The following is a 55,387-nucleotide window of genomic DNA, read 5'->3' as shown; positions in this document are numbered from 1 at the left end:
ACCGGAGGGAAGATGGGCCGCGGTGCCGGTGAAGATAACGCCGTAAATCCCCTCTTTATAACTCACGGTGTTGTCGCCGTTGACGGGATCCAGGGTCAGGGCTGGCAGGACAACCGCGTCGGTTTCAGCCGCCGTGGAGGTGATCACTAATGTGGCTGTTTCCGCCGCGTGTGCGAACGTTAAGGTTGAGGCCGCGTCGCCGGAAGTCCCTTCCGTGCCAGACGCCGTCTTCTCAGACGCCTGCGTCTGGTTTTCTGCAACAGAAACTCCAGATAACGCTGGCTCTGAGGCTGCTGTTACGTTGGCCGGGAAAGGGGTCAGCGCATTCGCCCGATCGACAGGCTGCAGGACGGGCGTCAGCGTGATGACAGCCTGATCGTCGTCCATTGTTTCTGTACTGAATTGCGCCTGCTGGAGCAGACTGCCCTGCTGAAACAGTAATGTACTTCGCTCACCTGCCACCTCAGTAAAGAAGTGCTGATAGCGGAGCGTGTCGCTCTCCGGCAGATTGAGAATGAGGTCATCCCCCTGCTTCTGATAGGAAGCAATCTGAGACGGTAAGCCCTGCAGCGTAATAATGGCGGGTTCGCTCAGATTAAAAGATGACGAACTTTGTGCCTGCCGGAGCAGTGGCTGACCGCCTGTCAGCGAGACGACCGTGAAACGGTCCGTGCCTGAAAAAGCCATGGAGATTTCCTTATATACCAGGTAGTGAGTCGCAATGCCGTTAAAAATAAAGCGGCGCTTTACTGATTTCAGGCACGCAGATGCCAGCGACCAGATAAAGGTGCTGAGCCAGACCCGATACTCAACGGATTAATCGCAATCCGTAACAAGGATAATGGTTAAGAAGATCAGCCAGATTAAATAATCAGTTCCACGGACAGTTTCTGTCTGCCAATGAGATTAATCAGCACCATTCATTGCAAGAGTTCGAGCGTCGGCTCATTCGACCCCTATCAATCTCAATGACTTATTGCCATTAAAACAGGAATAGTTGACGCTGGATAGACATAAACTATCCTTCGCCTGCCTCTCTGACTACCAGGTAAAATCTGGAATTTCATTAGGTGAATAGTTGATGCTTTCTGTTGTTTTAAATATTTTTCGGCGTCTGAATACGATCAGCCCTCACGCCGCTTCTTCGTGTCCCTCAGATTTATTAACGGACAAAATTTATCAGTTAATTTAAATAATAAGGTACAGATGGCATCGGCTCGTCACGGCAAGCGCCGCCTGTCGCGCAGCACTTTCCAGCCCCGGTTGATGCAGAACTGGCCCGTCAGTTGACGGAAATTCAGCGTGCAGGGATGGACAGATTTATTTGCGAAGTGGCGCGGGCGCGCAGCATGGCATTTATTTTTGCAACGTTAGCGGTCCGCGGCTGGCTCAAAAACAGACGTGTACGTTAAAACGCCGGTATTGATGGCTGATTTAAACCTGAACGAAATATTCTGTTTATAAATGGCAGCACGATTTAATGTTAACCGGACAGTTATCATGCATTTAAATAAATTTAAGGGCTTATTCAGGTCCGGGCTGACTATTCCTGTAAGCGTTCATGTTCTCAGGGATATCCTGAATTAATCTGGTCTGCTCATCCCGTGACGTTATTCCCGGAATACCTGTTGTGCCGTTTGTAAGGCATGGCGACCGATGTTCACATTTTATCTGCCACGGACTATTTCGATTTGACCAGCCAGTAGCCGCGAACTGCGCAGGGAGTATTCCCCATCCACTTCACTGACCACAAAGGCGTGAAGAGAGCCGTATTCGCGGCGCATCAGATCGGTTGTGCAGAGGATGCCCCCATTACGCCGTAAACGCATCAGCCGTTCGCAATCCGGCTCAGTCAGGTTTGATCTCTTCAATAAGCGTCTCGCCCTGATTACGGATGCTGCCTGCTCTGGCTGACACAGGATGCCAGCAGAAGTCCTTTTCTGGCAGCGCCGCATCCTGAGCGATCTGCTGCGCCCGTTCAGGCGTGGTGTCTTCGCTTAACCATTCGCGTATCGCATCCGCTGTCAGAACCAGCGGGCGACGGTCGTGGATATCGACCATGCCCTTGTTACTCGCCGCTGTGACGATAACGAATCCTTCATGCCCGTGATCCTGACCGTAAGGCGCCCTGCCAATCGCCGCAAAAAACAGCGGCACGCGCGTTCGGTGGTAGATGAAATAGGGCTGCTTTTTATTGCCGTCCCGCTTCCACTCATACCAGCCATCGGCAGGCACGATCGCACGACCATTCTCCCATAGCGGCCTGAACATGCGGCCGGTTGCCGCCGTCTCACCGCGGGCATTGATTAGCGGCTGCTTGTGCCACCACGCCGGGCCGTAGCCCCAGTAAACCGGGTCAAAATGCAACGCATCGTCCCGTTCGTTCAGCAACAGAACCTTAGTGCCTGGCGCAACATTAAAACGCCCGATCGGTTCCGGGTCATAAACAATTTCATCTGCCTTGAGTTTAAGAGCGTCAAAGTAGTCATCTCTGCTGCTGTACTGCGCAAACCGTCCACACATAGATACCTCCTCTGCTAAGGATAGTGTGATATGTGAGCGTCAGGGATGTATCCGGCAACCGGCGGCGGGATTTCTGGATTTTGCAGAGATCCGGCATGGGTTTACCCTGAGATGTTTTTCAGATCGGCCGGACAGATTGTGTAATCGGCAATCACACCATAAGGTTAAATGACGTCATACAACAGCAGAGGTAGAGATGCCCGACGTAATGCTATTTGGTGAAGGCTGGAAAGGTGAAAAAAGGTCAGTGAGCGTGGCAGCGCCTGGTGATTACATCAGCTATTTATCGAAAACAGACTTTACCCAGAATCAGCTCGAGATTGTGGCGCCAGGCCCTGTGCGTTTTAATCAGGGTTTCCGGGTTTCAACCTTTCGCTCTCAATCCGGACAGGCCTATCTCATCGCAGTGTCAGGCGACAGGCCATCTGATGAGTGGGTGGAACAGGCTGTTGCGTCTCATCACCCCGCACCACTTGAGGGATAGCCTCGCAGAAGAAGCCAGCATAAACAGCAACAGGCAGTCAGTGTTATTTCAGGACAGACGGAAGCGCAGATTTTTTGCAGTCTGCCTGAACAGAACGCGTAATCGGAAGGCGAAGTGAAAATGGCTTACAGACCGCGAACGTGCCCTTTCTGCAATTTCCGGGGGCCCCGAAAGTGCCCTGACGGCAAGTTTTCCTGTGACATGTGCGGCCTTGAATGGAAGCCCGAACAGGATAAGCGCGACAAAGACAAACAATGAAACCTGCGTCTGTGGCGTTATTTTCTGCCGGCATTCGACAGGTGAAACATGAACAGGGCTGACCTGATCGGGAAGGGGCTGCTCAGATTAGCGCGATGTGTGATTGCTCAGACCAGACTGCTCTCCCTTCCCATCCGCATCCGGTGCTCACAGAAGCTGAACATATTTCACCGCAGACGCGATCCGGTGTGCTGGCAATTTCAGGACCGGACATCAGCAAGTCACTGCTTTTTGCTTCAGGGCGGCCCTGAACGTCATAAATCATCAGCCAGCCAAAAACAGTAACTGAATTGCGTTTACTGCCTACCCTTAAGCAAAACGGCTTACGACGCGTGAAATAAGGTTGCCCCTGATACCATGCTGCTCTCAGCGCGTTTGCTTTTTTCATACAGGTTGCGCCCCCCATTCAGCAGAGTGAATTGTTCCAGCTAAATAATAGTGAGATTAATGGGGGTGACGTTCACCTTTGTATTTACAATTTTATGGCGCTTTCTCTGCATGAAAATGCAATCAGATGAAAAGAAAATTGAAATTGAGAATGGTAAGGCTTCAGCATGCCTTTTAATCTCAAACCGGATGAGTTTCTGGTCTGAAAGCATATTGTGCTCACTTTTCGAAAATTCGACACTCACGCTACCTATCCAGACGGAATACTGTATAGTGCCCTGGTCAGCCCAGGCTGACACTGCGTTTTTTCCTTTTTTGTTCCAGTTTACGCCTGTGTAACGCGGGCTTCTTTGCCATCGCTTAACCTGAATTCGAACCCGAAAATAAAAAGTGTTAAATAGCTCAACTTTCGCGATTTCCAGGTTTAATATGCCGAAGTGTCCTGAGTTTTAATCTGGCTATACCTCTTTATCAGCGGCATGCTTTTTGCGCTTATTGATGACTGTAAACCGGTATTCTGGCTTTATCACCGCCTGCGTTTGCGATTCAGACAAGCGTTGCGGATGCTGTGGCGATCTATTTATAATTCTGATGCTGACGTTATTAACAGAAACAGGTATATGTCACCTGAACAACCTGAAGGTTAAGCTAGCCTGATGTCAGCGTTCAATTTCTTCATTCCGTCTGCCGAATAGTGTCAGACTTCTTTCGTTACCCAGCCATTTCAGGCTTCTCTGAATTTACCCGGCATAAAGCGACAGGCATTGTAATCGTGTAGCGGGCTGCCTGGTTTTATCGCCATCTGCAGTCATAGCGCCTCTGGTCTGAATGAGTAAAACGTCTGACGATACTTAGCCTGCAGCGATAAGCATTAAAATAGCATCCTGAATGCAGATTAACGGACTCCTGAAAAGTTGAACGTTATAAATTCTCGTGAGGGATAAACAGCAGAGGCTTTAATTATTTGAAAACAGTTAGTCTGATCTTATCAGCTCAGAGTGCTGTTATTTCAGAGAGTTAGATTATTCTGTCACACACTGCCAGCGGTTGAGTATACGCCATTCTTTAGGGACTTTGATTTTCAGAATTTTTGGGCTTTTCACTATCAGGAATAAAAGTTAAAATTTTACGTTTTAACAGGGGGGTATATGAAAAACGTAGTGCTGAGCATGCTTGCCAAAATCTCAAACATCGATGCGAATATGAAACAGCTGACAGCGCGTGTTGAAGCACAGTCTCTGTTGATCAGCGCACTTGTGCTGGCCGTCAGCAAACAGGGCGGCGTGACCGAAATGATCGAGAGCGCTAATAAAGCCATTAATACTGTCATTGATTCCGCTGAGTCGGATGAAATACTTAAGTCCGATGCTGCCATTCTGCTGAGTGAACTGCAGAGCCTGCTGACTATTTCAGCCGCTGTAGAGGGTGCCGATGAAGAAGTTAACCATGAAGGGCTACATGCGCTTCAGGGTGTGACCCCTCTTCAAAATGACAGTTAACATCAGACGTTACTTTCTTCCCTGATCAGGATGCCAGCGCTATTTTCAGTGCTGGTATTATTCACATCAGGCCCGCCAATCCCGGATGCCTTACTTATTAAAACCCATGCTATCACATCTGCATTAACACCTGATTCACTTAAAGCCGACACTGTTGAATAAAAGACTGGTAAAAACCTGACACGTGTCGCTGTATTTTATCAGCCAGCCAGTTTGTAGAATATATAAACCTTAGACTAAAAAATAATAATAAAATACGCTTTCTTATCCAGCAGCGAACCGTAAATGCCCCCCCTTTTTTGCAACGTGATCTTCTGGCATACCCTGTCGCGTACAAACAAATCGCTATCCATCACGATATATTTTCTTCCCTGCCTGCATGCACGTTATGAAAATCACCTGGCCCTCTGATTTTACTGCAAAATCCTGCTCAGCCATCGTCAGTCAGGACGAACGCATTCGTTTTTTTGCGAACCTGAATCATGAGTTCTTCTTGATATATTGACATCAACCTGAATTTATTTTCTATAACGGCGCGATTACCGCTTTGCTTACGCTATAATGAGTTCACCTTTCGTCGAGGGTGTAAGATTTGTTATTTAGCGTCTGGGTGGTTTCTCATCATCACGCTGAATCCCTTTTTACTTTGTCTGACGTCTGTTGCGCTGGTGTTCGCCTTCTGGCTGTTAAACTTCACAATACAAGGCAGAAAGCGTTTGTACGTGACAGGTAAAAAATTTACGCAGCATTATTGCTCACCCGCCAGAGCGGACATTTTACCGACAGACAAAAAGAAGAATGTATGTGCAGAAGTGAAGAAGAATTAGTGAATATCGTGATTGGTGAGGCCGTTTTATCACTCGCGGACGATTATCTTGATATCAGTGTCGTGACGATTGTTGATAAGCTTAAACAGATGCTGAAAGCAGAAACTGATGAAAGTCGTCGTAAGAACATCATTGATGCTATTCAGAAGACCTGCCTGAGTCCTGCCCTTATCCGTAATGACACGGCCCTCCCCTTTGACGCTGAACAGAACACCGCCAGGATTGTTGAGGTCTGGCACTGAGTCGATTTACCGTATCAGTGTTCTATGAGTACAGCGCAAAACGGACGGCGTGATGCACCCACGAAAGCCTGGCGAAGATAAATCAGAACGCAGGCCAGGGTCTCAGCAGGCCCCTTTCCGTCTGGGATCGTCAGCCTCTGCACAGCGTCGCCGGTTGTGCGCAGGCTGAGATAGCGTCTGAGGATTAAAATATCCAGGTCATCACTGTCAGGCATACGTTTTATCAGAAAGCCACTTAGGTTTCCGGCTGCCACTGACAGATCCACAGATCATGCTTCAGGCGTCTCACGCCAGCCGTAAAAAGAGTTCCCTTTTTCCTTCAGCACCCTAAAATCAGGGCACGGCAATTTCACTCATCGCCCTCTCACCTTCATGGGCTGCAACGCGATCCGCACGGTAATAGCGCACCACATCGCCCACAATCAGTAACGATGGCGAGACCGGTTTTTGCTGTTCAACCGTTTCAGGCAACCCGGCCAGTGTGGTGATCAATACCCGCTGGTTCTGGCGCGTACCGTTTTCAATAATTGCCACCGGGGTTGCCGCGCTGCGGCCACATTCCCGTAACCGCGTGCTTATCACGCTGCTCCAGCTTAACCCCATGTAAAACACCAGCGTCTGATTGGTCGCGGTCAGCGCCGCCGCATCCAGCTGCGGTTCGCCGCTGCGCCCGTGCCCGGTAATAAAACGCAATGACTGGGCGCAGTCACGGTGCGTCAGCGGAATGCCGCTGGCCGCCGCGCAGCCCACGGCGGCCGTAATGCCGGGAACCACTTCGCAGACAATATTCGCCTGCTGCAGGCTGACCATCTCTTCCCCGCCACGGCCAAAGATAAAGGGATCGCCACCTTTTAAACGCACGACATTGCGCCCGCTGGCGGCCAGATCCACCAGCAGTTGATTGATCTGAGCCTGCTTCAGGCCGTGGTGACCCGGCTGTTTACCGACATCAATACAGAGCGCGCTGCTGGCGACTTCCGCCATCACCGCTTCGCTGACCAGGCGATCGTAGACCACGACATCCGCGCGTTGCAGCAGACGCAGCGCCCTGACTGTCAACAGCTCCACATCCCCCGGCCCGGCGCCGACCAGCCAGACCTTACCCGGGCTGGACGCGTTTTCCGGCGCCAGCAGTTTATCCAAAGCGTCAATCGCGATTGTCATTCTTCCTCCGGTACAGCAACAGAAAGCAAAAGGTGTTTTAGCTCCGGCAGGCAGGAGCCGCAGTTGGTACCACAGTTGAGCGCATGACCCAGTGCCTGGGTGGTGTGACAGCCCTGTTTAATCGCCTGTAATATCGTGTTTTCCCCGACACCAGAACAGCTACAGATCGTCCGGCCTGCCTCAGCATGCTGTGCCGATTGTCCCGCCAGCAAGGCGTGCCGCGCCGCCGCATTCGACGGTGGCTGGCGAAAAGCCTGTGCGACCTGGGCATGATTGATTGCGGGTAGCGATGCTCCGGCATAAAAGGCCAGTTGCAGTTCGCCGTCGCGCCAGGCCAGCAGGCGGTAATGCGGTTCCGCTGCATGGGCAGTTTGCAGTTGCAGCCCGTCGGGCGGAAGGATTGCCGTGATCCACTGGTCTGGCGAACTGTCGCCGGCCAGGCTGAAACGCTGCGCGCCTTCATAGGGTGTACGCGCCCAGTAGCGCAGTCCGTCAGGCGGGCTTAGGTCGCGCTGCCAGAGCCAGCCCTGCCAGCGGGTGTTGAGCGGCTGAATACGTACGGCGGTTTGTTTGAAAGCGGGCTGTGACGAGACCGGACAGCGGGTAGAGGCCACCAGACTGCCGACCCTGCCCTGCAGGCTGAACTGCCGGTTCCAGTGCATAGGGACAAAGATCTCGCCGCGCCGCAGCCCGCTGTCGAACGTCACGCGCACGGTCATCCAGCCTGATTCGGACTGCACCCGTGCCAGTGCCCCTTCGCACAGGCCATAGCGTTGTGCGTCCTGCGGATGGAGGGCGGCAAACGGCTCATCACAATGCTGCATGAGTCGGGGAACCAGGCCGGTACGCGTCATGGTGTGCCACTGATCGCGGATCCGTCCGTTGTTCATCAGTAATGGGTAAGCCGTTCCGGGGACCACTGGCTGTGGCGTGGCCGGTGGCAACAGGCGGGCTTTGCCATCCGGATGATAAAAGTGGCGGTCGCTGAACAGCCGGGCGCAGCCCTGGGGATAGCGCGCGTTGATCGGCCACTGCACCGGCTTCATCGCGTCCCACTCTGCGTCGCTGATACCCGCCAGGCCGCTGATATCAAAGGCGCGCTGGCCGTTATTCTCAAATCCCGACAACGCCGCATGTTCGCGGAAGATGGCGGCCGGATGAGTCCAGTTAAAGCCTTCACCGAAGCCGAGACGCTGAGCGATCTGCGCGAGTAACCACCAGTCCGGCTTCGCTTCTCCGGCCGGGGGCATGAACGCGCGCTGACGAGAAATCCGGCGTTCAGAATTGGTCACGGTTCCGTTCTTTTCTCCCCAGCCCTGTGCGGGCAGCAAAATATGCGCAAAAGCGGTGGTATCCGTCTGCGCCAGGACATCGGACACAATCACCAGCGGACAGGCCGCCAGCGCCCGGGCAATGCGGTTACCTTCTGGCATCGAAACCGCCGGATTGGTGCCCATAATCCACACGGCTTTGATGGTCCCGCGATCAATGGCGTCAAAGAGATCGACCGCCGTCAGGCCAGGCTCGCGCGCCATGCGCGGACTGCGCCAGAAACGCTGCAAACGGTCGCAATCGTCTGCGGTGAAACTCATGTGCGCCGCCAGCTGGTTGGCCAGCCCCCCGACTTCCCGCCCGCCCATCGCATTCGGCTGCCCGGTCAGCGAAAACGGCCCGCAGCCGGGTCGGCCGATTCTGCCGCTGAGCAGGTGCGCATTGAGAATGGCATTGTTGTTGTCACTGCCGCTTTGTGACTGGTTGATGCCCATGCACCATAAGGTCAGCACGCACTCATGCCGGGCGAACAACCGATAGAATGCAGCGATCAATTCATGGCTGAGATCACAATGGGCTGCCACCGCCGTACAATCCCACCGCCGCGCGGCCTGCAAGGTGGTGTCCACCCCCTCCAGGTGCGGCAGCATCGTGGCGTCAATGCCGCCATGCTGTTCCAGCCAGTGCAGCAGGCCTGAGAACAGCGCCGGATCGCTGCCCGGCCGGAGCGGTAAATGCAGATCGGCGAACTCACAACTGGCCGTACGGCGCGGATCGATGACCACAACCTGCATCTCCGGGCGCTGCACTTTGGCCTGTTTCAGGCGCTGAAACAGCACCGGATGGGCCCAGGCGGCATTCGATCCGACCAGGATAACGACGTCGGCCTGATCCAGATCCTCGTAACAGCACGGTACGGCATCTGCCCCGAAAGCCCGTTTATAGCCTGTCACCGCTGAGGCCATACACAGACGTGAATTGGTATCGATATTGGCGACGCCGAGAAAGCCCTTCATCAGCTTGTTCGCCACATAGTAATCTTCTGTGAGCAGCTGGCCGGAACCGTAAAAGGCCACCGCCTCCGGGCCGTGTGCATCAATAATCCTGCGCAGCCCGTCAGCCGCGGCATCCAGTGCCGTCTCCATGCTGACCCGCTGGTGATGAAGCTCAGGATGAAGCAACCGTCCGGCCAGCGTCAGCGTTTCGCCCAGGGCTGCGCCCTTGACACACAGCCGCCCGGCGTTCGCCGGATGACGGGCATCGCCACTGACCCGGAGCGGCCCGCCCGGCGGCTGCGTGACGTCGACACCGCAGCCCACACCGCAATAGGCGCATGTGGTTTTCATGATGCCTGCGCCATCAGGTTAAGCGGACGGTTCGCGACCCAGACCTGACCGTTCTCCACTCTGACCGGCCAGCAGCGCAACTGATGGTGAGGATTATCAAGGCTCTGTCCGTCCCGCAGGCGCACGCGCTGTTTGTAAAGCGGCGAGATCACGACCGGCTCCCCGGCAACATCCCCCAGGATGCCGCGTGACAGCACACTGGCTTCGCTGCCGGGCTCACAATCCTCCACGGCATAACAGTCCTCACCCATACGGAATAACGCAATACGGACGCTGCCAAGACGGGCTCCGATGCCAGCCTCTGGCGGGATGGCATCCAGGGGGCAGATTTCGCTCCAGGGTTCGGCGGGAAGGTGCATCAGAGGAATACCGGAGGCCTTGTGTGGCTGACGCTGCCCGCGCACGCGCGCATAGTGCAGTGTTTCATCCGGCTGTTCGCTGTTCACAGTGGCGGTAAACAGCGCACGTCTTGAAGGATCGGCCAGCGTGGTCTGCCATTCGCACTGCCAGGTGTCCACCACCTGCTGCATCTCCTGTTCCAGCGCAGCGGCGATCCCCAGGCTGTCGTGAATGACCACCTCACGCAGGTAGTCCAGCCCGCCCTCCATGTTATCCATCCAGACGCTGGTACGCTGCAGGCGGTCCGCCGTGCGCACATAGAACATCAGAATCCGGTCGACGTACCGGATCAGCGTCTCATCATCCAGATCGCTGGCAAACAGGTCGGCATGGCGAGGCTTCATGCCGCCATTGCCGCAGACATACAGGTTCCAGCCATTTTCCGTGGCGATTACGCCGATATCTTTACTTTGCGCTTCCGCACATTCGCGGGTACAGCCGGATACGGCCATCTTGATCTTGTGCGGTGCGCGCAGGCCCTTATAGCGGTTCTCCAGCGCGATGGCAAAAGCAGTGGAATCCTGCACGCCATAACGACACCAGGTCGAACCCACGCAGGATTTCACCGTACGCAGGGATTTGCCGTAGGCATGACCGGTTTCAAACCCGGCGTCCAGCAGGGTTTCCCAGATAGCAGGCAACTGGTCCAGTCGCGCACCAAAGAGATCGATACGCTGGCCGCCGGTTATTTTGGTATAGAGATCGTAACGTGCGGCTACTTCGCCGATGGCGATCAGGCCCTGTGGCGTGATTTCGCCCCCCGGCACACGCGGTACGACCGAATAGGTGCCATCTTTCTGGATATTGGCAAAGTAACGGTCATTGGTGTCCTGCAAGGGTAAATGGGCCGGTTTCAGCAGGTAATCGTTCCAGCAGGAGGCCAGCAGCGAAGCCACCAGCGGTTTACACACTTCGCACCCACAGCCCTGTCCGTGGCGGGTCAGCAGCTCGTCAAAGGTTTTGATGCCATTGACACGGATCAGGTGATACAGCTCCTGACGGGACCAGGCGAAGTGCTCACAGATATCTTTTTTCACGGCGACGCCCAGATCTTCCAGCTGAAACTCCATCACCTGTTTCACCAGCGCAGCGCAGCCGCCACAGCCTGTAGCGGCTTTAGTGCAGCTTTTTATACTGGCCATATCGCCACAGCCATTCTGCACCGCCTGGCAGATATCGCTTTTACTGACGTTATGGCAGGAACAGACCTGGGCACTGTCCGGCAGCGCGGCAACGCCCAATCCTTTGGCCGGCGCGCCATTCATCACGGGAAGGATCAGGGCTTCCGGTGCCGCCGGCAGCGGCATCGCATTTAGCATCATCTGCAGGAGCGTGGCATAGTCGCTGCTGTCTCCCACCAGCACGCCACCCAGCAGGCGTCTGTTGTCGTCGCTGACCACGATCTTCTTGTAAATGCCTTTTGGCCCGTTGGCCCAGTGGTAGCTCAGGCTGCCTGCTGTTTTGCCGTGCGCATCGCCAAAGGAGGCAACCTCTACGCCCAGCAGCTTAAGCTTGGTGCTCATGTCGGCACCGGTGAACTGCGCGGGTTCGGCAGCCAGATGCGCGGCCAGCACGCGCGCCATCTGGTAACCTGGCGCCACCAGGCCAAAAATCTGCCCGTTCCACAGCGCGCATTCGCCGATGGCATAAATGTCGCTGTCACTGGTCTGGCAATGATCATTGATGGTAATGCCGCCGCGCGGCCCCACGCTGATGTCGGCGAGCCGGGCCAGCTCATCACGCGGACGGATACCGGCAGAGAACAGCACCAGATCGGTGGGCAGCTCGCCGCCATCGGCAAAGTGCAGCACCAGACTGCCGTCAGGCCGGGTGGCAATCTGTTCGGTCTGTTTCGAGGTATGCACCGTTACGCCCAGCGAGTCGATCTTTTGCCGCAGCATCAGCGCCCCGCCGTCGTCCAGCTGCACGGCCATCAGGCGTGGCGCAAACTCAACAACGTGTGTCTCCAGCCCCAGTTGCTTCAGCGCATTGGCGGCTTCCAGGCCCAGCAGTCCGCCGCCGATCACCACGCCGCGCTGGCTCTGGCGGGCGCAGGCGGCGATGGCATCCAGGTCGTCCAGCGTGCGATAGACAAAGCAGCGCTCGCCATCATGCCCAGGCACCGGTGGTACAAAGGCGCGGGAGCCGGTGGCCAGCACCAGCTTATCCCAGGCCAGTTCACGGCCCGAGCTGTCACGCAGGCTGCGCTGCTGGCGATCGATCGCCTCTACCCGGCAACCGCTACGCAGTTCAATCGCGTTGCGGGCAAAAAAATCTTCGCTCACCAGCGACAGCTGCGAAGCCGTTTTCCCGGTGAAATAGTCAGAAAGGTGAACCCGATCGTAAGCCTGATAACGCTCTTCACCGTAGACCACAACGTGATAGTGCTGATGCAGGTTACGGGCAACCAGCTGTTCCAGAAAATGGTGGCTGACCATGCCGTGACCGACCACGGCTAATACAGGTTTCATTTGGCTCATCACAGGATTTCCTGCAGCCAGCGGCTGCGTTTCAGGTTCATCAAGGCCGAACAGCGTGTTCACAGAAACCGGTTCGGCGTTATGGAGTGCGTTCAGCAGCGCGCCGCTTCGCTGGCAGTCGCCATACAACAGCACGCCGTTTAATCGGCCGTTTTTCAGGAACAGGCGGCGATAGTGCCCGGCGATCGGATCAAAACTGGTGATGGACGGGGCATCCTCAATGTCGCCAGCGCTGAACAGGGAAATGCCGCTGACTTTGAGACGGGTGCCCGTCGCCGCGCTGTGGAAATCTGCCTGAGGCCGATCGGCCAGTTGCGCCGCCAGAATCTTCGCCTGGGCCAGACAGGGCGCGACCAGACCAAAGGTCTCGCCGCTGATTTCACAACATTCGCCTACGGCATAAATGCCGGCGTGCGCGCTACGCAACTGGCGATCCACCAGAATACCGCGCTGGCAGGGAATACCGGCGGCCTGCGCTACGGCGATTGCCGGCTGAACACCGATAGCCATCACCACCTGCTGCGCCGCCAGCACACGACCATCCTGAAGGATCACACGATCCGTGCGGATTGCCGCAAGGCTGACGTTGAGTTCACAGCGAATGCCGCGCGCCCGGAGCTGAGCCAGCAGTAATTCCCCCGCCCTCACATCCAGCTGCTTGTCGAGCAAACGCGACTGACGATGGATCAGCGTGACCTGGCGCCCCTGCGCCTGAAGTCCGGCGGCGGCTTCGATACCCAGAAAGCCGCCGCCGACCACCACTACCGGGCCGTGCCCCGCCAGCAACGTGTCAACATCCCGCAGCGTGCGAAAGAGGCTCACATGCGGCAGGTCGCTGCCCGGAACAGCGGGTTTGCAGGGCTGCGATCCGGTTGCCATGACCAGCCGGTCCCAGTGCAGGAGGCGCTGGTCGGTGCGTAACGTCCGCTCAGCGACATCCACCTGTTCCACCGTCTCTCCCGCCAGCAGGGTAATGCCGTGATGGTGATACCAGTCAGGGTCGTGGATCAGCGTTTGTTCAGCGGTAGTTTCCCCGGCCAGCAGTGGCGACAACAGCACACGGTTATAGTTGCCGTGCGGCTCACGGCCAATCACAGTGATGTCGTAACGCGCTGGCGCCAGCTGCAACAGGGTTTCAACCATGTGCATACCCGCCATCCCGTTACCCGCAACCAGCAGCCGTTGTTTCATGGTGTCGTCCTTATGCCGCCGTGGTCTGTTTTTCGTAGAGAAAATGCAGCACTTTCTGGCGCAGCTGGTGATAACGCACGTCATCCGCCAGCGCCACGCGTGAACGGGGTCGGGGCAGATCGATCGTCAGGATATCGCCCACCTGCGCCGCCGGACCGTTGGTCATCATCAGCACCCGATCGGACAGCAACACGGCTTCATCCACATCATGCGTAATCAGGACGATGGTGGTGTTCAGCGCCTGCTGGATGCGCATGACGCTGTCCTGCAGATGCGCGCGCGTTAAGGCATCCAGCGCACCGAAGGGTTCGTCGAGCAGCAACACGCGCGGTTTCATGGCCAGCGCACGGGCGATACCGACGCGCTGCTTCATGCCGCCGGAGATCTCACCGGGGCGCTTATGCATGGCGTGACTCATCTGCACCTGGTTGAGGTTGTGCTCGATCCAGTCGCGTCGTTCCGCCTTGTTCATCCTGCCTTTAAACACCTGCTCTACCGCCAGCTCAACGTTCTGATACGCCGTCAGCCAGGGCAACAGCGAGTGGTTCTGAAACACCACGGCGCGCTCAGGGCCGGGGCCCGTCACTTCGCGGTTATCACATAACAGGACCCCGCTGGTGGGTCGGGTCAAACCGGCAATCAGGTTGAGCAGCGTGGATTTCCCGCAGCCGGAGTGGCCGATCAGGCTCAGGGTTTCCCCCTGATGGATATCAAAACTGACCGTATCGAGCGCCAGAAAATCGCCGCCGGAGGTGGTAAAACGCTGGCTGACCTGCTCTACGCGAATGATAGGTTGCATCGTGTTCCCCTTATTTATCCCAGCTAAAGCGACGGGCCAGCAGCATTACTCCCTGCTCAAGCAGCAGGCCGACGACGCCAATCAGCAAAATGGCAATCAGGATGTTTTCAACATTGAGGTTGTTCCACTCGTTCCAGATCCAGAAGCCGATCCCCAGGCCTCCCGTCAGCATTTCCGCAGCCACGATCACCAGCCAGGCGATGCCAATCGACAGGCGAACCCCGGTCAGCACCGCAGGCAGAACGGCAGGAAACAGAATGCGGCGCAGGATGGTCCATTCCGACAGTTGCAGCACGCGCGCGACGTTCAGGTAGTCCTGAGGAATGCGCTGCACGCCTTCTGCGGTGTTGATAATCATCGGCCAGATAGAACAGATAAAAATGGTCCAGCTGGAGGCGGGTTCGGCGCGCTGGAACAGCAGCAGACCAATAGGCAGCCAGGCCAGCGGGCTGACCGGACGCAGTAGTGCGATAACCGGATTAAACATGCGCGCCATAAAGGTAAAACGCCCCAGCAGAAAGCCTGCGGGGATCCCCACCAGTGCGGCGAGACCAAAGCCGATAGCCACGCGCTGCAGCGAGGCCAGCACGTTCCAGCCGATGCCCTGATCGTTGGGGCCGTTGTTATAGAAGGGATCGGCGAACAGGATTTTCGCCGCGTCCCAGGTGGCGTACGGGCCGGGAAAGCCTTTGCTGGAAAGGGCCGCGATCTGCCAGACCAGCAGCAGAAGCAGCACACCGCACAGCGCGGGGATGGCACGCTGCAAAAACGGACGCAGGCGCGCGGGTGAACGCCTCTTTTTTGGCGTGACCTGAAGGGGCACGACCGTAGCGCGGGTGGGCAGCGTATCAGGCTGCGTCAGGGAACGAGTCTGGCTTTTCATCACGACCTCTCTTGGTGGCTAATGGCGAAGCTGGCGGCGTAAGCGGCAGGATTCGTGCCATCCCATACCTTGCCGTCCATCAGGGTGCTGCTGCGCATCTCACTGTCGGGCAGCGTGACGTTGCCGACGGCGCTGGCGGCCTGTTTGTAGATATCGATGTGGTTTATCTGCTTTGCGACAGCCAGATAGTCCGGCTCCTGGGTCAGCATTCCCCAGCGCTTGAGCTGGGTAAGGAACCACATGCCATCGGACAGATAGGGGAAACTGACGCTGCCGTCATGGAAGAAGCGCATGGCGTGCGGGTCCTGCCATTTCTGCCCCAGCCCGTTCTCGTACTGGCCGAGCATACGGCCTTGCAGAATCTCAGGTTTCGTGTTGATCCAGGCGCGCCCGGCCAGCACCTGCGCCGTTTCACGGCGGTTGTCATCGGAGGCATCGATCCAGCGCGCCGCCTCAAGAACAGCCGCCGTCAGCGCGCGCGCAGTGTTGGGGTTTTCTTTCACCCACGCGGCGCGGGTACCCAGAATTTTTTCGGGATGATCGGGCCAAATCTGCTGACTGGTCGCGGCGGTAAAGCCAATATCGTCGCTGATGGCGCGCTGGTTCCACGGCTCGCCCACACAGAAGCCGCTCATATTGCCAATCTTCATATTCATCACCATCTGCGGCGGCGGCACGACAACCGTGCGCACATCCTCAAATGGATTGATGCCGGCACTGGCCAGCCAGTAGTACAGCCACATCGCGTGAGTGCTGGTCGGAAAGGTATGGGCAAAGGTCAGACTGCCTTCAGGCTGACTGTCGATGTGCTTTTTCAGGCTGGCGGCATCGGTGACCTTCTGCGCTTTAAGCTGGTTCGACAGGGAGATCGCCTGACCATTGTTATTGAGCGTCATCAGGTTCGCCATGTCATGCTGCGGCCCGGCCACTCCCAGTTGCAGGCCGTAGATCAGGCTGTAAAGCACATGGGCTGCGTCGAGTTCACCGGAGGTAAGTTTGTCGCGGACGGCTGCCCAGCTCGCCTCTTTGCTGGGTTGCAGCGTCAGGCCATATTTTTTATCAAAGCCTTTCACTGACGCCATGATGACCGGCGCACAGTCGGTCAGCGGAATAAATCCCACCCGCACGGTGGCTTTTTCTGGCGCATCGGAATCCGCCGCCCATACGGCGTTGCGCAATCCCGGCAACAGCCACAGCCCGCCAACCGCGGCACCGGATAACAGCAGTTGACGACGAGACAGTGAAACTGGCGATTTGCTCATTTTTTGCCACCCTCAGGAAATAAAAAAAGGCGTCCTCTCCGCTGCTTTCACAGGGAGATGGACGCCTTTATCCAAAGCACTCGCTTTACCGCCGTTGGCAAAGCAAATACATTTACTCAGTAAGATAAAGCAAACCGCGTGCCAGCTTTTGAAAGGTCCTGCGCGTGGCGTTTCAGGTGTTTACCTGGCGGTTTTTTGATCGATTCTGCACGATGGTGACGCAGATCACGCACAGGCATTGTGCAGCTAACGCTTTAGAGTTATTTCTTCAGCGTGGCCGCCACCGTGACGATCGCCTGGGCAATTTCCGGCAACCGTTTATTCTGATCCATCGCGCTTTTACGCAGCCGTTGCCAGGCCTGCTCTTCACTCAGCCCATGCTGCTGCATCAGCCAGTTTTTGGCCTGGTCGAGTAATTTGCGCTCTTCCAGCGTGGTACGCAGCGTAGCCAGCTCGCTGGCCTGATGCTGCAGACGCTGGGACTGCTCCGCGATCAACGACAGCAGTGAGCGACCGAGCTGGGGCGCCAGCCCGTCGCTGTTCAGCGCACCCGACTCGGCAGGCAGCCAGTCCGCTCCGGAGACATATAACGTAAAATTGCAGCCCGGCTGCGCTACCTGCAGGGGTTCAGCGGCCTGATGTTGTGCCAGTGCGATGGCCTCGCGGCAGCGCGACATCAGCGTGGCTGACAGCTGATCTTCCAGCAATTTCATTTGATCGATACGTTGTGACAGCAGCGAAAACCAGTGCAGTGCGCCGCTGTCGTCCCGCCGCCCGTCAGTACAGGCAATGCGCCGCAGTCGTTCAATTTCGCGGCTGGCCTGCGCCAGCGGTTGCCAGTGCTGTAAAACGGCCTCATCGGCAAACTGCTGGAAGGTCAGAAAACTCTGTTCCTGCGCTTCAATCAAGGCCACCATGCCGCTGCGCTGCGCTGCGCTGAATTGTCCGGCCGCAAAGCCGGCCGCGCCGAGTGCGCGCTCCTGCCCCGCCAGCTCTTTACCCTGCATAAAGCTGAACAGCGCAATGAGCGCGCGCGTAATGTCAGGATGGCTGGCAGTGTCGGCGGCCTCAAAGACCAGGTTCAGTAAGCTACGGATAATGGTGCTGAACGCTGCAACGGCCTGCGCGTGCGCAATCTGCTGTTGCGTAATCTGCTGGCGCAGCGCCGGTAACCCGGCCAGCGCCTGCAACGCGGCGGCGATCAGATTACAGAACCGGCTGTATCCCGGCTGGGCTTCGGCCTGGGGTAAGGCCTCGCAAAAATTCCGCTGGCAGCGCGTCACATCCTGCTCACTGGCGAGCCGCTGCTCGCCGTAAAGTCGGCCTTCAGAACAAATCCACAGATTGCTCGCCCCCCGCTCGCGCTGAAGCTGATGCACCAGCTCGCTGACGGTAGTAATGAGCTTACCGGTCTGGCGAAGGCGTTGCAGGCTGGCAATATCGCTATGCCGTGAGGCCTGTAACCAACTCAGTGCGTCATCCATTGCTGCCCCCTATGATGCAAAAAGGGAGTCAAGCAAAAGCCGTGCCGTTTTCGTACTACATCGAACAGGCTCTCCTGAATCAGGGGAAGCGCCAGACAACAGGGTGCTCTGAATGACGCAGAGCGGCCCCATTCCTGTGACAATCCGTGCGCAGGGTTAAGATGTGGATGAAATTTGTCCTTGCAATGAACAGCGTTATCGACAGACAATATATGAAACATATACGTTTCATATAAGGCTTGCATGGGTATCGTTAAAATCTCCGACCTGATGCACGAGAATCTGCGCATCGCCAGTCAGGCGATGAGCCGCTCGATCAATGCACAGGCAGAACACTGGCTGAAACTGGGTATGCTGGCTGAACTCTACCCGCAGCAGACCCAGCAGGAGCTGGCACAAATGCTGATCCGGCTTGAACTGCAGGGCAGCGCCGATATACGTAATATGCTCGCGAAAGAGAGCCTCACCGCACAGGGAGACGTGTCATGAACAGCGTTAAAATCCATACCGCCGCAGAGATCGAGATGGCGCGCGCAGCCGGTCAGGCGGCGGCCGAGGTGCTCGCGATGATCACGCCTCACGTCCGTCCCGGCATCACCACTGAAGAGCTGGATGATATCTGCCACGACTTCATCGTGAATGAGCTTAAAGTGACGCCCGCGAACATCGGCTATCACGGCTACACCCGCACCACCTGCACCTCGGTTAATCATGTGGTGTGCCACGGTATTCCGGCCAGTAAGAAACTCAAGGATGGCGATATCGTTAATATCGATGTGGCGATCGTTAAAGATGGCTGGTATGGCGATACCAGCCGGATGTATTTTGTCGGCACGCCTTCAGTGCGGGCAAAGCGCCTGGTTGAGATCACCTATCAGTCAATGGTCGCCGGGATCAAAACCGTCCGGCCTGGCGCAACGCTGGGCGATGTGGGTGCCGCTATTCAGCGTGTGGCGGAAGGTGCAGGTTTCTCGGTCGTGCGGGAGTATTGCGGTCACGGTGTCGGGGAGATCTACCATACCGATCCGCAGGTGCTGCACTACGGTACGCCAGGCCAGGGGATGCCGCTGAAGGCCGGGATGATTTTCACTATCGAGCCCATGATCAATGCCGGCAAAGCCGGAACCAGCGTCCTGTCAGATGGCTGGACCGTAGTAACCAAAGATCGCTCACTCTCTGCGCAGTGGGAACACACCGTGGCCGTCACAGAGAGCGGTTTTGACCTGCTGACGCCGTGGCCTGATGGGACCGGCGACTACCCTGCGATCTCATCAGGCGGCTGAGACGTGCGCTCAGGCTGACAGTCAGCTCCTGAATTCACTCAGCGTTTCTGTTGCGCTGGCGTGCCAGATAAGCACATCGTTGCGTCCGGCACGCTTAACCCGATAAAGCGCCTCATCCGCGTATCGCAGCCACGCATGAATCGACGCGGCATCACGCGCGGCGGCAATGCCGATACTGACCGAGCACTGAAAAGTCGGGGAGGCTGGCAACCGCAGCGCCGATATACCCTGCCTGATCTGCTCCGCCAGCCGCCTGATGCTGCTTTCGTCGGCATCTCGCACAATCACGCACAGCTCATCGCCGCCAAAACGGGCAGGCACATCCTTCAGGCCCACGCTGTCACGCAGCAGCGCTGAAATCTCTGCCAGCAGAAAGTCGCCCGCTTCATGTCCGAATGTGTCATTAACCTGCTTGAAGTGGTCGACATCCAGTAACATCAGCCAGGCCTTGCCTTCGCCCCGTTGGGTGCGCAGATATTCGCTTTCCAGCCGCCGCTCGAATAAGCGCCGGTTAGGGATCTTCAGGCCGGGATCCATCAGTGCGATACGTTCCAGCTCCCGGTTCTTTTTGCGCAGACTCAGCGTCAGATTGTGTGACACCACACTCAGCACCAGCAGATACCCGCTGGCAAGCGGCAGAGAGAGCCAGACAGTGCGGGTGCTGAATGTCAGCACGACAGGCGCCCTTTGAGCAAGCCAGACCAGCAGAAAAGCCAGCAGTAAGGCCTGCAGGGCTGATTTCAGCTGGCTCCAGCCGCCAGCGGAGTAGCGATCCGAAATCAGTACCGCCATGATAATGACGGAAGGCAAAGGGCTCAGAGCCATCAGCGCCACCCAGACGCCGCCGAAGGCGGCATCCAGCGTCAGATTCTTACGTTCAAATCCGGTAGGATCGCGCGACCGCAACGCCAGCCTGCAGGCGACATAGGGCCAGATGAACGCGTTGATAAACAGCAGCGCACACACCCCTGCGCTCCTGCCCATCTCCATCAACACAGACAGAATGGGCAGAAAGCAAAGAAAAGTACCAAGCTGGCGCATCATAAACATACGGCGCACAAATCGCGTTGAGCGGCGCTTCAGTTGGGCATCGTCGGGTGTGTAGTAATTCATAGGCAAACTGAAGCAGCGAAAAGTTACCGCAGTTTATCGGCAAATGATAAGGCAGGATATATAATTTGCAGAATATTCTTATTGCATGGGCCACCGTGATTATACTCGCTCTGCCTGAACGCACTCCGCCTGACCTGAGCGGAAAGAGGCCGCGCGCCTGTCCGCAGGCGGCCTCCTTTATCTGCGCCCTTTCGCCACAGAAGCAGACCAGCTGAAATCACTGACTTCACTGGCCGTGAGTGAAGAAGGTTTCTTTTTACGCAGCGGTTTTTTCTGCTTCTCCGCCTGCGCTCTCGCCTTCTCCAGCTTGCGTGCCATCACCTGCTGACGCGCCTCACTGGTAAATTCCCGCTCCTTTTTGCTGTCCGGCTCTTTGCCGGTTCGCTGACGGTATTTCTCAGCCAGCGCCCTGAAAACCTGCTCAACAGCCAGTCGCTCGTCGGCATCGAACTGGTCAATCGAGATCATCTTTTTATCGTTCATAGCGGCATGTCCGGTAGCGGATTGTTAAGGCAGTGTACCGCATTTACGGCCAGCAAACGTGGAGGATGTAGGGCTGACAGTATGCTGCTGATTCTGCCAGCCCGGATAGCGGGTAATTTTTCTTAAACCGACCGGGTAACCCTGCTTAAAGGCGGGTTTTCTCTTAATATAAAACTAATGTTAATCAGGTTAACTCTCAGTGACCACGTACTGCCGGGGAGCTGAAGGCATGATAAAAGGGACCGATCGCCTGTCACAGGCGCTATTACGGCGACATGGCATTGGCGTTAAACAGAAACGTATCTACTTCCGGGGCAGAGATCTGCTGTTTCAGCTGCGCAACGCCCGCTATGATGTATTCAGTGGCGACCGCTGCATTGCCACCGTCGAAACGAACAACATCAACGACGCGATTAAGCAGTTTAAAACGCTGGACAACCCTGGAGAGAAATAGCCATGCCGGACTATCGCCTTTTTCAGAAGGATCAGGTAATCAGAGCGGTAAATATTCTGCGCCCGGACCAGCAGGACGCACTGATCCGTGATGGCTATCGCCTGCTCTGGAATGAGATCCATGCAGATAACGCAGAAGCCGCCGAGCTGCGCTATCAGCAGCTGCGGGAGGAAGATGAGAAGTGCGCGCAGGGATTTGCTACGGATTCTGTGGTAAGCAGCCTGCTCAACCTGATAGCCCGATAAGTCAGCACGGTCAGGCAGTGTAGAGCCAAAGTTACTGTTAATTCATGCCGTGCTGATTAAACTAGGGAAAATTCCCCGACTACAGGTTTCCGATGAAGATCACCATTCACGAAGAAGATGAGCTGTTTATGCACAACTTCTTTGCTGCGCCCTGCCACACCTTCGAAACAGACTCCCCTGAAGCACATCAGCTTCAGCAATCGCTTCATCTGGCTATCCGGCAGAAAGCGGCGGAGTCGCGTGAAGACGGGAAGCGCAGCCTGACGTTTATCCTGCTGTTTCTGTTTCTTTATGCTGCGCTGGGGGCGTCGCTGACGCTGGATCTCAACAGCACGCCCACGGCGCACAAGAGCATTGAATATGCGCTGGAAGCGATTCCGGTACTTATCGCCTTTTCCGGCTTTTTTGTCTCTATTCTCTATCTTTTCCTGACCCGCGCCAGTGCCAGGAAGCAGCGCAACTGGGAGAAAACTATTCTGGTGCTGGAAAAGTACACAATTGGCAACCTGTTTAAGGCGACCCACACCCAGGGCGGTGGCACCAGTAACTACTCTGTCCCTAACCTCGCCATTTCGCTGGCCCTCTTTATCTGCGTCACCTGGCTGGTGATCTACAACTATCTGACCTTTACCACCAGCGGTGTGTTCGGCAGCGTGATCTCGCTGTTTATCAGCACCATGGTCTATGTCATCCTGGATATCCAGCTGCTTAAACCTTTTATCCATGCTGCCGTAACCGTTGAGACGGAAAAGCAGGACGAAGAGAAAGAGCAGGAATAACGCGACTCCTCAGCCATGACCCGGATACCCGGTTCCCTGCCGGGTATTTTTTGCCGCCATAAATCCTCTGCATAACTGATGCGTATCCGGTGCCAGGGAGTGATAACGAATCAGCCAATAGTATGTTGTAACTACAAACAGTCCGGCTCCCTCATCACGAACTGCCCTGTCCCGATTAAAGCCCGCCGTCACAGCGGGCCCGCGATTTTACCAGTGCGTTTTCTGCATATCGATAACGAAACGATATTTCACATCGCCCTTCAGCATGCGGTTGAAGGCGGTTTCGATCGCGTCGCCCGTGATCATCTCCACGTCAGCCGTGATGTTGTGCTGACCACAGAAGTCGAGCATCTGCTGAGTTTCCTGAATGCTGCCAATCGAGGTACCGCTGATGCTGAGACGACGGAATACCATCGGCGTGACGTTCGGTGAAGGGTGCGGCTGATCGGGAATGCCCACCAGCACCAGCTGGCCGTTGGTTTTCAGGGCGTTCAGATAAGGATCGAGGTCATGCGGCGCCGCCACACAGTCGAGAATGATATCCAGCGACGCCTGGCAGGCTGCCATCTGTGCGGCATCGCGCGAGACCACCACGTTTTTTGCCCCCAGTCGCAGTGCATCCTCACCTTTCGACGGAGACGTGGTAAACAGGGTAACGTCTGCGCCCAGCGCGCTGGCTAGTTTCACCGCCATGTGGCCCAGTCCGCCGAGTCCGACGACCCCCACACGATGGCCCGCTTTAATATTGAAGTGCTGCAGCGGCGACCAGACCGTGACGCCCGCGCACAACAGCGGTGCCACCGCGTTCAGTGCCAGATTGTCCGGCACGGTGACCACAAAATGCTGATCGGCAATCACATACTGCGCATAGCCGCCAAAGGTGGTGTGGCCGGTGTATTTATCGGTGCCGTTATAGGTCGGCGTGAACCCGGCTTCACAATATTGCTCTTCCTGCTGCTGACAGAAGTGGCATTCACCGCAGGAGTCGACCATCACACCCACCCCCACCGTCTGCCCGATGGCGAATTTAGTGACATTGTCACCGATAGCGGCGACCCGGCCCACGATTTCATGGCCCGGCACCAGCGGATAGCGGCTGACGCCCCACTCGTTGCGCGCCATATGGAGATCGGAATGGCAGACGCCACAGTAAAGGATTTCGATTCTGACGTCGTCAGCCTGCAGTTCACGAATGTCTGCCTGACCGGCACGCAGCGGCTGGTCGGGCTGTGTCGCTATCAGCGCGTTAATTTTCATCGGTTACCTCTTCTTGCCTGGTCGTTCTGAAGAAAGCGGGACACTATAGACATACAGATACCGGTTTGGTAGTAGTTACCTTTTGGTTACCACTCTCTGCGAGGTCATGATGCCGGTCTGGGTCGAAGGAAAACTGTGCTTTTATGCGGATTCACCCCCGCGTCGTCTGCTGGAACTCTTTTCGGTGAAATGGAGCACGATGGTGCTGCACGCCCTCTATCACTGGCCGGAACATCGGGCGCGAACCGGTGAACTTGAGCGCAGTCTGCAGGGCATTTCGAAGAAGATGTTGATCCAGACGCTGCGCGAACTGGAACAGCGCGGACTGGTCGCCCGGCAGGTCTATCAGGTGGTGCCGCCCAAAGTTGAGTACAGCCTGACCGCGCTGGGGCATACCTTTACCGGGCCAATCGAACAGCTCTATCAGTGGGGGCTGGAGAATCAGGCTGCGCTGGATGCGATGGAGAATCATCTGCGCAGCCATCAGGAGCGTGACGGCTGACGGGCCGTCAGGCCGATCGCCGGGGGATGTCAGTCGAACGGAAATTCACGCGCCAGCACGCGTGAGATGACATTCAGCGCGCCTTCATCGTTGTTACTCTGGGTCTGATAGCGCGCCACCGCCGACACCGCCTCTGCCGCGTTCGCCATGGAGAAGCTGAAGCAGGCCTGACGAAGCATCTCGATATCGTTGGCGCTGTCACCGATCGCCAGCACTTCGCAGTCGCTGATGCCCCATTTTTCCTGCAGCAGCGCGATACCGTGGGCTTTATGGCAGCCGGGAATAATCAGGTCAATAAAGCCAAAGCCGCTTGAAACCGGATGCATAATATTTTCCAGTTCGCCCAGCGAGGCATGCAGTCGCTGCAGCAGGGCATCGACCCCTTCATGCTCCAGCTTCAGCGAGAATTTAAAGATGGTGTCATCGATAGCGTAGAGGTCATCGCGTTTCTCCAGCCGGTGATAGTGGTTCGCGAGCCGGGCCATCATCTCGTCCGACGCGGAGCTGTGCATATAGGCACTGTTGCGTCCACAGACCACCACCGCGATATCGGGTTCATCCGCCAGGATATCCAGGATCTGATGCACCTTCTCCTGGGCTAACTCGCCGCAGAAGATCTCTTCATTGCAGTCAGAGACCCAGGCACCATTTTCTGCCACGAACGCAATTTCATCTTTGATGTCCGGGAAGTAGCGCTGCAACTGGTAGTACTGGTTTCCACTGGCGACCACAAAGCGGATGCCTTTCTGCTTCAGCAGTGCATACTGACGTGAAAACCGCTGAACGTTGTACTGCTTATTATCGTCCAGAAAGGTGCCATCCATATCCACCGCAATCATCTTAACCGCCATTTCACCTGCCCCTTTGTGTTTGCCGTCTGATCCTTTCGGCTGATTGATTTGATTTATGAAGCTTACCCGCTGGGTGAATTAATGAGAATGCAAATAGTGACTTTGCTAACGGCTTTCGGAGCGTTCCGGTTCCACCATTGTGTTATGACGCACAGTTTTTTCCGTTAAAAGGATGTTAATGTCAGCACGTAAATTATGAATGAAGGTTATTTTAATTACGTTCGTAACTCAACCCCGTCAGCAGGAGCCTGAGATGCAGAAATCCGTCCGTTCCACCCCGTTGCCCGAGGATGTCGGAAGTGCGATCCGCGCCCTAAAACAGCAGCTGCGCACGCAGATTGGCGATGTCGATGCCCTGTTCCGCCAGGTGTGCGACAACATCACTGCAGCGATTGCAGCGGCAAAAGCCGATGAACAGCGAACGGGCAGCGCCTGGCCGATCGTGCCGATGCAGGAGATTGCCGCAGGCACGGTTTCAGAAGAAACCCGATTGCTGATTAAATGTCGCGGCTGCGTGGTAATTAAGCAGCATTTTGCGCGTGAGCAGGCGCTGGCCTGGGATAAGTCGATGCTCGACTATCTGGACCACAACCGGTTCGATCAACAGTATCGCGGGCCGGGCGATGACTTTTTCGGTTCGCTGGCCGCCTCACGGCCCGAAATCTACCCTATCTACTGGTCGCAGGCGCAGATGCAGGCCCGGCAGAGTCCGGCGATGGCCGACGCGCAATCTTTTCTGAACCGTCTCTGGAAATCGGAATCGCAGGGTCAGCAGTGGTTCGATCCGGATGTCAGCATTATCTACCCCGATCGCATCCGCCGCCGGTTGCCGGGCACCACCTCAAAAGGCCTGGGGGCGCACACGGATTCCGGGGCACTGGAACGCTGGCTGCTACCCGCTTATCAGCAGGTTTTCGGCAAGCTCTTTCAGGGTGATTTTGCCGCATACGATCCCTGGGATGCCGCGCACCGCACGGAAGTGGATGAGTACGATCTGCCCGGCACCACCAAATGCTCGGTGTTCCGTACGTTCCAGGGCTGGACGGCGCTCTCAGATATGATCCCGGGCCAGGGTCTGCTGCATGTGGTTCCGGTGCCGCAGGCGATGGCCTATGTGCTGCTGCGTCCGCTGCTGTCTGATGTGCCGGAGGAGGAGCTGTGTGGCGTTGCGCCCGGACGGGTGTTGCCGATCAGCGAACAGTGGCATCCCCATCTGATGGCCGGACTCTGTTCGATACCCGCTTTAGAGGCGGGCGATTCGGTATGGTGGCACTGCGATGTTATCCATGCCGTTGCGCCGGTCGAGGATCAGCAGGGCTGGGGCAACGTGATGTATATTCCTGCCGCACCCCTGTGTGAGAAAAACCGCGCCTATGCCACACAGGTCGCGCAGGCGCTGGAGCAGGGCCGCTCGCCGGGAGACTTTCCGCCGGAGGATTATGAGGCGACCTGGGAAAACCGCTTTACCCCGGCCGACCTTAATCTTCACGGCCGCCGGGCGCTGGGGCTGAGCTAATCCGCCGCACGGACGCCGGGTAAACCCTGCTACACTGAAACGCCTGTTTACAGCGAAACGCTATTATGAACCCGCGACATCATCAAATCATTCAACTGGTCAATAGCCGGGGCAGCGTGCCGGTCAGCGTGCTGGCGCAGCTTACCGGAGTGTCCGAAGTGACGGTGCGTCAGGATCTCACGCTGCTGGAGCGCGATCGGCTGCTGCGCCGGGTTCACGGCTCTGCGCTGGCGCTGGACAGCGACAACGTCGGCACCCGCATGAACACCCGCTATCCGGTTAAACAGGCGCTGGCACGTTGTGCGGCCAGCCTGGTTCAGCACGGTGAGTCAGTGTTTATCGAAGGCGGCAGTACCAACGCCCTGCTGGCGCGGGCGCTGGCCGGGCGGGCCGATCTCACGCTGATCACCGTCAGCCACTACATTGCCCAGCTTCTGCGTGAGGCAGCCTGCGAGGTCATCGTTCTGGGGGGCTTACTGCAGAAAAGCAGTGAGTCAGTGGTCGGCCCGCTGGCCCGCTACTCCATCCAGCAGGTTCATTTTCACCGGGCGTTTGTTGGGGTGGATGGGTGGCATCCCGAAACCGGTTTTACCGGCCGTAATATGCTGCGCTGCGATGTGGTGGACGCCGTCCTCTCTAAAGGCGCGGAGAGCTATGCTCTCACCGACGCGTCTAAGTTCGGTCAGGTTCACCCCTATCCGCTCTCTTCCGGTTATCAGGTCGGACATGTAATTACCGACGAAACGCTGGATAGGTTAACGGCCGCGCAACTCCGGGAACAGGGGATCGCGGTCAGCCTGGTCGCGGCAGATCAGCCAGACCCTGGCCCCTGAGCCACGGAATCGCGCAGCATCAGGCTGGCGGTGAAGGGAGCCTGTGGGTGCCAGTCTCCGCCATCCAGCATGGTCAGCAGACGGTGGATCGTCTCATCGATCATGTCGGTGACCGGCAGCTTCATGCTCGAAAGCGACGGCGTGATGTAAGGTGCCAGCGGGATATCATCGAAGCCAATCACCGACACCTGGTCAGGCACCGCGATCCGGCACTCCGTCAGACGTTTGATCGCTCCGATCGCCATCTCATCATTGCTCGCCACCAGCGCGCTGAAGCTCACCCCGCGCGCCAGCAGCGTATCCACGGCGGCCATGCCGCTCTGTGCCGTCCATTTCCCGGTCACGATGCGGTCCGGATCGGCGTCAATGCCCTGCGCAGCCAGCGCGGCGCGATAGCCAGAGAGGCGCTCGACGCCCGTCGGCGAGTCCAGCGATCCGGTGATGAACGCAATCTCCCTGTGTCCCTGCGCCAGCAGATGGCTTACCGCCCTGGCGCTGCTGGCGTGCTGATCGCTGTAGATGCAGTAGCTCTGATTAACGCGCAGCCGCCGGTTAATGACCAGAATCGGCTGTGTATGCCTGGAGATGATCGCATCCAGGGCATCGATGCTCAGAAAACGCGGGTAGATGATGATGCCGTCGCAGCGCAGATCGAGCAGAAACTGAATCGCCGCCTGCTCCTGCTCTGCCGTGTGTTTTCCGTCCGCCAGAATAAGCTGACGGCCCTGCTGCTCCAGGAGGCGCGCGGAGTGCGCCATCAGCTCTGTAAAGTAGCTGCCGCTGTAGAGCGTGTTGGTGATCACCAGTCCGATCGTCTGAGAGGTGCGGGTCGCCAGATTCCGCGCCAGCAGATTGGGCCGGTAGCCGGTTTCAGCGATGGCCTGCAGGACCTGCTCCCGTTTTTGCTGGCCGACATAGCCATTGCCGGAGAGCACGCGTGACACGGTCGCTTTTGAGACGCCCGCCCGTTTTGCCACTTCCTGAATCGTTGCCATGATGCTGCTCCTCTGCTGCGTCCGTCATGCAGTCTACCTAAGCCTCTCAATATTGGAAATATTATCCCGGCGCAGGCGCGGACGCCGCCGTGCCGTCCAGGTGATGCACCTCACAAAACCGAAAACTGCCTGATTTTCACGCTTGCCGCGACTGATAAAGCCCTTCATGATTTTGTGAAACCGGTTTCCTATCGGCCTGTCCGCAGGCGCATAAAACATAAAAACTTTGACCGATTTACCCTACAGAGAAGAACGATCATGTCCCTAAATTATGCCGCGGCCTCACGCGCCATCGTCGATGCGCTAGGCGGCCTCAACAACATTGAAGCCGTGACTCACTGTATGACCCGTCTGCGCTTCGTGGTGAAGGATGAGGCGCAGATTGATTACCCCAGGCTGAAAGCGATCCACGGCGTGATGGGCGTGGTGCATAACGATACGCAGTGTCAGGTGATCATCGGAAACAATGTCTCGCAGGCGTATCAGGCGGTGCTGGCGCTGGGCTCACCCGATGCCTCATCCGCCGCGCCGGTGAAACGCAAAATCACCCTCAGGAGCATCGGCGCCGGCATCCTGGACGCGCTGGTCGGCACCATGTCGCCACTGATCCCGGCCATTATCGGCGGGTCGATGGTGAAACTGCTGGCGATGATTCTGGATATGGCGGGGCTGTTTGAGAAAGGCTCCTCCACGCTGGTGATCCTCAACGTCATTGGCGACGGCGCGTTTTTCTTCCTGCCCGTTATGGTCGCGGCCTCGGCGGCGCTGAAATTTAAAACCAACATGTCGCTGGCGATCGCGATCGCCGGGGTGCTGGTACATCCCACGTTTATCGACCTGATGGCGAAAGCGGCGCAGGGGCAGCCGGTGGCGTTCGCCCTGATCCCGGTGACGGCGGTGAAATATACCTACACCGTTATCCCGGCGCTGGTGATGACCTGGATCCTGTCGCACATTGAGCGCGGCGTGGATCGCATCACCCCTGCCGTGACTAAAAACTTCCTTAAACCGATGCTGATTGTGCTGATTGCCGCGCCCATCGCGATTGTGCTGATTGGCCCGATTGGCATCTGGATCGGCAGCGGTATCTCTGCGCTGGTCTATACCGTTCATGGCTATCTCGGCTGGCTTTCCGTGGCGATTATGGGGGCGATCTGGCCGCTGCTGGTGATGACCGGGATGCATCGGGTCTTTACGCCAACCATTATTCAGACCATCGCCGAAACCGGTAAAGAGGGCATGGTGATGCCGTCAGAGATTGGCGCCAACCTGTCGCTGGGCGGATCCTCCCTGGCGGTGGCGTTTCGCACGAAAAACCGCGAGCTGCGCCAGACCGCGCTGGCCGCAGCCGCCTCCGCCATTGTGGCGGGCATTTCAGAACCGGCGCTGTATGGCGTTGCGGTTCGCCTGAAACGGCCGCTGATCGCCTGTCTTATCAGCGGATTCATCTGCGGCGCAGTTGCGGGAATCGGCGGACTGGCCAGCCATTCGATGGCCTCACCGGGCCTCTTTACCAGCGTCCAGTTCTTCGATCCCGCCAATCCGATGACGATTGTCTGGGTCGGCGCGGTGATGGTGCTGTCGGTGGTGCTGTCGTTTGTCCTGACGCTGCTGCTGGGTTTCGAGGATATCCCGGAGACCGAACCGCAGGCTGCACCGCAGCCATCATCCGTGACTGAACGCACCAGTGCGGTTAACAGCCATTAAAGGAACCGGTCAACGCGACCAGAACAAAGAGGATTGCATGTCTGAATCAAGGTTTCCGCAAGGATTTTTATGGGGTGGCGCGCTGGCCGCGAACCAGAGTGAAGGCGGTTTTCGCGAGGGCGGAAAAGGCTTAACCACCGTCGATATGATCCCGCACGGGCCGCATCGTATGCCGGTCAAGCTGGGGCTGGAAAAGCGATTTACCCTGCGTGACGATGAGTTCTATCCCAGCCATGAGGCTATCGATTTCTATCACCGCTTTCGGGAAGATATTGCGCTGATGGCGGAGATGGGGTTCAGCGTGTTCCGCACCTCGATTGCCTGGAGCCGTCTCTATCCCAACGGCGATGAGCCGGAGCCGAATCCGGCGGGCATCGCCTTTTATCGCGCAGTATTTGAGGAGTGCCGGAAATATCATATCGAACCGCTGGTGACACTCTGCCACTTTGACGTGCCGATGCATCTGGTTACCGAATATGGCTCATGGCGTAACCGGAAGATGGTCGACTTCTTTGCCCGCTACGCCCGCACCTGCTTCGAAGCCTTTAATGGCCTGGTGAAGTACTGGCTGACCTTCAACGAGATCAACATTCTGCTGCACAGCCCCTTTTCCGGCGCGGGCCTGGTGTTCGAACCGGGCGAGAATCAGGAGCAGGTTAAGTATCAGGCGGCGCATCATGAACTGGTCGCCAGCGCGCTGGTGACACGCATCGCCCATGAAATAAACCCGGCGAATCAGGTCGGCTGTATGCTGGCGGGCGGAAACTTCTACCCCTGGTCAAGCAAACCGGAAGATGTCTGGGCGGCGCTGGAAAAGGATCGCGAGAACCTCTTCTTCATCGATGTGCAGGCGCGGGGGGCGTATCCCGCCTATACCGCCCGCCTGTTCCGGGAAAAGGGGATCACTCTTGATGTCGCCGAGGGGGATGATGAGATCCTGAAGAACAGCGTTGATTTTGTCTCGTTCAGCTATTACGCCTCACGCTGCGCCTCGGCAGAGATGAACGAGCAGAACAGCAGCGCCGCCAATGTGGTGAAATCCCTGACTAACCCGCATGTGCCACGCAGCGAATGGGGCTGGGGCATCGACCCGCTTGGTCTGCGCATTACCATGAACATGATGTATGACCGCTATCAGAAGCCGCTGTTCCTGGTGGAAAATGGCCTGGGCGCGCGCGACGAAATCGACGATAACGGCGGGATCGACGATGACTACCGCATCAGCTATCTTCGTGAACATATCCGCGCAATGGGAGAGGCGATTGAAGATGGCGTGCCGGTGCTGGGCTACACCAGCTGGGGCTGCATCGACCTGGTAGCGGCCTCAACGGGTGAGATGAGCAAACGCTACGGATTTGTCTACGTTGACCGCGACGATCGCGGTAACGGCACGCTGGCGCGCACACGTAAGAAATCATTCTGGTGGTACAGGAAAGTGATCGCCAGCAACGGCGGCGATCTGGAGTGACACCGTCACTCAGGGCCGGTAACGGACCCGGCCGCCGCAGAGGCTGAGACGCTGAACGGCCTCTCTGCCGATTGTGCTCCGGCAGAAATTATCGTATAACCACTGTCTCCGAGGGGTGTCCTGTAACGGGCTGAGATGGCGCAAGCCGAACCCTTTGAACCTGATCTGGGTCATGCCAGCGAAGGGACGGGTCGGCAGAATCTACTGCCTCATTGCCTGCATTATCCCCTGTTCCAGACCGTATGCCCGGATCTCCCTGACAACCGGAGATCCTATGTCACATCCGCTTTTCGACACCGGCTTTTATGGCCGTCTGCGCCAGCAGGCGGGGCCGCACTGGCACGCCTATGTCAGGCATGACTTTGTGCAGCAGCTCGGCCAGGGCACGCTGCCCGCCGCCGCCTTCCGCCATTATCTGGTGCAGGACTACCAGTTCCTGCTGCACTTTGCCCGCGCCTGGGGCCTGCTGATCAGCAAGCTTACCGATCCTGAGGCGCTGCGCCATGCAACCGCCTCACTTAACGCCATCATCAGTGAACTGCCGTTACATCAGGCCTACTGTCAGCAATGGGGTATCAGCGAAGCCGCGATGGCAGACGAACCCGAAGCAATGGAGACGCTGAACTACACCCGCTATGTGCTGGATGTCGGCCACACCGGGGATGCGCTGGCACTGCTGACGGCGCTGATGCCGTGCGTTGCCGGGTACGCCGAGATCGGCCTGAGCCTGCTGCACGACCCGGCGACGTGCTTTGAGGGCAACCCCTGTGCGGCGTGGATAGAGAACTATGGCGATGAGACCTATCTGGCGGGCGTCAGCCGCTCACTCTCCCTGTTTGAACGCCTGGCGGACGCATGCGCTGGTGAAGCACGCTTTGACCAGCTGTCGGCGATCTTCACCACGGCGACCCGGCTGGAGTCAGCCTTCTGGCAGATGGGCCTGAACCAGGCGGCCCGCCCGGAGAAAGGTGCATGAAGATGGCGATCCCATCCGGCGCGCCGGGGATTTCGGTACGCCAGCTCAGCCTGGATTTCGGGCAGCAGCCGCTCTTCAGCCAGCTCAATCTGGAGATTGCAGGCGGCAAGATCACCGCGCTGCTCGGTGCCAGCGGCGTCGGCAAAAGCAGCCTGATGCGGGTTATCGCAGGCCTGACTTCGCCCACCGCCGGACAGGTCAGCGGCAGCGACGGCCTGCCGCTGAGCGGCCGCATCGCCTGGATGGGTCAGCAGGATCTGCTCTACCCCTGGCTGACGATAGAACAGAATGTCTGCCTCACCAGCCGCCTGCGCGGGGAAAAGCCCGATCGCGACCGGGCGCAGCATCTGCTGGCGCGGGTCGGGCTGAGCCAGTGCGCCCGCGCACTGCCCGCAACGCTCTCCGGCGGGATGCGGCAGCGTGCGGCGCTGGCACGCACGCTCTACACCCGTCAGCCGATCGTTCTGATGGATGAGCCCTTCTCGGCGCTGGATGCCCTGACCCGCAGCCAGATTCAGACGCTGGCGGCAGACGTGCTCACCGGTCACACCGTGCTGCTGATTACCCATGATGTGGCGGAGGCCTGTCGGCTCGCGCACCATTGTCTGGTTATCGGTCCGGCGGGCGTGGAAGCCTGTGCGCCCCCGGCGGGCGCCCCCCCGCGCGCCGCCGACGACCTCCACGTCATTCAGAGTCAGGCCACGCTGCTGAAACAGCTGAGCAGGGTAGCCGGATGAGATTACAGGCAGGAGTTGACGGCTTTCGCCGTGCCCTGATGCTCGCCGCCGGGCTGATTACGGTGTGGTGGCTGGCCACACTGACCGCCGTTCCAGCCTTTCTGCTGCCCTCGCCCCCATCGGTCGCTGTCGCGCTGTGGCAGAACGCGGGCTATTTAGCCCATCACACGCTGATCACGCTCTCCGAAATCCTCAGCGGCATGGTTGCCGGTGTGCTGCTGGGCGGCGCACTGGCGCTGGGTATGACCTTTTCGCCGGGGCTGCGGCGCTGGATGATGCCGCTGGTAATCAGCAGCCAGGCGATCCCGGTGTTTGCCCTGGCTCCCCTGCTGGTGCTCTGGTTTGGCTTCGGCATGGGGGCCAAAGTCGCAATGGCGATACTGGTGATCTTCTTTCCCGTGACCTCCACTTTTTTCGACGGCCTGCGTCGCGTCCCGCCCGGCTACCTCGATCTGGCCCGCACGATGGGCGCGTCACAGGGGGCGCAGCTGTGGCATGTCCGGCTGCCCGCCGCGTTGCCCGCGCTGGGTTCCGGCCTGCGCATGGCCGCCGCCGTCGCGCCCATCGGCGCCATCATTGGCGAATGGGTCGGTTCCGCGGAAGGGCTGGGATACGTAATGCTGAACGCCAATGCCAGGATGCAGAGTGATCTCTGTTTCGCCGCCCTGTTTATTCTGGTGCTGATGACGCTGGCCCTGTGGCTGATCCTCGATCGTCTGCTGCGCCGCCTGATCGCCTGGGCACCGGAAACGCCTTAATGACCTCACTGATGAGAAACCCCATGACAAAAATGCCTCTGTTTACCCTGCTGTTCAGCGCCTCTCTCGCCGCTCAGGCGCAGACGATGGAAAAACTAACGCTGGTGCTCGACTGGTATATCAATCCCGATCACGCGCCTCTGATGGTGGCCCAGCAGAGCGGGGCCTTTGCCGCTGAGGGGCTGGAGGTGACGATGATCCCGCCCTCCGACCCTGCGCTGCCGCCGCGTCTGGTGGCCGCGAAACAGGCCGACCTGGCCATCACCTATCAGCCGCAGCTGCACTTCTTTGCCGATCAGGGCCTGCCGCTGATGCGGGTCGGCACGCTGGTGAATACGCCTCTGAACACCCTGATGACGCTGGATAAATCCATCCGGCAGCCGGGCGATTTAAAAGGCAAGCGCATCGGCTACTCCGTCAGCGGCATCGAACAGGCGACGCTGGCGACCATGCTGGCGCACAACGGCACTGCCAGCGACCAGGTGAAACTGGTTAACGTCAATTTTCAGCTTACCAGCGCTCTGCTGACCGGCCAGGTGGACGCGGTGATCGGCGGCTATCGCAATATTGAGGCGCTGGAACTGAAGCAGCAGGGAAAAGATCCGGTGGTCTTTAACATCGAGGATTATGGAGTACCGGCCTATGACGAGCTGATCATCGTCGCCAACCGGGATGAGGCGCATGCAGAGAAGATCCGGAAATTCCTGCGCGCGCTGAAGAAGGGGAATGCGGAGCTGCAGGCGCATCCTGAAGCGAGCTGGCAGGCGTTTGCCCGCCTGCATCCGGAACTGAACACACCGCTGAATCACGAGGCCTGGCGCGCCACGCTGCCGCGGTTTGCGGCCGATCCGGCAAAACTGGATCGCGCCCGCTATCAGGCCTATGAGCAGTTTCTGTTTGGGAACAAACTGATTAAAAAAATCACGCCGGTTGAGCGTTACGCCACCGGCAGTGAGTGAGAAACCCGCCCGCAGCCCGCGCTGCGGGCGGATTCAGGCGGGCAACTTCGGCAGAAGCCAGTGCTCAATGTCGCTGGCGGGGAGCGGTTTCGAGAAGAAGTAGCCCTGGATTTGATCGCAGCCGTAGGTTTTCAGCAACGCCAGCGTAGACTCGGACTCGACGCCTTCCGCAAGCACGGTGTAGTTCAGCTCTTTCAGCATCTGAATGATGCATCTGACGATGATTTTTGACGCCTCATCCTCACACATCCGCGAGATCAGCGAGCGATCGATTTTGATCACATCCAGCGGGATATCCTGCAGATAGCTGATATTGCTGTAACCCACGCCGAAATCGTCCAGAGAGATGACGAAGCCGTGCGATTTCAGCGCGGTCAGCCCGTCGATCCCCACATTGCTGCGGGTGATCAGTTCATTCTCCAGACATTCGATGCCCAGAATCGCGTTCGGCAGCTGCACCGCGGCCAGTTTTGCCACCAGCCGATCGGCAAAATCAGGACGGCTGAAGTCGCGTTCGCTGACGTTGATTGACACCGGGATCAGGTTATATTCACGATTCCACTGCGCCAGCTGCGCAACGGTGTGGTCGATGACCCAGTTCGTCAGATCCGAGATCAGGTTGGTTTTCCCCGCTAACGGAATGAATTCAGACGGGAAAAGTTCACCGCGCTCAGGATGGTTCCAGCGGATCAGGGCTTCCAGGCCGACCGTCTTACCGGTTCTGAGGCAGACCTTGGGCTGCCAGGCCAGGTAAAGCTCTTCATCTTTCTTCAGCGCCTGTGCGAGGTCGTTCATGATCATAAAATCATCGTTGCGCCGGGTGTCGTAACTCTCGTCAAACGACATGGCGCTGATCTCTTCATCGATCGCCTCATGCAGCGCACTGACCGCCTGCCGCACCGTCTCGTTGGCATCCATCTGACCCGGCACGAACTCGGTTTCACCGGCGAAAACATCCAGATCCAGGGTGATATTCTCCGCCAGATCGGCCTTCATCCCCCTGAACAGGTCGGGAATGGCGTGGGCGGTGTAGCGGCCCGAATAGGGCTGGATAATGGCAAACCGGCCGGGGGCAAACGTATAGAGCGTTTCGTTGTCCGGCAGATTCAGGCGCTGTGCCGCCTCCTGCGCCATCTGCCTCAGCAGTTTTTCCATTGGCGCAATGCCCACCGCGCGCGAAAGCTCATAGGCACGAATGATATCGAGGCAGTCGATCAGGATCAGGCGAAAGCGGCTGTGCGGCTCGGTAATGGTCAGCTGCTGGATATCGCGGATCAGGCGCGGGCGGTTAGGCAGATGGGTGATAACATCGGCAAAACCGGCGTTGTTCCAGGCATCCAGAAAAGAGGTGACCAGCGTAGCCAGCGAACGCAGCGTGGCCAGCTTTTCATCGCTGAAGGGGTGCGGCTGCGTATCGGTAACGCAGAGCGTGCCCAGCATGGCGCCGTCCAGATTCTGCAGCGAGACACCGGCATAGAAACGGATATGCGGATCGCCTTCAACAAACGGATGCGTCACGAAACGCTCGTCCAGCAGGGTATCCACCACCACCAGATGCCCTTCGCCATCAAGAACGTGACGGCAGAGAGATTCATCACGGGTTGATTGTTTCAGATCGAAGTTGCGGGACGCTTTGATGTATTGATTGTGATCGTCAATAATCGAAATGAAGCTGCCTGAAATCCCCAGCACCTGGCTGGCAAGATGAACAAACCTCTCCAGCACCTTATCGCGGGTTTCGTCCGGGGTGAGAAGGGCTTTAATTGCACTCAGACGTTTTACGTCACTGCCATTTTGCTCGTTATGCACTGAAACCTCTCCTATGCAGGCGCAAAAACCGAAAATAATTTCGCTTAAGATTGCTCAATTAGCGCCCAATTATCAGATAAATAGCGGCTCAATCTGACAGTACTTTCACGGCGAAACAGTGTCGCACGATATCGGATGACTGTCGAAAGCATTTAACGCTGTCGATCAACGTGCGCAACATCCGGCGACTCCATCCTGAACCCCAGTCCAATCAGGCGACCCAGCAGAAAACGCAGAAACGGCAGGCGACGGATGATGCCGGGCACCTTGCTGCCCTGCGTCGCTTTTCGTCTGGCTTTGCTGCGGCTCATTTTAATCTGCAGGAACTGGGTAGCGACGGTCGGAAACTGGCGGCGTTTCTGCACTTTCTCCAGGTCGCGCAGCGACAGCTCGCCCCGTTTCAGGGGCGCGGCCAGCAGATTTGCCGTCGCCACAGCGTCCTGAATAGCCAGATTAACGCCCACCCCGCCAATTGGCGACATCGCATGCGCCGCATCGCCAATGCAGAGCACGCCGGGTCTCGCCCAGCTGTCCAGCCGATCGATGCGTATTGAAAGTAGCTTAAATGCGTCCCAGCTGCTGATTTCTGTCATCCGCGTCGTGTCAAACGGCGACAATGCCGCCACCTCCGCCTTAAAAGCCGCCAGCCCGGCGGCCTGCTTTGCCTCAAACTCCCCTTTGGGAATGGTCAGGCCGCACTGCCAGTACGCGCCGCGATCGATAACGATAAAGTTCTGGCGCGGCCCTTTGTGGCCCATGCCCAGTTCGGGATCCTGCGGCTGCTTGCTCAGGCGGAACCAGATCACATCGCGTGCGGCACCAAACGCCTGTCCTGTCAGCCCGGCGGCTTCACGGACGCGCGAATGACGGCCATCCGCACCGATCACCAGGCTGCAGCGGATATGCAGTTGCTGGTTGCCGCGTTTCGCCGTGAGGCCGCTGACCCGGCCATTCTCCTCGTTGAGCGACTCGAACGCGGTGGATTGCAGCAGCGTGAAGCCGGGATAGCGGGCGCTCTGCTCCGCCATAAAGTTCAGAAAATCCCACTGTGGCATAAAGGCGATAAAGCGACACTGAACCGGCAGGCGGGAGAAGTCCGCCATCGTGACATTCTCGCCTGCGATTTCCGCCTCCAGCTTTTCAGCACGCTGATGCGGCAGCCGCAGAAAAGCCTCCAGCAGTCCGAGCTGATGCATGATCTCCAGCGTCGACGGATGAATGGTGTCTCCGCGAAAATCGTGGAGAAAGTCGGCGTGCTTTTCGATGACCACCACACGCAACCCCGCGCGGGCAAACAGATAGCCCAGCATCAGGCCGGCCGGGCCACCGCCCACGATACAGCAGTCGGCGGTAAGAATTTCAGTGGAATGTGGCTGCATGTCAGCTCCCTTTCGCGCCAGTCGTGCTATGAGTATTGCAGTAACCGCTCGGCTTTGCCGCTGTGGGCGCAGGGTACTCTGCCTAGCAAAGCACGCCCCGCCGCGATCTGCCTGACCCGTCCCGCGGCTGTCGTTAACGTCAGGCGTGTGCGATTGAATCGCCCGACGCTTTCCTGAAGGTTCTCGCGCGGTTAGCCCCGCAGAGAGTGGCCCCTGCGTCAGCCGCTGAGTGCCTGCGAACGTGGTCAGACGAGGCAATCCCGGCCCGCTCTCTTTGCTGACAGCTGTGGCAGCGGTTCCTCGCCAAACGGCAGAATCAGGCCCCGCGCATGGCCGCCGCGCTGGCACTGAAAATCAGCCTGACCCAGCCTACCGCGAACGGATGGCGCAAGTGGTTTGTCCACCACACTGACAGTCACTCTTTTTCCCCGAATGAAATTGATCCTGCCGTTTGTTTTCACCCGGTCTCTCAGTAAACTGGGGCGCTGGTCTGGTTGAACAAGAATGCCTCTTAATGAATGAAGAATCACCGCAGTCGGTTTATGTTCCCCGCTCCATCGCGGCGCGCAGCCGCATGTTTCGCGCGCTGCTCTATCGGGATAAAACGCCGCTGGCCATGCTGTTCTGTGCCGCGCTGGTCGGCACGCTGGTCGGCCTGGCAGGCGTGGCGTTTGCCCGCGCCGTCGAAGCCATCCAGCAGTGGCGGGCCGGGACACTGATCGCCGAACAGTTTCCGGGCTGGACGATCTATGCCGCCGCCTTCGCTATCTCCGCACTGCTGGCGATGGTGGGCTATTTTCTGGTCAGGCGCTTTGCCCCGGAGGCGGGCGGCTCCGGTATTCCTGAAATCGAAGGGGCGCTGGAAGAGCTGCGGCCTGTACGCTGGTGGCGGGTCATTCCGGTGAAGTTCTTCGGCGGCATGGGCACACTGGGAGCCGGGATGGTGCTGGGCCGGGAAGGTCCCACCGTTCAGCTTGGCGGCAACATTGGCCGGATGGTGATCGACCTCATCGGGATGCGCAGTAACGAAGCGCGGCATACCCTGCTGGCAACCGGCGCAGCGGCGGGTCTGGCTGCCGCCTTTAATGCGCCGCTGGCGGGCATCCTGTTTATCATCGAGGAGATGCGCCCGCAGTTTCGCTATAACCTGATCTCGATAAAAGCCGTTTTTACCGGCGTGATTATGGCAAGCATCGTGTTCCGCTGTTTCAACGGTGAACTGGCGGTGATCTCGGTGGGTAAACTGGCGGATGCGCCGGTGCAGACCCTCTGGCTCTATCTGATGCTGGGGATGATTATCGGCATGGTCGGCGTGCTGTTTAATCGCCTGATCTTTCTGACGCAGGATCTGTTTGCCCGCTTTTATGCCGGAAAAACGGCGCGCGTGGTGCTGGCGGGGGCGCTGCTGGGCGGCGGCTGCGGCATCCTGGCGCTGATGTTTGCGCCGGGTGCAGGCGGAGGTTCAGAACTAATCCCCCAGGCGGTTCATGGCGTTTTCCCGCTCACGCTGCTGCTGGTGATTTTCGTGGTCAGGCTGGTCACCACCCTGCTCTGCTTTGGCTCCGGCGCGCCCGGCGGCATTTTCGCGCCGATGCTGGCGCTGGGCACGCTGCTGGGCACCGCCTTTGGCGTGGTCATGACGGACCTGTTCCCCTTTTACCATCTGGAAGCGGGAACCTTTGCGATTGCGGGCATGGGCGCCCTGTTTGCGGCGTCGGTTCGCGCACCGCTGACCGGCATCGTTCTGGTGCTGGAGATGACCGATAATTACCAGCTTATCCTGCCGATGATCATCACCTGTCTGGGTGCTACGCTGCTGGCGCAGTTTATGGGCGGAAAACCGCTCTACTCTTCTATCCTGGCCCGCACGCTGGCCCGCCAGGCCGAAACAATCCGCCCCTAAGGGCGGGTAAACCGCTCAGCTATTTATCATCGAAATAGTCAGCAGGCATCTGTCCCGGTGCCTGATTGATCACCTGATCGTTATCCGGCCCTTCATTCTTCATATAAGTCACTTTCGCAAACTCAGGAATAATCACGTAGGGGTAAGCCGGGCCTTCGTCGCGGAAGCGGTGCATATCCTCAATAAAGTCGTTCTGATAGCAGATGGTTTTCTCCGGATGCTGCCCTTCTCCGGCAATCCACTGCGGGAAGAAAATTGTCCCGTGCAACAGGGTGCGATTCAGGTCAAACAGCAGACTGACACAGGTGCCGGTCGGCTCGTGCCAGTCTACTTTGTAGATCCCTGGCGCAAACTGTACGGCGTGCATCGTCTGATGAGTGACCCAACGGCCGCCCACCAGCCCCTGATGGATCCGGTAGTCGCAGGTGGTTTCGTTTCGCGCGTACCACTCATATTTCCAGCCATTATCATAGGTATAGACAAAATGCGTGCCAACGAACCGTGAGAGATCGCTGGAGATAGCCTCTGGGGAATCTGTAGACATTTTAACCTCGGTAATCTGGCGCCTCAGACGGGCGCACATGGCATAAGAACAAACAGGAGCGTGCATCGTCAGTTATTGACTATGGCGTAACGGAGGCGTTTCGCCACCCCCTCTATCCAGACGGCGGTGATTACTGACCTGAAACAGCGGACAGTCCCGAACAGGCTATCCCGCGCAGGAAAGATGGGAGCTGTCCTGAGACAGAGAGAGAGCCTGCGCGCGGTAAAGGTTGTCGCTGGCGGATTACCGCACCCGAACGCCAGAAAGAGAAAAGCCCTGACTGAGACAGCCAGGGCTTTCAGGTTACTACCGATTTAACATTTACCATTAACTGACTTAATTAAAAGATACAACTCAGGTACTGCTATTAATGAACAGATTCTGCGGATAAAAGCGAACAGGTTTAAAATGTCGCTGTTATTAACGGTTTTAACCACCTGATAGTCTTTTATGAAACGAAGACAGGTCAGGCCCGTATAAATCTGCACACCCCCATCGCGATATATACTCTTTGATGCGTTGCCTTACTTTCATTACGACGTTTAAACCGCAATCGTATCCTGTCGTAAAGTCACGTTCAGAACTACGAGGCCTGACATCATCGCGACGCGATACTGCTTAACTTCGACTCAATTTAACAGGGTTATCAGTAATTAACGAACAGTGTCTGACATGGTTGTTAACAGAAACACCGGTTACAAAAATACAATCGCTCACCGGTACCGTTGACTCAGAACCCTTTCAGTTCTGATTAATCAGGACAGCTATACGCCGCTGACAACTCTTAATCTACGCAGATAAAAAAGGTTGTCAACACTGGTTTTAAAACCATGTTTAAATTTTCAGTTAATTGCGCTTAATAGCGTTTTTAAGACCAGATATGCCCTTTTTTATAACGGATAGCATTAACAAAAAGGCTATTCTATTCGTTCCAGATAGTTCAGCGGGTCACTATTTATTCTGCAATCTGATGCAATAAAAAAAAGGCGCCCGCAGGCGCCCTCTCAGAATGAATCTTTGCTTATTTTGCCAGATTCGACAGCAGTAGTTTCGCGGTTTCCGCTGAGGAGCCGGGGTTCTGTCCGGTGATCAGCAGGCCGTCCTGCACGGTGTAGGATTGCCAGTCATCCCCGCGTGAATAGAGGCCGCCCTTCTCTTTGAGGGCATCTTCCACCAGGAACGGCACCACATCCGTCAGGCCAACGCCCTCTTCTTCGCTATTGGTGAAACCCGTAACCTTCTTGCCTTTGACCAGCGGTGTGCCATCCGCATTTTTAACGTGACGCAGCACGCCAGGCGCATGACAGACCAGCGCAACGGGTTTGCCCGCCTGCAGGGTCTGCTCAATCAGCGAGATGGAGTGCGCGTCGTTCGCCAGATCCCACAGAGGCCCGTGACCGCCCGGATAGAAAACGGCATCGAAAGCGGCCTGATCGACGGTATTCAGCGGCACGGTTGAGGCCAGCGCGGCCTGCGCTTCGCTGTCGGCATGGAAGCGGCGGGTCTCATCCGTCTGAGAATCAGGTTCATCACTTTTCGGATCCAGGGGAGGCTGACCCCCTTTCGGGGATGCCAGCGTAATCTCTGCACCCGCATCCAGAAACGCATAGTAAGGTGCGGCAAGCTCTTCCAGCCAGAAACCGGTCTTCTTACCGGTGTTACCCAACTCATCATGCGAGGTCAAAACCATTAAAATTTTCATTTCCGCTCCATTTCACAGTCAGTGGTTGAGGTTCAGGAATTGTCAGAATCGGCGTTTGCATCGCCCCCTTCTGCGTTGACCCATTAACTATGGCGGGCTCCCGACTATTTATGTAATTTATTTCTTCAATTTCAGCTATTCACAAAGCATTATAGCTCAATGAAATATGACCTGAATTTACTGCCCGTACTGCTGGTGATGATGGAAGAGCGCAACGTCACCCGCGCCGCCGAGCGGCTGGGTATTACGCAGCCCGCGCTCTCCAATGCGCTCAACCGGCTTCGCGATACCCTCAACGATCCGCTATTTATCCGTGAACGTTACGGGATGCGGCCGACGCCAAAAGCAGAGCAGCTGGCGCAGGTGGTGAGTGTTGCGCTCTCCTCTATCGATAATGTCATTCTTGGTCAGCAGGACTTTGATCCGCTTCAGGCAACCCGCCTCTTTACACTCGCGCCGAACAGCTACGTCGAGTTCATTATGATGCCCGCGATTGTGGCACGCCTGCGGGTCTGTGCGCCCGGCATTCGCCTGCGCCTGACGCCGTTTGGTAATGACGTCACCGAAACCGGCGTGATTTCCGGTAATACCGATATGGTACTGGGGCGTATCGTTGATCCTCCCGACAATCTGGTGGTCCAGCACCTGATGAATGAGGGGCTGGCCTGCGTCGTCCGCGCTGACCATCCGCTGGTGGGCGACACCCTCAGCGCCGATCTCTATGAGCAGCTCAGGCACGTCAACGTCTTGCCGCCCGGCCGTATGCGTGCCGGTCTGTATCAGGCGCTGGAACAGCGTGGCCTGCGTCGTCAGGTTGCCGTCTCGGTCACTCACTTTCTGGCTGTGCCTGAAATGATCGCCGTAACGGACTACTGTGCCACCCTGCCGCGCCTTATCTGCCAGCATCTGTCGAGAGACACGCGTCTCCGGATTGTGCCCGCGCCGGTCGACCTTGGTACTTTCCCGGTGGAGATGGGCTGGCATGCGCGCTATCGCGACGATCCGGCCCATCGCTGGTTCCGTTCGCTGATGGTGGAAACGGCGCAGGCACTCGCCGATCCGCTGATAAACAGGTGATCGGACGCCGTTATGTGCCGCAAGAAAAATGGGTCTTAGGGTTAAGCGCTGCATCCTCAAAGCATAAAGGCGTGGCGGTCTGGACATCAGGAATGTGGCGATGAGCAGGCGGAACCTGTTTACTGCCACACTTAATTACTGGCCTCTGCCTCGGGTTGCAAATAATTCTTTAAGTCTGGTCAGGTTGATACGAATGGGTAAGAAAAGTCACGCGTTCATTTTTTCTGTACTCTTCTGGCGAACCAGCGCATTAAGGTATAGCGGGAAGAGAATGGATTATCACCCCGATTAACCTTTAATCGCTGGCAACATAATGAACCGTCTGATTAATGCTGCTTTGACAGCGAAATTTCTTTATGGGTAATTTTCAGAAAGTGACACCTGCATATTCACTCACCGCCCTCCTTACGTTATCCCCCCCTACGCACGACGAAAATGGCATATCAGTGCAGCCTTTTCACGAGTCAGATCACACAATTTACTCAGACCTGCCTGAGTAAATTGATCACGCGCATCTCAGACACGCCATGCGTATTTACATAAAACCAAATTATCTTTAGGTTGAATAACGCAGAAATGAGATAACCAAAAGGACGTGGTTGTGCAACACAACAATCAAATAATAAGCTATTTACAGGCAAATGACATCCTGGCAAATAAACTTGACCATGCCTTTCATGGGGTAAGCAATGCCGTCTTGCATCAGATAGAAACGGTTGGAGCAGGCCTGCAGCGCGCCCTCTTTTACACATCATGTTTCACGACAGAATATCAGACGGTCTGCCAGCAGCAGAGAAGTGAAGATATCCGATTCATGAAGGCTGCTCTTAAGTTAGTTCATCATGGTCATGTCGTGAGCACTCTGCTCAGCCTCTATTTTGATGAGATATTCAGACACAGAACCGCCAGCCAGCTGGCGTGGATTAAACGATCGTTAATGGCACTCAATATTCATATAGCCGCCAGCCATTTAACGCAGCATGGCTTTGCTTTAGCAGTGACGGCAACTATAGCGGCTGGCGTAAACGCAAGTCTTAACATGAGCGTGCTGGCTGGCCGCAGGGCCGGGAACGTTTTCGCGGTTGCCGGAATATATGGAACCATTCAGAACGCCGCAGAGTGCGCTGACCGGTTACATTATACACTGCCAGCCTATTATAACGCTCTGTATGCAGCTGAACTGGAGATGATGTACTTTCTCATTGCCCCCCTGTTTGAGCGGTCCGGGGCAATCAGAAATGCATGGCCATCTGATGAGGAAATAACAGATATCATCACTAAGATGATTCGGTAAGTGGATGATGAAAAACATACTGAAAAGAGTATTCAGGCGAATAGTTAAATCGATGGCTGAGGTATATGGCCCGCCGGTTATTTGCTTTGCTTTTGCGATGATTTTTATCAGCATCTTTCCCGACGGACCTTACTGGCCTATCCCCGTTTTTATCATTCTGGTAATAATCTATTTCCCGCGGATCGTTAAATGGTAAGGACGATTTTGCCGCCACCCTGAATTTATAAGGAAATAAGATGTCCACACCCGCTCACTTATGGCTCGAAGATGAAAAGGGCTCACCCATCATAGGCAGTTGCCAGATGCCGCTCCGGCTCGGCTCCATCGAATTAAAATCATTCTCACACCATGTCACGATACCAGTCGATCCGTCATGGGGGAAATTAACGGGAACGCGCGTTCACAGTCCCGTCACCATCGTGAAGGAGTTTGACAGGACAACGCCCATTCTTTATCGCGGTGTCTGTGAAGGCCGGACGTTTAAAAAAGGCGTCATTAAAATGTACCGCATTACTGAGTCAGGCACGGAGGCCGAGTATTTTAACATCCTGCTTGAGAATATAAAAATAACCACCGTCTCGCCTTATCTCGCCCCCAATGGGCTGAGCAGCACGCACCTTGAGACACTGGAATTACGCTATCAGGCTATCACCTGGAAATATGTTGATGGCAACATACTTTACCGTGACTCGTGGAATGAACTGGCAAGGTGTTAACAATCAGGTGCAAACCTGGCAGCATAAGCCAGTGCGCGGGCGGTCACTGTGCTCACCTGCCTGCCAGCAGTGAACGTGTCGACGTCAGGATTCCGGGTCGCCCGTTGCTGGTCTGCCAAGTCTTTTTAATTGCCCGGAAGATTTTTGATGATCCGCTGCTTTACCCAGGCGCATGCCATCAATTCATGACTTCTTCTCCGGCGGCACCCGTAAAAAAGGCTGCCCTTAAGGCAGCCTTTTCTCTGCAGACTCAGGCGAGCCGGGCAGTGGGAGAATGGCCGGTGCGCCACCACAGAATCAGCGCGGCCAGAGCGATGACGCCGAGGACTGCAAAAGCGGTGCTGTAGGAGTAGCGCGCAGCGATCATCCCGGTCATCGCGGGGCTCAACGCCGCGCCTGCGCCCTGCATCAGCATAATGACACTCTGGCCGGCGTTGACGTGCCCCGTTCCGCGCAGCAGGGAGACGATATAACCCGGCACCGCCACGCCGAGGATCCCGGCCGCAACGCCATCCAATACCTGAACGGGAATCACAAAGATCGGCCCGGCAAAACTCGCCGCGATAACGGCGCGCAGCGGCAGAATCATCAGGGCAATCAGGATGAACAGGCGAAAACCGTGCGATTCAACCCGCTTAGAAACCCACAGCGCGACCGGGATCATGACCAGCTGCGAGATCACCACCGTGGCCGCCGCATAGAGACCAGGACTGACCGCCGCCTGCCCTCCCGCTGAGGCGACGCGCATGCTCAGCATCGGCAGCAGCGCGGCATTGGCCAGATGGAACAGCAGGAGCGTCAATCCAGCGACCAGCAGCGCCGGTTTGCGCATCAGCACGCCCAGGCTCAGCGCGGGCTGGCGTTCCTCATGCTGTTCATAGCCACGCGCGACCTCGTTATCGATCTCATCCCCGCGTATCGCCAGCGTGGCGAAGGCGGCGAAGATCGCCATGGCCGTCATCAGAATGAACACGGCCCCCATTCCCCAGTACCAGGCAGAGAACCCGGCCAGTAAGGCCGCAATGGTGTTACCGCCATGATTGAAGGCTTCGTTGCGGCCCATCTGCTGGTTAAAGCCGCGCTGACCGGTCAGCCCCAGCGTGATCCCTGCCACGGTCGGGCCGATAAAGGCCGCCGCAATGCCCGCGACGATCTGCGACATCATCGCCGTCCAGGTCTGATTGCTGTACCACAGCAGCAGCGTTGCCACGGTAATGACCAGGCAGCCCACCAGCACGATCATCTTTTTATGGCGGGTGGCGTCGGCGGCGATCCCGGCCGGAAGCGTGGCGAGAAGGCCGGCGATGCCGCCACAGGTCATCACCAGACCGATCTCGTCAGGACGCCAGTGTCGCTCCGTCAGAAAAATGCCCAGAAATGGCCCCAGACCGTCGCGGACGTCGGCCAGAAAAAAGCTCATCAGACAGAGCGCGAAGAGTGAACGCTGAGACATAGTGTTTCCCTGGAAGGTAAGTGTTAAAGACTGTTGCGCTTCGGTTAAAAGGGAAATTATGTGTTACAACGAGGAAAGTCACATTTCGTTATAGTAACAAAATGAAAAAGGCCATCCGGCACGCTGTCCGGATGGCCCTTCAGGGATGAATCCCTGGCGTCGGGATTACTTATCGGTGCCGAAACCCTGCTTCAGCAGTGCAGGCAGAACATCCGGGAAGTAGATGTGCTTGTAGTAGCCGCTGACGCTGTCGCTCCAGCTTTCACCGTCGCTGCGACCGATGTTTTTCCAGTGCTGAACCATCTCTTCGTTATAGGCAGCGATCTGCTGTTCCAGGCCCTGCGTCCGGTAGGTCTCATCATGGCGGAAGGTCGCCAGCGGTAAGCGCGGTTTCTGATGCGCCGGCTCATCCACATGTCCGATCACCACACCTGCGACCGGGAAGGTCAGCGGCGGCAGCTCCAGCAGTGAAATCATCGCCTGCGGGTCGCGGCGGATCCCGCCAATCGGTACGATGCCCAGACCCTCTGCCCGCGCGGCCGCCATGACCGATCCCAGCGCGATACCGATGTCTGTTGCGCCCGATACGATGCTCTCGATGCTCTGATGAGCGATCTGCTGCTGGTCAACCGCCTCGATCGCGACCGCCGATTTGTGCATATCCAGCACGAAGGTAATGAAGATCGGGGCTTTGGCGATCCACGGCTGGCCACCCGCAATGGCGGCGATCTCGGCACGGCGTCCGGCATCACGGGTGATGACGACCGAAACCTGCTGCGAGTTTACGGATGTTGGCGCGCGGTAAGCGGTGCTGATAATCCGATCCAGCACAGCCTCGTCGACCGGCTGATCGGTAAAACTGCGTTCACTTTTATGACTTGTAAAAATATCAATCAGATCGCTCATTGTTCCTCCCATTTAAAGCGCAAGAATAGCAGTAAGTCACCGTGAAAAACTTAACCGCACTGGTCATGCGGGTGTGCCATATTCAGTTACCCCAGCGACTTTTCAGATAGTCCACTGCCTGCTGCGTCTGTGGCTGATTCAGATAGTTCTCTCTGAACAGGATCGTGCCGCTGATATTGGGATTCGATTCGTTGAGATCGAGCTGCTTTTTCAGTTCCGGCACCCCGCCCTGACGCGTCCAGTCGGGCTCCATCTTCGAAGGCTCCCCCACTTTATAGAGGGCCAGGCCGATATAGAGTCGGGTGTGGGTCGGTTTCACCACCTCTGCCCACCAGTTCGCCAGCACGTCGTAACGGGCGGCCTGACGGGAAAAAGGCCAGTAAAGCTGAGGCGCGATGTAATCCAGCAGGCCCTGCTGCACCCAGCGGCGGGTATCTGCAAAGGCTTCATCGTAGGCCGCCGCCCCGCGCGTGTCGGATCCGGCAGGGTCGTGTGACAGATTGCGCCAGACGCCCGCCGGGCTGACGCCAAATTCCACGCCCGGCTTCAGCTGCCGGACGGTGCGTGAAACCTGCTCGATCAGCTGCTGAGTGTTGTTGCGCCGCCAGTCCGCTTTGCTGGCAAACCCCTGACCGTAGCGGGCAAACGTCGTGTTATCGTTGAGCAGCGAACCGGCAGATTCCGCATAGAAGTAGTCATCGAACTGCACACCGTCGACGGGATAACGGGCGACCACCTCCGCCACGATGCTGGTGATCCAGTCGCGTACCTCGGGAATGCCGGGGTCGAGCACGTAGCGGTCGCCTGCGGTACGGATCCAGTCCCGGTGCAGGACAAAAACGCTGGCTGGATGCAGCGACAGCGTGCGGTTGAGTTCGCTGACGGTTGAGGGTTTGGTGTTAACCGAGACCCGGTAAGGGTTGAACCAGGCGTGAACTTTGATGCCGCGTTTGTGCGCCTCGTCCAGCATAAACTGCAACGGATCATATCCCGGGTCCTGACCAATCTGTCCGGTCAGCATATCGGACCAGGGCAGAATTTTTGAGGGCCAGAGCGCGGTGGCATCCGGCTTTACCTGGAAGAATACGGTGTTAATTCCCAGGCTTTTCAGCTTATCCAGCTTCTCAATCAGCGACTGCTGCTGCAGGCGGATACGCTGAGCCGGAGAGGTGCCGTTGACCGAGGCGACGGGTGGCCAGTCAAGCCGCGACACCGTCGCCAGCCAGACCCCCCGCATCGGTTCCTGAGCATGTGGCTGAACGGACTGACCCGGCGCAGGCAGGGGCTGTTTGCTGACGGGGGGAAACGGGGTGACCAGCGAGCGCGGCGGCTCAGATGCGCAACTCGCCAGCAACAGCGCCGCAGCCAGCACGGCGCTTCGCTTCACGGCGGTTCTGGCCGCTGCAGAAAAGGGATTAGGGGCGATCATAGACTCCAGTATTCTCTGGTCGGCACGCAAAGAGGGCTATTCTCGGTGACTCTGATTAAATGTCAATGCGTTAGCTCAAGGATGGCCCCGAAACCGCCCCGGCTGAAACGCCGTTACCCCTGCGGCGTGAATGAGATCCCGGCCGACGCCAGGCAGGCTTTCAGCGTGCCGAAGGCATCCTGACACTGGCGCTCATTGACGCAGGCGTACCCCAGCAGCAGCCCGCGCGTCTCCTGAGGATGCATATAATATTGCGAAAGTGGCCGCACTTTGACCCCGCGTTTCAGCGCCTCGGCGGCGATAGCCACATCGTCACTGCCCGGCGGCAGCGGCATCACCAGATGCAGCCCTGCCTCATGATTAAAGGTGGGCAGAAACGCGGGTCCCAGGTAGCGCTCAATCAGCCTGCAGAGGAACTGTCGCCGCTGGCGATAGAGCAGCCGCATCCTTCGGATATGCTCCATGTAATGGCCCAGACGGATAAACTCCGCCAGCGCCCGCTGGATCAGCAGATGTCCACCGCGATAGAGTTCTGCGGCGGCGAGTCGCAGCGGCTGGGCCAGCGATTTAGGCACCACCAGATAGCCAATCCGCAGCGCGGGATAGAGCGTTTTACTGAAGGTGCCCATGTAAATCACCGGCGCATCCGCTTCCAGCCCCTGCAGCGAGGGGTGCGGTTGCCCGGAAAAACGAAATTCACTGTCATAATCATCCTCAACAATCCAGCTCTGATGACGACGCGCCAGGGCGATCAACGCCTGGCGGCGGGCCAGGCTCAGATGCACGCCCAGCGGATACTGGTGCGAGGGCGTGACGAAGACCATTTTCGGTGCCGGGCCGCTGTCCGGCACCAGCCCCTGCTCATCGACCGGCATAGCCCGAATCTTCAGGCCATTCATACGCAGCAGGTTACGGGTGCCCCAGTAGCCCGGCTCCTCCATCCAGACCCGATCGCCAGGGTCACAGAGCACCCGCGTAACCAGATCAACGGCCTGGTGAACGCCTTCGGTGATCAGGATCTGGTCCGCATCGGCCCGCACCGAACGGGCGACCCGCAGGTAATCGACCAGCGCATGCCGCAGATCGGGACAGCCTCCGCCGCTGCTGTAGACCAGCCGATGCACGTCAGGCTCACGATTTAACCGCGCCTGAATCTGACTAAAGAGTTTATGAGGAAATTCGGTCACGTCCGGCGCACCGGGCACAAACGCCCCCCACTGCCAGGGGGAGGCGTTGGCATGACCGAGCAGCGAGGCGCCGCGTTTCGACAGCGTGGCCGGACGCTGTGCTCTGACCGCCTGCAGGTCGGCCACCGCCTCACTCTGCAAAGAGGTTTCCGGCAGCGTCTCGGCGATCCAGGTGCCACTGCCGGTGCGCGCGGTGACATACCCCTGCGCCATCAGACTTTCATAGACGTGCATCACCGTGTTTCGCGACACGCCCAGTTCGCGTGCCAGATCGCGCGTTGCCGGCAAACGGCTCCCGCGCGGAAAGACCTCTTCCGCGATCGCGGCCTGCATACAGTTCAGCAGCCGCTGATGCAGTGAGCCTGTTCTTAAAAACTGTAACCGTGCTAATAGATGATCTGCGTACAAGAGTCGCAATTGGCTCCACCTTTCCTCTGACAATTGGCTCTGGCAACTCACCTCGCCTCAGGCATAAATAAACGTGTTTGTCGGGAATTGTAAATACGCAACTCAACGAGGTGGATGAAATGAGCGAAAAAAATAACCTGATGCAGCAGCGCAAAGCACAGGCTCTCCCTAAAGGCATCGGTACGCTGTGCGACTGGTACGTTGCCCGGGCAGAAAACGCCACCTTATGGGATCAGGCAGGGAACAGCTGGATCGACTTCGCGGGAGGCATTGCCGTGCTGAACACCGGCCATCGCCATCCACGCATTGAACAGGCTATTGCGGATCAGTTAACAAAGTTTACCCATACCGCCTTCCAGATTACGCCTTATGAAAGCTACATCGCACTGGCCGAGCGGATTAACCAGCGTGTGCCCATCGCCGGTGCGGCGAAAACAGCTTTCTTCACTACCGGTGCGGAAGCAGTTGAGAACGCCGTTAAAGTAGCGCGGGCCTATACCCGCCGTCACGGCATCATCACCTTCGGAAATGCGTTTCACGGTCGTACCTTTATGACCATGGCGATGACCGGCAAAGTGGCCCCTTATAAACGCGACTTCGGTCCGATGCCGCCTTCTGTCTTCCATGCGCGTTATCCGAGTGCGGTTCAGGGGATCAGCATCGAAGCGGCACTGACCAGCCTCGATGAAATTTTCACCCAGGATATCGCCCCGCATGATGTGGCGGCGATTGTGCTGGAGCCGGTTCAGGGCGAAGGCGGTTTCCATGCTGCACCGGTGGAGTTCATGGTGCAGCTGCGTGAGCTGGCTGACCGGCACGGCATCCTGCTGATTGCGGATGAAGTGCAGAGCGGCTTTGCCCGTACCGGTAAGCTGTTCGCGATGGAACACTATCCGGTGAAGGCCGATATCATCACTATGGCGAAAAGCCTGGCCGGCGGGATGCCGCTCTCCGCCATCGCCGGACGTGCAGAGGTGATGGACGCCCCTGCGCCGGGTGGTCTGGGTGGCACCTACGCCGGTAACCCGCTGGCCATTGCCTCCGCCCATGCGGTGCTGGATGTGATCGAAGAGGAGCAGCTCTGTCAGCGTGCTGTGGATCTTGGCGCCCGGCTGGAAGCGGAGTTGCAGGCGCAGCAGCGCAGACACCCGGACATTGCCGAAGTGCGTGCACTGGGATCGATGGTGGCGATGGAGTTCTATCAGGCCAGCACCGCCCAGGCGGTTCAGAAAATGGCGATGGAACAGGGCCTGCTGCTGCTGACCTGCGGCGCTAAAGGTAACGTCATCCGTTTCCTCTATCCGCTGACCATCCCGGATGCCCAGTTCAGCCAGGCGCTGACCATTCTCTCTTCAGTGATCAATCACTGTGTTGCCTCAGCCGGACATCCCGTCGTCCCGGCCTGATTCCACTGTGCGTTAACGCAAGTTCATCCCCGTTCGTCCGGCCCCTGGGCCGGACGTCGCCAGGAGACGTTTACATGACGATGACTCAGAGTGCGAATGAAGATTCGCTGGCTCAAAACCTGAAACCCCGCCACGTTCGTATGCTCTCGATCGCTGGCGTGATTGGTGCCGGGCTGTTTGTCGGTTCCGGTCACGCTATTTCGGAAGCCGGTCCCGCGGTTCTGATCTCCTATGCCGCTGCCGGTGCGCTGGTGGTGCTGATTATGCGGATGCTGGCCGAGATGGCCGTCGCCTCCCCCGATTCGGGCTCCTTCTCAACCTATGCGGACAAGGCGCTGGGCCGCTGGGCCGGCTTCACCATCGGCTGGCTCTACTGGTGGTTCTGGGTGCTGGTGATCCCGCTGGAAGCCAATGCGGCCGGAACGATCCTGCACGCCTGGTTCCCTGAAGTGGCTATCTGGCAGTACACCTTCGCGATTACGCTGCTGCTGACCATCACGAATCTGCTGAGCGTGAAAAATTATGGTGAATTTGAGTTCTGGTTTGCCCTGATCAAGGTGGTCGCCATTATTCTGTTCCTGGCGGTGGCGGGTGCGGCCGTTTTCGGCCTGCTGCCCGACAGCAACACCAGTGGCCTGTCGCACCTCTATGACACGCATGGCTTTATGCCGAATGGGATGGGCGCGGTCGTGGCGGCGATTCTCACCACCATGTTCTCCTTTATGGGCACGGAGATCGTGACCATCGCTGCCGCTGAGTCGAAAAATCCGGGCAAACAGATTACCCAGGCCACCAACTCAGTTATCTGGCGTATTGCCCTGTTCTATCTGCTGTCGATTTTCTTTGTCGTCGCGCTGGTGCCATGGAACACGCCGGGGCTGGTTGAACAGGGTTCATGGCAGACGGTGTTGCAGGCGATGAATATTCCGCACGCCCGACTGATTGTCGATCTGGTGGTGCTGATGGCGGTGTGCAGCTGCCTTAACTCGGCGCTCTACACCTCATCACGCATGCTCTACTCTCTGTCGCGCCGTAAAGATGCGCCCGCCGCCGCCTCCCGCACCAACCGCAGCGGCACACCCTGGGTTGCAGTGCTGCTCTCAACGGCCGCCGCGTTTCTGGCCGTGATCGCCAACTACGTGGCGCCCAGCGTCGTGTTTGAGTTCCTGCTGGCGACATCGGGAGCGATTGCCCTGCTGGTCTATCTGGTGATCGCCGTTTCGCATCTGGTGCTGCGTAAGAAACGCGAGAAAGCGGGTGAAGTGCTGGGTTACCGGATGTGGTTATTCCCCGGTCTGACGTGGTTCACTATCCTGTTCATCTCTGCGGTACTGGTGATCATGCTGTTTGATGCCCGTCATCAGGCCGAATTGCTGGCTACCGGCGGACTGACTCTGCTGATTATCGCCACCAGCCTGGTGCTGCGGCGTAAAAAAGAGAAGCGTCCGGCGACCAGATATTTTGCTCAGCGATCGTCTGATCCCTCCTGATGCCGTCGGATTGCCGATGACGATTAAAACCGTGCCCGCCCCTGATAAGGCGGGCATTTTTCTGTCAGGCACAAAATGCCTGTGGCCATCCCGCAGTAAAAGGTATTCTCCTGCCGTTCGCTTAAGCATGGTCCGTAATGCATCTGGTAAAGAGGTAAAACTCAGGAAGTCGATTTAAAGATAGGTGACTTCAATAATTCCCTTATTTTTCTCAGGATTAATCCAGCGCATCTTTATTTCAATCGGTAAGCCGGTCACCGTTTCTGGCTTCATCAGGTCAGCAGTTTTAACGATGGCTTTACCACTCGCCGGATCGTAGCAGTTTAATTCCACCGGATTCTGAGTGAGGTTCATATCGCAGGAGCCATTTGTGATAGCGCCGCTAAAGATGAGGGTGCCTGTCTGCGAGCCTGCGCTGACGGGCCCGACCAGCGTGACCAGTAGTGCAGAGAGGCAAAGTGAGAAGCGTAATTTCATAGCGTGTCCTCCAAAGGTGGTGTTTCCCTTTATCGGCCCACGCAATAAAAAGTTAAGCACGTAATTAATTATTATTCGTAAACTTCAGGCTATAGGTTTTTAAAATCTGCTCATCCCGCAACTTTCATTGCCGCATCACCCGTTAACGTAACAGCTAATTCAATTAGCCCACCAGACCCTTAACTTTCTGCAAAAATCAGATTATCGAAGCTAAATAAAGCATTCGGATGGCTACGGATAACATCAGGTTTTAAGGTAAACAGGTCCTGTCTGCTGATTCAGCACGGCGCGAACGCAGAATATCAGCAGTTTAAAATGATCTTTTTCACATCAGAACACCGGCCTCTTTACGGTCAGGGTTTTGAATGCGGCAGCGTTATTCAGCAAGCAGGGCTTTCTGTTTTTTATCGTGGACTATCTTGAATCGTTCCGGACAGGATTACCGGTTATTCCAGAAACTGACTGAAACGCAACAGATAACCATCCGGGTCCTGAACCAGAAACTCCCGCTGACAGGCGGTGGTCCCGCCGATTTCGTAGTGGTTATCACGTAATGCACGGTAGAGCGCGACCTCGTGCTGCGCCAGACGCCGCAGCACCGCTTCGATATCATCCACTTCGATCTGGAAATTGACGCCCCGGCCCAGCGGCCAGCTCAGTGCGGCGGTATTCCAGCCCTGCGGGTGCCACGCCTCAATCATCAGCTGCGCCCGCCCGTAACAGAGGTAAGCAAAATCGGGCTGCTGACGGACGATCCTCGCCTCAAAACCCAGAATTTCCGTATAGAAACG

Annotated in this window: 47 protein-coding genes and 1 riboswitch (1 of these 48 only partly in view); of the genes, 22 read left to right on the top strand and 25 right to left on the bottom strand. The window is 57.3% G+C overall.

Translation table 11 applies throughout. The features are described from left to right. The 3 genes from ACNY69_RS14705 to ACNY69_RS14695 all read right to left on the bottom strand — a co-directional run. On the bottom strand, positions 1 to 687 hold a 687-nt coding region (locus ACNY69_RS14705), incomplete at its 3' end, for a BapA prefix-like domain-containing protein (protein WP_418798986.1). Between the two features lie 1,161 nt (positions 688 to 1,848). Then, positions 1,849 to 2,523: an SOS response-associated peptidase family protein gene (locus tag ACNY69_RS14700; protein ID WP_418798985.1), complete on the bottom strand. Its 675-nt coding sequence runs from the start codon at positions 2,521 to 2,523 to the stop codon at positions 1,849 to 1,851. An 824-nt stretch (positions 2,524 to 3,347) separates the two neighbouring features. Then, positions 3,348 to 3,653 carry a hypothetical protein gene (locus ACNY69_RS14695; protein ID WP_418798983.1) on the bottom strand — a complete coding sequence of 102 codons (306 nt, stop codon included), beginning with the start codon at positions 3,651 to 3,653 and terminating at the stop codon, positions 3,348 to 3,350. 1,147 nt (positions 3,654 to 4,800) lie between these two features. Here ACNY69_RS14695 and iraP point away from each other — a divergent pair. Both iraP and ACNY69_RS14685 read left to right on the top strand, forming a co-directional pair. Continuing rightward, complete coding sequence (gene iraP / locus ACNY69_RS14690) at positions 4,801 to 5,151, top strand: anti-adapter protein IraP (RefSeq protein WP_111139518.1); 351 nt, start codon at positions 4,801 to 4,803, stop codon at positions 5,149 to 5,151. 826 nt (positions 5,152 to 5,977) lie between these two features. Further along, positions 5,978 to 6,220, top strand: coding sequence for a hypothetical protein (locus ACNY69_RS14685; RefSeq protein ID WP_146240838.1), 243 nt, complete (start codon positions 5,978 to 5,980; stop codon positions 6,218 to 6,220). A 333-nt stretch (positions 6,221 to 6,553) separates the two neighbouring features. Here ACNY69_RS14685 and cobA read toward each other — a convergent pair whose 3' ends face one another. The 7 genes from cobA to ACNY69_RS14650 all read right to left on the bottom strand — a co-directional run bounded on the left by cobA (position 6,554) and on the right by ACNY69_RS14650 (position 18,500). Further along, complete coding sequence (cobA, locus tag ACNY69_RS14680) at positions 6,554 to 7,384, bottom strand: uroporphyrinogen-III C-methyltransferase (RefSeq protein ID WP_418798982.1); 831 nt, start codon at positions 7,382 to 7,384, stop codon at positions 6,554 to 6,556. After that, the gene (locus ACNY69_RS14675; RefSeq protein WP_418798980.1) at positions 7,381 to 10,002 is read right to left on the bottom strand and encodes a nitrate reductase; all 2,622 of its coding nucleotides are present in this window, start codon (positions 10,000 to 10,002) and stop codon (positions 7,381 to 7,383) included. The genes cobA and ACNY69_RS14675 overlap by 4 nt, the downstream gene beginning before the upstream one ends. Then, positions 9,999 to 14,072 carry a nitrite reductase large subunit NirB gene (gene nirB, locus ACNY69_RS14670; protein WP_418798979.1) on the bottom strand — a complete coding sequence of 1,358 codons (4,074 nt, stop codon included), beginning with the start codon at positions 14,070 to 14,072 and terminating at the stop codon, positions 9,999 to 10,001. The genes ACNY69_RS14675 and nirB overlap by 4 nt, the downstream gene beginning before the upstream one ends. A 10-nt stretch (positions 14,073 to 14,082) precedes the next feature. Then, entirely contained in the window at positions 14,083 to 14,871 is a 789-nt protein-coding gene (locus ACNY69_RS14665) for an ABC transporter ATP-binding protein (protein WP_293772702.1), read from the bottom strand. Between the two features lie 10 nt (positions 14,872 to 14,881). After that, positions 14,882 to 15,754, bottom strand: a complete 873-nt coding sequence (ntrB, locus tag ACNY69_RS14660) for a nitrate ABC transporter permease (RefSeq protein ID WP_111139525.1) — start codon at positions 15,752 to 15,754, stop codon at positions 14,882 to 14,884. Next, positions 15,754 to 17,016: a CmpA/NrtA family ABC transporter substrate-binding protein gene (locus ACNY69_RS14655; protein ID WP_418798977.1), complete on the bottom strand. Its 1,263-nt coding sequence runs from the start codon at positions 17,014 to 17,016 to the stop codon at positions 15,754 to 15,756. The genes ntrB and ACNY69_RS14655 overlap by 1 nt, the downstream gene beginning before the upstream one ends. 260 nt (positions 17,017 to 17,276) lie before the next feature. Further along, on the bottom strand, positions 17,277 to 18,500 hold the full coding sequence (locus ACNY69_RS14650) for a nitrate- and nitrite sensing domain-containing protein (protein WP_418798976.1): 1,224 nt from the start codon (positions 18,498 to 18,500) through the stop codon (positions 17,277 to 17,279). 243 nt (positions 18,501 to 18,743) lie between these two features. Between ACNY69_RS14650 and ACNY69_RS14645 the strand changes: the two genes are divergently transcribed. Both ACNY69_RS14645 and map read left to right on the top strand, forming a co-directional pair. Then, the gene (locus ACNY69_RS14645; RefSeq protein WP_111139528.1) at positions 18,744 to 18,989 is read left to right on the top strand and encodes a ParD-like family protein; all 246 of its coding nucleotides are present in this window, start codon (positions 18,744 to 18,746) and stop codon (positions 18,987 to 18,989) included. Beyond that, positions 18,986 to 19,783, top strand: a complete 798-nt coding sequence (gene map, locus ACNY69_RS14640; protein WP_111139529.1) for a type I methionyl aminopeptidase — start codon at positions 18,986 to 18,988, stop codon at positions 19,781 to 19,783. The genes ACNY69_RS14645 and map overlap by 4 nt, the downstream gene beginning before the upstream one ends. A 21-nt stretch (positions 19,784 to 19,804) precedes the next feature. On the opposite strand, the gene ACNY69_RS14635 is transcribed toward map, so the two are convergent. Together ACNY69_RS14635 and ACNY69_RS14630 are read right to left on the bottom strand one after the other, a co-directional pair. Continuing rightward, positions 19,805 to 20,896 (bottom strand): diguanylate cyclase, encoded by a 1,092-nt coding sequence (locus ACNY69_RS14635; protein WP_111139530.1) that lies wholly within the window; start codon positions 20,894 to 20,896, stop codon positions 19,805 to 19,807. Between the two features lie 177 nt (positions 20,897 to 21,073). Further along, positions 21,074 to 21,379, bottom strand: a complete 306-nt coding sequence (locus ACNY69_RS14630) for a hypothetical protein (protein ID WP_293772693.1) — start codon at positions 21,377 to 21,379, stop codon at positions 21,074 to 21,076. Positions 21,380 to 21,608: 229 nt separating this feature from the next. On the opposite strand from ACNY69_RS14630, the gene ACNY69_RS14625 reads away from it, so the two are divergent. The 3 genes from ACNY69_RS14625 (at position 21,609) to ACNY69_RS14615 (ending at position 22,857) form a co-directional block, all read left to right on the top strand. Continuing rightward, entirely contained in the window at positions 21,609 to 21,833 is a 225-nt protein-coding gene (locus tag ACNY69_RS14625; RefSeq protein WP_111139532.1) for a hypothetical protein, read from the top strand. 2 nt (positions 21,834 to 21,835) lie between these two features. After that, positions 21,836 to 22,078: a hypothetical protein gene (locus ACNY69_RS14620; RefSeq protein WP_418798974.1), complete on the top strand. Its 243-nt coding sequence runs from the start codon at positions 21,836 to 21,838 to the stop codon at positions 22,076 to 22,078. Positions 22,079 to 22,170: 92 nt separating this feature from the next. Further along, entirely contained in the window at positions 22,171 to 22,857 is a 687-nt protein-coding gene (locus ACNY69_RS14615; RefSeq protein ID WP_111139534.1) for a RipA family octameric membrane protein, read from the top strand. Between the two features lie 207 nt (positions 22,858 to 23,064). On the opposite strand, the gene ACNY69_RS14610 is transcribed toward ACNY69_RS14615, so the two are convergent. Then, positions 23,065 to 24,114 carry an NAD(P)-dependent alcohol dehydrogenase gene (locus ACNY69_RS14610; RefSeq protein ID WP_111139535.1) on the bottom strand — a complete coding sequence of 350 codons (1,050 nt, stop codon included), beginning with the start codon at positions 24,112 to 24,114 and terminating at the stop codon, positions 23,065 to 23,067. Positions 24,115 to 24,223: 109 nt separating this feature from the next. Between ACNY69_RS14610 and ACNY69_RS14605 the strand changes: the two genes are divergently transcribed. Then, positions 24,224 to 24,616 (top strand): winged helix-turn-helix transcriptional regulator, encoded by a 393-nt coding sequence (locus ACNY69_RS14605; RefSeq protein ID WP_293772745.1) that lies wholly within the window; start codon positions 24,224 to 24,226, stop codon positions 24,614 to 24,616. Between the two features lie 29 nt (positions 24,617 to 24,645). Here the strand turns inward: ACNY69_RS14605 and ACNY69_RS14600 are convergent, their stop codons facing one another. Then, positions 24,646 to 25,467, bottom strand: a complete 822-nt coding sequence (locus tag ACNY69_RS14600; RefSeq protein WP_293772688.1) for a Cof-type HAD-IIB family hydrolase — start codon at positions 25,465 to 25,467, stop codon at positions 24,646 to 24,648. A gap of 253 nt (positions 25,468 to 25,720) precedes the next feature. On the opposite strand from ACNY69_RS14600, the gene ACNY69_RS14595 reads away from it, so the two are divergent. Together ACNY69_RS14595 and ACNY69_RS14590 are read left to right on the top strand one after the other, a co-directional pair. Further along, positions 25,721 to 26,983 carry a DUF1479 domain-containing protein gene (locus ACNY69_RS14595; protein WP_418798973.1) on the top strand — a complete coding sequence of 421 codons (1,263 nt, stop codon included), beginning with the start codon at positions 25,721 to 25,723 and terminating at the stop codon, positions 26,981 to 26,983. 65 nt (positions 26,984 to 27,048) lie between these two features. Beyond that, a complete protein-coding gene (locus ACNY69_RS14590) occupies positions 27,049 to 27,816 on the top strand; it encodes a DeoR family transcriptional regulator (RefSeq protein WP_418798972.1) in 768 nt (255 codons plus the stop codon). Here ACNY69_RS14590 and ACNY69_RS14585 read toward each other — a convergent pair. Continuing rightward, positions 27,795 to 28,811: a LacI family DNA-binding transcriptional regulator gene (locus tag ACNY69_RS14585; protein ID WP_293772682.1), complete on the bottom strand. Its 1,017-nt coding sequence runs from the start codon at positions 28,809 to 28,811 to the stop codon at positions 27,795 to 27,797. The genes ACNY69_RS14590 and ACNY69_RS14585 overlap by 22 nt on opposite strands. Positions 28,812 to 29,069: 258 nt before the next feature. On the opposite strand from ACNY69_RS14585, the gene ascF reads away from it, so the two are divergent. The 6 genes from ascF to ACNY69_RS14555 all read left to right on the top strand — a co-directional run bounded on the left by ascF (position 29,070) and on the right by ACNY69_RS14555 (position 35,416). Then, positions 29,070 to 30,518: a PTS cellobiose/arbutin/salicin transporter subunit IIBC gene (gene ascF, locus ACNY69_RS14580; protein ID WP_418798971.1), complete on the top strand. Its 1,449-nt coding sequence runs from the start codon at positions 29,070 to 29,072 to the stop codon at positions 30,516 to 30,518. Positions 30,519 to 30,555: 37 nt separating this feature from the next. Continuing rightward, the gene (locus ACNY69_RS14575; protein WP_418798970.1) at positions 30,556 to 31,986 is read left to right on the top strand and encodes a 6-phospho-beta-glucosidase; all 1,431 of its coding nucleotides are present in this window, start codon (positions 30,556 to 30,558) and stop codon (positions 31,984 to 31,986) included. 101 nt (positions 31,987 to 32,087) lie between these two features. After that, positions 32,088 to 32,190, top strand: a riboswitch (TPP riboswitch). Between the two features lie 70 nt (positions 32,191 to 32,260). Further along, positions 32,261 to 32,962: a thiaminase II gene (gene tenA, locus ACNY69_RS14570; RefSeq protein ID WP_111139543.1), complete on the top strand. Its 702-nt coding sequence runs from the start codon at positions 32,261 to 32,263 to the stop codon at positions 32,960 to 32,962. Next, complete coding sequence (locus tag ACNY69_RS14565) at positions 32,959 to 33,699, top strand: ABC transporter ATP-binding protein (RefSeq protein WP_418798968.1); 741 nt, start codon at positions 32,959 to 32,961, stop codon at positions 33,697 to 33,699. The genes tenA and ACNY69_RS14565 overlap by 4 nt, the downstream gene beginning before the upstream one ends. After that, entirely contained in the window at positions 33,696 to 34,457 is a 762-nt protein-coding gene (locus ACNY69_RS14560) for an ABC transporter permease (RefSeq protein ID WP_111139545.1), read from the top strand. The genes ACNY69_RS14565 and ACNY69_RS14560 overlap by 4 nt, the downstream gene beginning before the upstream one ends. Before the next feature lie 23 nt (positions 34,458 to 34,480). Next, positions 34,481 to 35,416, top strand: a complete 936-nt coding sequence (locus ACNY69_RS14555) for an ABC transporter substrate-binding protein (protein ID WP_418798967.1) — start codon at positions 34,481 to 34,483, stop codon at positions 35,414 to 35,416. Positions 35,417 to 35,449: 33 nt separating this feature from the next. Here the strand turns inward: ACNY69_RS14555 and ACNY69_RS14550 are convergent, their stop codons facing one another. Next, on the bottom strand, positions 35,450 to 37,225 hold the full coding sequence (locus ACNY69_RS14550; RefSeq protein ID WP_111139546.1) for a sensor domain-containing phosphodiesterase: 1,776 nt from the start codon (positions 37,223 to 37,225) through the stop codon (positions 35,450 to 35,452). 152 nt (positions 37,226 to 37,377) lie between these two features. Next, positions 37,378 to 38,604, bottom strand: a complete 1,227-nt coding sequence (locus tag ACNY69_RS14545) for an FAD-dependent oxidoreductase (protein WP_111139547.1) — start codon at positions 38,602 to 38,604, stop codon at positions 37,378 to 37,380. 514 nt (positions 38,605 to 39,118) lie between these two features. On the opposite strand from ACNY69_RS14545, the gene clcA reads away from it, so the two are divergent. Further along, a complete protein-coding gene (gene clcA, locus ACNY69_RS14540) occupies positions 39,119 to 40,507 on the top strand; it encodes a H(+)/Cl(-) exchange transporter ClcA (protein WP_418798966.1) in 1,389 nt (462 codons plus the stop codon). Positions 40,508 to 40,526: 19 nt separating this feature from the next. Here clcA and ACNY69_RS14535 read toward each other — a convergent pair whose 3' ends face one another. Then, a complete protein-coding gene (locus ACNY69_RS14535) occupies positions 40,527 to 41,051 on the bottom strand; it encodes a phenolic acid decarboxylase (RefSeq protein WP_111139549.1) in 525 nt (174 codons plus the stop codon). A gap of 1,021 nt (positions 41,052 to 42,072) precedes the next feature. Continuing rightward, positions 42,073 to 42,753 carry a type 1 glutamine amidotransferase domain-containing protein gene (locus ACNY69_RS14530; protein ID WP_293772669.1) on the bottom strand — a complete coding sequence of 227 codons (681 nt, stop codon included), beginning with the start codon at positions 42,751 to 42,753 and terminating at the stop codon, positions 42,073 to 42,075. Between the two features lie 159 nt (positions 42,754 to 42,912). Here ACNY69_RS14530 and ACNY69_RS14525 point away from each other — a divergent pair, with 159 nt between their 5' ends. The 3 genes from ACNY69_RS14525 (at position 42,913) to ACNY69_RS14515 (ending at position 45,840) form a co-directional block, all read left to right on the top strand. Next, positions 42,913 to 43,830 carry a LysR family transcriptional regulator gene (locus ACNY69_RS14525; RefSeq protein WP_418798965.1) on the top strand — a complete coding sequence of 306 codons (918 nt, stop codon included), beginning with the start codon at positions 42,913 to 42,915 and terminating at the stop codon, positions 43,828 to 43,830. 601 nt (positions 43,831 to 44,431) lie between these two features. Further along, complete coding sequence (locus ACNY69_RS14520; RefSeq protein ID WP_293772665.1) at positions 44,432 to 45,124, top strand: hypothetical protein; 693 nt, start codon at positions 44,432 to 44,434, stop codon at positions 45,122 to 45,124. A gap of 236 nt (positions 45,125 to 45,360) precedes the next feature. After that, positions 45,361 to 45,840, top strand: a complete 480-nt coding sequence (locus tag ACNY69_RS14515) for an Hcp family type VI secretion system effector (protein WP_293772663.1) — start codon at positions 45,361 to 45,363, stop codon at positions 45,838 to 45,840. A 250-nt stretch (positions 45,841 to 46,090) separates the two neighbouring features. On the opposite strand, the gene ACNY69_RS14510 is transcribed toward ACNY69_RS14515, so the two are convergent. The 4 genes from ACNY69_RS14510 to pdxR all read right to left on the bottom strand — a co-directional run bounded on the left by ACNY69_RS14510 (position 46,091) and on the right by pdxR (position 51,232). Further along, complete coding sequence (locus tag ACNY69_RS14510; protein ID WP_418798964.1) at positions 46,091 to 47,293, bottom strand: MFS transporter; 1,203 nt, start codon at positions 47,291 to 47,293, stop codon at positions 46,091 to 46,093. A gap of 165 nt (positions 47,294 to 47,458) precedes the next feature. Next, entirely contained in the window at positions 47,459 to 48,199 is a 741-nt protein-coding gene (locus ACNY69_RS14505) for a nitroreductase family protein (protein WP_111139556.1), read from the bottom strand. A gap of 82 nt (positions 48,200 to 48,281) precedes the next feature. Then, positions 48,282 to 49,628 (bottom strand): glycoside hydrolase family 10-like protein, encoded by a 1,347-nt coding sequence (locus tag ACNY69_RS14500; RefSeq protein ID WP_418798962.1) that lies wholly within the window; start codon positions 49,626 to 49,628, stop codon positions 48,282 to 48,284. Between the two features lie 113 nt (positions 49,629 to 49,741). Next, positions 49,742 to 51,232, bottom strand: a complete 1,491-nt coding sequence (pdxR, locus tag ACNY69_RS14495; RefSeq protein ID WP_293772656.1) for a MocR-like pyridoxine biosynthesis transcription factor PdxR — start codon at positions 51,230 to 51,232, stop codon at positions 49,742 to 49,744. Between the two features lie 110 nt (positions 51,233 to 51,342). Here pdxR and gabT point away from each other — a divergent pair, with 110 nt between their 5' ends. Both gabT and gabP read left to right on the top strand, forming a co-directional pair. Continuing rightward, entirely contained in the window at positions 51,343 to 52,629 is a 1,287-nt protein-coding gene (gabT, locus tag ACNY69_RS14490; protein WP_111139558.1) for a 4-aminobutyrate--2-oxoglutarate transaminase, read from the top strand. 74 nt (positions 52,630 to 52,703) lie between these two features. Then, entirely contained in the window at positions 52,704 to 54,119 is a 1,416-nt protein-coding gene (gene gabP, locus ACNY69_RS14485; protein WP_111139559.1) for a GABA permease, read from the top strand. A 174-nt stretch (positions 54,120 to 54,293) separates the two neighbouring features. Here the strand turns inward: gabP and ACNY69_RS14480 are convergent, their stop codons facing one another. Both ACNY69_RS14480 and ACNY69_RS14475 read right to left on the bottom strand, forming a co-directional pair. Further along, positions 54,294 to 54,596 (bottom strand): type 1 fimbrial protein, encoded by a 303-nt coding sequence (locus ACNY69_RS14480; protein WP_111139560.1) that lies wholly within the window; start codon positions 54,594 to 54,596, stop codon positions 54,294 to 54,296. Between the two features lie 446 nt (positions 54,597 to 55,042). Next, positions 55,043 to 55,387: the 3' portion of a bleomycin resistance protein gene (locus tag ACNY69_RS14475; protein WP_418798959.1), read on the bottom strand. The gene runs 75 nt beyond the window's last position; the window shows 345 of its 420 coding nt (coding positions 76-420); its start codon lies beyond the right edge, outside the window; it ends in the stop codon at positions 55,043 to 55,045.

This window comes from Pantoea graminicola, from assembly GCF_048452665.1.
Classification (GTDB): Bacteria; Pseudomonadota; Gammaproteobacteria; order Enterobacterales; family Enterobacteriaceae; genus Pantoea.
This window is presented reverse-complemented; position numbering and strand designations above follow the sequence as displayed.

Bases quoted from the DNA above. Each gene is read 5' to 3' on its own strand.
- tenA (WP_111139543.1), top strand. From the start codon at position 32,261: ATGTCACATCCGCTTTTCGACACCGGCTTTTATGGCCGTCTGCGCCAG.
- ACNY69_RS14560 (WP_111139545.1), top strand. From the start codon at position 33,696: ATGAGATTACAGGCAGGAGTTGACGGCTTTCGCCGTGCCCTGATGCTC.
- ACNY69_RS14620 (WP_418798974.1), top strand. From the start codon at position 21,836: ATGCCGGACTATCGCCTTTTTCAGAAGGATCAGGTAATCAGAGCGGTA.
- iraP (WP_111139518.1), top strand. From the start codon at position 4,801: ATGAAAAACGTAGTGCTGAGCATGCTTGCCAAAATCTCAAACATCGAT.
- ACNY69_RS14655 (WP_418798977.1), bottom strand. From the start codon at position 17,016: ATGAGCAAATCGCCAGTTTCACTGTCTCGTCGTCAACTGCTGTTATCC.
- ACNY69_RS14610 (WP_111139535.1), bottom strand. From the start codon at position 24,114: ATGAAAATTAACGCGCTGATAGCGACACAGCCCGACCAGCCGCTGCGT.
- gabT (WP_111139558.1), top strand. From the start codon at position 51,343: ATGAGCGAAAAAAATAACCTGATGCAGCAGCGCAAAGCACAGGCTCTC.
- gabP (WP_111139559.1), top strand. From the start codon at position 52,704: ATGACGATGACTCAGAGTGCGAATGAAGATTCGCTGGCTCAAAACCTG.
- ACNY69_RS14625 (WP_111139532.1), top strand. From the start codon at position 21,609: ATGATAAAAGGGACCGATCGCCTGTCACAGGCGCTATTACGGCGACAT.
- nirB (WP_418798979.1), bottom strand. From the start codon at position 14,072: ATGAAACAACGGCTGCTGGTTGCGGGTAACGGGATGGCGGGTATGCAC.
- ascF (WP_418798971.1), top strand. From the start codon at position 29,070: ATGTCCCTAAATTATGCCGCGGCCTCACGCGCCATCGTCGATGCGCTA.
- ACNY69_RS14530 (WP_293772669.1), bottom strand. From the start codon at position 42,753: ATGAAAATTTTAATGGTTTTGACCTCGCATGATGAGTTGGGTAACACC.
- ACNY69_RS14500 (WP_418798962.1), bottom strand. From the start codon at position 49,628: ATGATCGCCCCTAATCCCTTTTCTGCAGCGGCCAGAACCGCCGTGAAG.
- ACNY69_RS14700 (WP_418798985.1), bottom strand. From the start codon at position 2,523: ATGTGTGGACGGTTTGCGCAGTACAGCAGCAGAGATGACTACTTTGAC.
- ACNY69_RS14585 (WP_293772682.1), bottom strand. From the start codon at position 28,811: ATGGCAACGATTCAGGAAGTGGCAAAACGGGCGGGCGTCTCAAAAGCG.
- ACNY69_RS14535 (WP_111139549.1), bottom strand. From the start codon at position 41,051: ATGTCTACAGATTCCCCAGAGGCTATCTCCAGCGATCTCTCACGGTTC.
- cobA (WP_418798982.1), bottom strand. From the start codon at position 7,384: ATGACAATCGCGATTGACGCTTTGGATAAACTGCTGGCGCCGGAAAAC.
- clcA (WP_418798966.1), top strand. From the start codon at position 39,119: ATGAATGAAGAATCACCGCAGTCGGTTTATGTTCCCCGCTCCATCGCG.
- ACNY69_RS14665 (WP_293772702.1), bottom strand. From the start codon at position 14,871: ATGCAACCTATCATTCGCGTAGAGCAGGTCAGCCAGCGTTTTACCACC.
- ACNY69_RS14605 (WP_293772745.1), top strand. From the start codon at position 24,224: ATGCCGGTCTGGGTCGAAGGAAAACTGTGCTTTTATGCGGATTCACCC.
- ACNY69_RS14575 (WP_418798970.1), top strand. From the start codon at position 30,556: ATGTCTGAATCAAGGTTTCCGCAAGGATTTTTATGGGGTGGCGCGCTG.
- ACNY69_RS14515 (WP_293772663.1), top strand. From the start codon at position 45,361: ATGTCCACACCCGCTCACTTATGGCTCGAAGATGAAAAGGGCTCACCC.
- ntrB (WP_111139525.1), bottom strand. From the start codon at position 15,754: ATGAAAAGCCAGACTCGTTCCCTGACGCAGCCTGATACGCTGCCCACC.
- ACNY69_RS14545 (WP_111139547.1), bottom strand. From the start codon at position 38,604: ATGCAGCCACATTCCACTGAAATTCTTACCGCCGACTGCTGTATCGTG.
- ACNY69_RS14480 (WP_111139560.1), bottom strand. From the start codon at position 54,596: ATGAAATTACGCTTCTCACTTTGCCTCTCTGCACTACTGGTCACGCTG.
- ACNY69_RS14590 (WP_418798972.1), top strand. From the start codon at position 27,049: ATGAACCCGCGACATCATCAAATCATTCAACTGGTCAATAGCCGGGGC.
- ACNY69_RS14565 (WP_418798968.1), top strand. From the start codon at position 32,959: ATGAAGATGGCGATCCCATCCGGCGCGCCGGGGATTTCGGTACGCCAG.
- map (WP_111139529.1), top strand. From the start codon at position 18,986: ATGAACAGCGTTAAAATCCATACCGCCGCAGAGATCGAGATGGCGCGC.
- ACNY69_RS14675 (WP_418798980.1), bottom strand. From the start codon at position 10,002: ATGAAAACCACATGCGCCTATTGCGGTGTGGGCTGCGGTGTCGACGTC.
- ACNY69_RS14510 (WP_418798964.1), bottom strand. From the start codon at position 47,293: ATGTCTCAGCGTTCACTCTTCGCGCTCTGTCTGATGAGCTTTTTTCTG.
- ACNY69_RS14645 (WP_111139528.1), top strand. From the start codon at position 18,744: ATGGGTATCGTTAAAATCTCCGACCTGATGCACGAGAATCTGCGCATC.
- ACNY69_RS14600 (WP_293772688.1), bottom strand. From the start codon at position 25,467: ATGGCGGTTAAGATGATTGCGGTGGATATGGATGGCACCTTTCTGGAC.
- ACNY69_RS14615 (WP_111139534.1), top strand. From the start codon at position 22,171: ATGAAGATCACCATTCACGAAGAAGATGAGCTGTTTATGCACAACTTC.
- ACNY69_RS14555 (WP_418798967.1), top strand. From the start codon at position 34,481: ATGACAAAAATGCCTCTGTTTACCCTGCTGTTCAGCGCCTCTCTCGCC.
- ACNY69_RS14505 (WP_111139556.1), bottom strand. From the start codon at position 48,199: ATGAGCGATCTGATTGATATTTTTACAAGTCATAAAAGTGAACGCAGT.
- ACNY69_RS14695 (WP_418798983.1), bottom strand. From the start codon at position 3,653: ATGAAAAAAGCAAACGCGCTGAGAGCAGCATGGTATCAGGGGCAACCT.
- ACNY69_RS14595 (WP_418798973.1), top strand. From the start codon at position 25,721: ATGCAGAAATCCGTCCGTTCCACCCCGTTGCCCGAGGATGTCGGAAGT.
- ACNY69_RS14650 (WP_418798976.1), bottom strand. From the start codon at position 18,500: ATGGATGACGCACTGAGTTGGTTACAGGCCTCACGGCATAGCGATATT.
- ACNY69_RS14635 (WP_111139530.1), bottom strand. From the start codon at position 20,896: ATGAATTACTACACACCCGACGATGCCCAACTGAAGCGCCGCTCAACG.
- ACNY69_RS14525 (WP_418798965.1), top strand. From the start codon at position 42,913: ATGAAATATGACCTGAATTTACTGCCCGTACTGCTGGTGATGATGGAA.
- ACNY69_RS14630 (WP_293772693.1), bottom strand. From the start codon at position 21,379: ATGAACGATAAAAAGATGATCTCGATTGACCAGTTCGATGCCGACGAG.